This window comes from Pseudomonas entomophila (assembly GCF_013523125.1).
Lineage (GTDB): Bacteria > Pseudomonadota > Gammaproteobacteria > Pseudomonadales > Pseudomonadaceae > Aquipseudomonas > Aquipseudomonas entomophila_B.
In genome coordinates, this window is sequence record NZ_JAAMQJ010000021.1 from 1 (window position 1) to 57671 (window position 57671).

Genomic DNA, 57671 nt, shown 5'->3' on the forward strand with positions numbered 1-57671 from the left:
CGCCTCCTCGAATAGGCCTAATACATAGATGCAACCGGGTCCCTTTGTTCAAAACAGCAGGAAAAGCGGGTAGACAATGTAGGCGAGTCCATACATAGGAGCGGCCCCTGTGCCGCGATTGGGCCCGTCAGGGCCCACAAGACAGCCATCGCGCCGGCACATGAAACAAAGCAACGACAGCCACTTCCTCCATGAAGCCGCAACAACCTGCATGCTCAGACTGTACCCACGGACGCACAAGCCGCCCTGCTTGCTACAGAGCTAGGCCAGGCAATACCTGCCCCGCCCTCTCGGCTCAGCGCTTGGGCTCGGACCTGGTATCCACCCGGGCCAGATCCCCACCCGGCAACCCCTTGTCCGGCTCTGGACTGAGCCACACGTTCACGCTATCGACGCTCTCCTGATTCAACTGACCGCTCCAGCGGTTCAGCATGAACAGGTTGGTGATGAAGTCATACTGCGACTTGAGCAGATCCCGACGGGCCTTGAACTCGTTCTGCACGCTGGTCAGCACGTCCACCGCGTTGACCACGCCATAGGCGAACGCCTTCTGCGCCGCGATGCTCGACTGCTGCGCCGACGACAGCGCATTGCGGTTGGCGCGGATCTTTTCCACCGCCGCCTGGGCGGTCAGGTACGACGTCGTGGTCTCCTTGACCACCTGGCGACGTACACCCTCCAGGTCCTGCTCGGCCGCCAACTGGTCGTTGTACAGGCCGCGCACCCGCGCCGAGGTCGAGCCACCGCTGTACAACGGCAGTGAAATCCCGACACTCGCCACGTAGCTGTCGCTGCGCGGCGCCTGGGTGTTGTCGTAACCGACGTCACTGCGCTGGGCGCTCAGGTTCAGGGACACTTGAGGATAATGCCCACCCTTCCCTTCACGCACGGCCGCATTGGCGGCTTCGGCGCCGTACTCGTACGACTTGAGCAAGGGGTTGGAATCGATCGCCTGGGCCACGTAATTGGTCAGGGGACGCGGTGGTGCCTCCAGGGCTACATCGTTACGCACACGGCTCAGGCGCTCGGTGATCGGTCGCCCGACCAGCTCGGACAAGGCCTCACGGCTGACCTGCACCTGGTTGCGCGCCTCGACTTCCTGAGCGGCGAGGAAATCCACGCGCGCCTGGAGGTCGAGCTTGTCGGTGATCTTGGCCATCTGCTGCGCGAACATCATCGTCACGCGATCAAGGTTCTTCTGCGTCGCCCGTCGCTCGGCCTGCACCAGCTCGAGTTCATCGTCGGCCGCCAGGGCCACGAAGTAGCGCTTGGCCAGCTCGACGGTGGCTTCGGCATGGGCATCTTCGGCCTGCTCGCCCCGCTGGCGCGTCACGCTCTTGGACTTCTGCCAGGTTTCCCAGGCGGTCTTGTTGTACAGGTACTGGGTGAGGGTCAGCGAGTTGCTTTTGTTGTTGTAGATCTCACGCGACGCTTCGTCCTTGCGCAGGATACGGTTGGCGCTGGTGTTGGCAGACAGCTGCGGAAGCAGGCCACCCAACGAAGCACGCTGCTGCTCGGATGCCGATTGCGCACGCAGGTAGGCGGCCAGGACACGTGGGTCCTCAAGACGCGCCTCGCGGTACAACGCACCCAGATCCAACGCATAGGTCGAGGCCGACACCTGCTTGGGCGGCACGTCCTTGGGCACGACAGGTTCAGCGGCCATGGCCTGCGCCACGGCCAGGCTCAGCAGTACACCGGGTAAGAAACGCAGCACACTCATTCCTCGATCATCGATGTGGCGAACATGTTGCGCGCCGGCTTGAGCAGGTACTCGAGCATGGTGCGATCGCCCGCATTGATCAGCACTTCGGCTGGCATGCCGGGTTGCAGCTTGCGATTGGCAAGCTTCTTCATGCCGTCGTCGGTGACCTTGACCCGTACCAGGTAGTAAGGGTCGCCCGAGCGTTCATCGGTCAGGCGGTCAGCAGAGATGCGGGTCAGCTTGCCTTCGATGACCGGGGTGGTCGCGTTGTTGAAGGCGCTGAAGCGAATGTCGGCGGTCTTGCCCAGTTCCAGCCGATCGATATCGTTCGGCGCCACCTTGGCCTCGACGACCAGGTCGGACGTGATGGGCACGATGTCCATCAGGGGGGTGGCCGCCTGCACGACACCGCCGATGGTGTGCACCTTCATGTCCAGCACCATGCCGCTTTCCGGCGCACGGATCACGATGCGCGACAGGCGATCCTGCAGCGCAGCTTCCTTCTCTTGCAAGTCGAAGACCTGCGCCTGAACCTGCGCCAGCTCATCGGCCACATCGGCGCTGAATTTCTTGTCCAGCTGAACGATCTGCAGCTCGGTCTCGCTGATCTGCAACTTGGTCTTGGCGATGGTCGATTTATGGTCGGCCATTTCCGTGCGCAGCATGTCGAGCTTACGCTGCGATTCCAGCAGGCGCTGGTTGTCGACGAAGCCCTGGGCCAGCAGGTCCTTGAGCTGCTTGATTTCACCGCTGTAGGACTTCTCGAGCCCCTGCTTGGTGCGGATCATCTCTTCCAGACCACCAATCTGCGCCTTGAGCTGACTGATCTGCTCACGGTGCACCGAGATCTCGCCCAGTCGCGACGCCTTGCGGGAGACGAAGACCTGCTGCTCGCCGGCAAGGGCCTCCTTGGCACGGTCGGAGTCGGTCCCCTTGAGCTCGACCGGTGGGATGGCATCGAGCTGGTCACGCTCGGCACGCAAGCGGGCCTCTTTATAGCGCGCCACGATCAACTGGTTGCGGGTGGACTCGTACTCGGCGCTGAGCTGGGATTCGTCCAGAACGATGACAGGGTCACCCTTCTTCACCGAATCACCGTCCCGCACGAGCAGTTCCTTGACGATCCCGCCTTCCAGGTGCTGCACGGTCTTGCGGTAGCTCTGCACGGTCACGAAGCCGGAGCCGTGCACCGCGTTGCTCAACGGCGCGAAGGCGGCCCAGGTACCGAAAATGCCGAAGGTCACCAGAACGATGGTCAGGCCGATGCGGCGGATGCCGCGATCGGAAGTAGGCATGTCATCGAAGTTGTGGTCGAACTGCGTTATGGCTTTGCTGGTCATCGATGAGGTCCTTTCACACGCCGTTGGGGGTGGCTGGCGATGGCGCGGCGGGGTTGCCCCCCGCAGGTGCTACAGGTGGTGTGGGCGCCGTGGGGGCAGCAGGTGCCGCCGGTGCGGCAGGGCCGGCAGGCCCAGCGGGAGGAGCGCCCTTGGCGACCCGTGGCTGGTTACCCGCCTGCTGCTGCGCGAGCTGGGCGATGACCTTGTCCCGCTCGCCATACAGGGAGATGGTACCGCCGGCCATGACCAGCACACGGTCGAGGCGCGAAAGAATGTTCGGACGGTGCGACACGATGAAGACCGTCGCCCCGCTTTCCTTGACCTTCTGGAGCGCGACGCCCAGGGCCTTCTCGCCTACATCGTCGAGGTTGGAGTTGGGCTCGTCGAGCACGATCAACCGCGGCTTGCCATACAGGGCGCGGGCTAGGCCGATGCGCTGACGCTGACCACCCGACAGGTTGACGCCCTCGCTGCCGATGACCGTGTCGTAGCCATCGGGCTGCATGAGGATCATCTCGTGCACACCCGCCATCTGTGCGGCCTCGACCACTTTCTCTGGGTCGACCGTGTCGAAGCGTGCGATGTTTTCGCTGATGGTGCCTTCGAACAGCTCGATGTCCTGAGGCAGGTAGCCCACGTGAGGGCCAAGCGCCTGCTTGTCCCAACTGGCGATATCGGCGCCATCAAGGCGCACGACGCCGTGCTGAGGAGGCCAGATACCCATCAAGGCACGTACCAACGTGGACTTGCCAGCGGCACTGGGGCCTACGATGCCGACGATGGAGCCAGCTGGAGCGACGAAGCTGATGCTGCGCAGGACCGGCGCCTTGGCGCCAGGCGGGGCCACGATGAGGTTCTCGACCTGGATATGGCCTTCAGGCGCTGGTAGCGGCATGCGCTCAGGCTCTTTTTTCAGGTCGTCCATTACTTTGTTCAGGCGCTCGTACTGGACCTTGGCGGCGACGAAGCCTTTCCAGTTGCCGATCATCTGATCGATGGGCGCCAGTGCACGACCTAACAGCAGAGACCCCGCCATGAGCAGGCCGGGGTTGATTTCGTGGGTGATCACCAGGTAAGCGCCCGTAGCGAGCATGATTGACTGGGACCAGGTACGGAACGTCTTGGACGTCGAACTGACCACGCCGCCTTTATCGCTAGCGTTCGACTGCAGCAACATGACGTTGCGCTGGCGCTTGGCCCAGCGGTTCATCAGTGTTTCCAGCATGCCCATCGACTCGATGACTTCGGCGTTGCGCAAGGTCTTGGTGGTCACCACATTGGACGCGACGTTTTCCTTGTTGGCATTGGCTAGTGCCTGGCCCGTCACCCTGTGGTTGACGACTGCGAGTATCGCGAGGATTGCGCCACAGGCCAAGGTTATCCAGCCGAACCAGGGATGGAACAGGAACATCACGATCGTGTAGATGGGGAACCAGGGGGCGTCGAAGAATGCGAACAGTCCCGAGCCTGTGAAGAACTGCCGAAGAGAAGTCAGGTCGCTGAGTGACTGCGCTGTCGCATCGGCTCCGCCACTGGAAAGCGCACGCTTGAAGCTGGCTCGGTAGACGTCTCGACTGAGCAGGACGTCCAGACGATTGCTGATGCGCACCATGATGCGAGAACGCACCCACTCCAAGGCGCCCATCGTCACGACCAGCACAGTCATGATCAGCGTCAGCATGAGCAGAGTAGAGGTGCTGCTGGATGGCACGACCCGACCCGACACCTGGATCATGTAGAAGGTGGGCACCAGCATGAGTGCGTTGACGAAGAAACTGAAGAAGCCTACCGAAAGGAAGCTGCTCTTGCAGGCTCTGAGGGCGGCTTGCAGGTTGTTGTCGGCTTGGTAACTCATGGCATCCGTACTGAGGAATGGCGAAAGCGGCGGGCAGTGTAACACCGACCAAAGAGGGCGGCGTATCGGACTGCGTTAGGCGTGATTTTGTTCACACAGGGCGCCCAGTGTTTCATGAAATGTGTCGCCGAACATGAAACCAGAAGCTGCTCTATTTCAGGGCATTTTCGATGCGACAGGCGGCGTACCTGATTTTCGCGCTCAAGAACCCCTGTCAAAAAAACCACCTGCTCCGCATGCTCGCAACCTTAAACGCGCATTCCTATGATTTTTAAGGAATTTTCTTACGAAAATATATTCCTAGTAACGAACTCAGGAAATCTCAGGCCGTCACTGCGGATCGCAACGCTTGCAGCTAAGTTCCGGCGAAATGGGAAATTTTTTTGGATTTCTTGGTTGACATCCTTTCCCTCTGACGGCATCTTCGCCACTCGCAGGAAGCCTTCAATGGCCGCTTAGTGTATGCACGGGTCTGAGCAAGTTAGCTACCAGTGTTAGTGCTTAAAAGGAGCTTAACAACGCCATGTCTATGCCTTCACAGACCCTCGACGGCCTGAAAATCAGCTCTCGGGTCACGCTGCTCGAGCCGGGCATGTACATCTTCAGATACGCCTCCCAGCCCCCCGCTGAAAAGCCCGTCTGCATTGCCCTCCAGCAAGCTCCGCTGGGCAAAGGCTCCATCGACTTCTTCCCCGCTGAAGGTGTCAGCAAGAACATGCTGACCAAGCTAGGCGATACCATCATCGCCCGCGTCAAGGCCGGTGTCACCACGGTGCTGATCACCGAGTACCACATGTTCGACGAAGTGATCGAGCCAGTGGACCTGCGCATTGACCGCATCGACACCTCGCCCGCCATCATGCGCACCTTCGCCGTGGTCGCCAGCACCGACTCGAACGAAGCCCTCGCGGCCGACACCCCCCTGCCCCTCACGATCACCGCTCACCTGAACGCGAGCGGCGAAGTCGTGTCCCATGATGGCTACGTGGGTGAACCGGGCGCTGACGAATTCATCGAATCGTTCTCAATTGACTGGGCCGAGAAACCAATCGGCATCGACCTTGTCTACACCTGCACGGTGGCCGGATCCGGCCCCTGCCGCAACGTTTCCACAGGCACCGTCATCGGTGCACGCGCTCAGGGCTTGCCCTTGATCAGCGCAGGCTTCAGCCTCGTGGGCCCGATGCGTAAACATTACGATTTGACGGGCGTTGTGGTGTTCGGCACTGCTGAACCACAACGCCTGGTTGCCAATCAGATGATGCATGGCCCTACCGGCAACGAGCCGTTGGTGGCGCTGCATCTCGCCGTTACCCCCGTTACGAAGATGAACGCTGCCCGCCTTAAGTCTCCGTGGGAAAACTCTGCGTCACAGCAGAACATTATTGCAGCAGGCCACATGGCTTGAAGTAACAGGAATACACCATGCAATACGATAGCCCCGTATCGAGCAGCGCTCTGCAAAACGACCTGAGCGCCACCAGCGCTAACCTGTCCGACGCAACCCTGGCAGCCATCAACAGCCTGCTGAACCTGGACACCATCGAGAACGTCGGCATCGCCGGCCTCGAAGGCAATGCCGTTCAGCTGCCAACCTCCGGCACCGCTGACATCGTCTTCGGTGAAGTCGAAGGCGCTCAAGGCGACCAAGTCGTCGTTGACCTGGCTGCTGCCGAAGTTGCTGGCGTTAGCGCATACGTGCTGCAGAGCGACGCCAACTTGGTTGTTGACCTGCAAGGTCAAGCAGCTGCTCCGGCTGGCGACGTCCAGACCTTCGCTGCTGCCATCGCTCCAGCTGCAGTCGACACCTCGGCCATCGAACTGGTAGTTGCTACCGGTAACGGCGACGACGTGATCACCGTTGGCGGCGACCAGAACACCCTGATCGATGCTGGCGACGGCAACGACACCATCATCACCGGCAACGGCAACAACACCGTGATCGCTGGCCTGGGCAACAACAACGTCACCACCGGTTCGGGCAATGACACCATCATCCTGAGCGGCAGCGACCACGCTGACATCGTCAACGCTGGCGAAGGCTACGACGTCGTTCAGCTGGACGGCTCGCGCGACGACTACACCCTGACCACTGGCAACAGCTTCAACGTCAACCTGACCGGCAACCAGACTGCCGCCATCAGCAACGCTGAATTCCTGTCGTTCGTGAACGGTGATGAAGTCGAGACCGTCGCACTGGCTCACAGCGAAGCTGAAGCTTCCGCCCTGCGCCTGTTCGAAGGCATCCTGGGTCGCGACGCTGACCAGGACGGCGCCAAGTTCTTCGTTGACCAAGTCAACCAAGGCACCACCCTGGACGTGATCGCCAACCAGTTCCTGAACTCTGCCGAGTTCGCTGGCGTTGCCAACGGCGAGAACATCAACGACCTGTACAACGCACTGCTGGGTCGTGACGCTGACGAAGACGGCACTGCGCTGTTCCAGAACTACCTGGCCACCGGTGGTTCGCTGGCCGACGTTGCTGCGTTCATCTCGGTTTCCGAGGAAGCGCAGAACCGTGACCAGTCCAACGGCGACTTCGTCCGTGAGCTGTACACCAGCGCACTGGGCCGTGACGCTGACGAAAGCGGTCTGGAGACCTATGTCTCGGCACTGTTCAACGGCACCAGCCGTGCAGACGTTGCCAAGTACATCGTCGGTTCGGAAGAAGCTGCTCAGAAATCCACCAGCGAGTTCATCGACGCGCTGTACGGTTCCGCTCTGGGTCGCGAAGCTGACGCCGCTGGTAAGGAGTTCTGGACTGCCCAGCTGGACGGCGGTCTGAACAAAGCCGACGTAGCTATCAGCATCATCGGTTCGCCTGAAGCTGCTGAACACATCGACAACGTGGTAGTCCTGCACGGTAACGTGTAACTAGCACTGTCGTAGTGAAGGATACGCCCGGCCGCAAGGCCGGGACGTATGCGAAAAGGGGCGACTTTCGAGTTGCCCCTCTTTTTATTCCCTGCCGTTAAGCCAAGCTTATGTCCAGACAACTCGACCATGGGCGAGAAACGCTCATGGACATTTTCCACCGCCACCAGCAAGCCAATGAGCACGAAGCAGCAGCAGCCATATTGGAACGTGCGCTGCAGGTTCCCGCCTATCGGCCAGAAGCACTGGTGTGGAAAGGCATCGCGGCACTGCCGCAAAACCCCAAGCTGGCCTTTTTATTTTTTGCAGAAGCTGCCCAGGCTCTTCCGGAGCGGGCCGACGTCCATGCCTTGGTCGGCCGAAGCCTTCTGGCTCAAGGCAGTCCAGCGCTGGCAACGCGTTATCTTACGCATGCATGGAAAACTCAGCCCAATGATCTTGCGCTGCGCCTGACTCTTTGGGAGGCCAGGAGCAAGTCTGAGACGCCTGCTGAATTGCGCCACATGATTCTTGCGCATCTGCCCGATATCCATGTGGGTAAGGAGCTTGGATTGGTCCTGAAGCTATTAGCTGCACAGGCCGATGTTCCAAGTACCATCGGCGTGGTGCGCTACGTGCCAGAGCATAAGGAGATACAAGGTTGGGCGATCGATCTGCGTAACCTGCAAACGCCGGTCGCCTTGCAAATTGACGCCGGGGGCACCCGAGTCAACATGGTGGCCAGCGCCATCCATCCCCTGCTGAAGGCAGCAGGTCTGCCAGACACACATGGTGGGGTAAGGATACGCGTGCCCAATCCTACTCCAGCGGTGCACGTAGTCTCCGTCGATGGTACCCCTCTGCTTGGGAGCCCACTCTACGCAATGCCGGCATTCGTACCGCCCTCCCCCGCCGCCACAGGTGAAAACAAGAAAAACCCTGTCGATGTATTGATTCCTGTGTACGACGGTCTTAAGGAAACGCTTGAGTGCATAGACAGCGCATTGGAAGCCCGCAAGCTCAACCGTACCCCACATCGGTTGGTTGTGATCGAAGACAAAACGCCCGTACCTGCGCTGGCAAAAGCTCTAAAAGTGCTTGCGGCCAAGGGTAAGATCACTCTTATGCAGAACAAGGTGAACCTGGGCTTCATCCGCAGCATGAACCGCGCCATGGCCTTAAGTCCGAACAAAGACGTGGTCTGGCTCAATGCTGACACTCGGGTTCATGGTGCTTGGCTGGATCGTCTACACGCAGTGGCCTATAGCGCCGACGACATCGCCTCGGTCACGCCTTTCACTAACAACGGCGAGCTGATGAGCTTTCCACGCAGCCAAATCTGCCACGACATGCCCGACGCCGAAGCACAAGCTGAGCTGGACGAGCTGGCTCAACAGGTGGGCAGTGTGCCGATGGAAATCGAAACGGGCTGTGGCTTCTGCTTGTACATCAAGCGAGATGCACTGAACGAAGTCGGTTACTTGGACGAAGTGCACTTGGCGCGAGGCTATGGTGAAGAAACGGATTGGTGTTTACGCGCACGTAGACAGGGCTGGCGCCATATGGGCGCGCCTAACGTTTTCGTGGCGCATCAGGGCGGTATTTCTTTTGGCACCGAAAAAGCTCTAAGGGTAGCGCAAAATAATGCCATTTTGCGTCAGCGTTACCCTAAGGCGTCGGCTGACTACAAAGCATTTTGCCTTCGGGATCCTATCAAGCCCGCACGACAGGCTTTGCAACAGGCACGCTTTGAACACCTGACTAACAAACCAGCGAGCGAACAGAAAAAACTTTGGCCAAGCAATGTTGACAAGCAGCTTCACGTTCACGATGGCTCAGGCGCAGATTTAGATTTCAGTCTTAGTTATCATTATGATAATCACCGTACTTGGGCATTACTGAGAGCTCCCTTACATCCCTTATCGCTAAACCTTGAATTCGAATTGCCAAATGATGTTACACGTCTAGTAGAATCGTTGCGCAAGCTACCATTAGAAGGACTGGTATTCCGGCAACTGAGGCGGTGTCCGACTGTCTTGTGCAATCTGCCAGTCGTACTCGATCTACCTTACCAGATCCTATGTGCTGATGATTGTCTTCTCAGCCAACAGTGTGGCTATGACTGGCAGCGCTTCGCTCGCGAGGCCACTACCGTACAAGTGCCTTGGGAAACGTTGAGGCCGCATTATATCAGCGCACTACCAGGCGCCCGCATTTCGAAAAGCGAAAATCTGAAGCATAGTAGGAAGGCCATGGATGCCCCTGAAACACTATTGATTGGCGATAACCTGCGCCAAACCCACATCGCCCAGCGCTGGCTCGAGTTCGCTCAGCATATTAGACGTGAGCAAAAAACAATTCGCTTGCTAGCTCAAAACGATGGACCTTTACTAGAGCAGTTAACAAACACAGGCGCGGTTATTATTTTGCCAAGACTGCACGACCTCAGTCTTGTAGAGCGTGTTAAGGCCGCTGGTTGCACAGGCATACTGAGCCTGGCTGAAAATCCAGGTAGCGATTGGCACGCACCTACCTTGGCGGAGCGATTGAATCTGCCACTATTCGCCTATCCTAGCCTATTGGCGAGCGAAGCCGGCGCGATCATACTCACCTCTTTGTCTTTCATGCCGGGCCTGGATCAATGAACCACTTCCTTTCGGATCAATCATTAACGAATCAACAACCTGACAGTCCACCTACATTCAGCGGTGCCATTCTCGGTTTGCAAGGAGACGTACTGCATGGTTGGGCTATGGACAATGTGCATCAAGAAGAACGTCTGATAATCGAGGTTTATATCGATGGCGTAAGTGTTGCCGTGGCTCGTGCTGATCGATATGAACCAGGAGCACAAGGCGGCGACCAATATCATGGCTTCGTTGTACAGCTCAGTCAGAATTGGCTCAATGACGCAAGACTGATTACCGCACGCATTGCCAACCAACCGATCGCGCTAGAAGGCCAGATCTTACTACCTGCTTCACTAAGTCAAGATACGGCAGAAATTACTTCGCAAATCTGGCACACAGGGGGCTTACGAGTCGGAGGGTGGTGTTGGGATCCAAAAGCGCCTCATCGGCATGTGCAGATCATAATACGTAAAGGTGACCATGTCATTGCCAAGGCAGTCTGCAACGCGCATAACCAGGCATTGGCATATCGTGCGACCAGCGATCATGGCTTCAGCATCGATCTACCTTGGGAATTAGCTGACGGCGAAACACATGAATTGGAGATCTTAAATGATCTTGGTCAACCGCTTAATGGGAGCCCCATTCGTCTGAGGTGCTACCCAGAGGGCATTGAAGGGTTATTAAAGACGGCCGATGTTAAGCATGATGCAGCGGCAATGGGATTGCTCATAGGATTAGCTAAAGAATACACACTGCGATTGCCGAGAAGTGTTGGATGGCAGCACTACCCGAAATGGTTTGAAACCTTTCAGCGCTTGGAAAAGCTAAGCAGTCCAGTATTACAAGGCAAGCTAGGACTCTTGCTGATTAGTAACGGCAATCAAGATCAGGAAAATATTAGCTTAGCGAGCCTTGGAAAGGAGCGTGAACATGTACATGCCCTAGCTATTGCGCCGTTTGAAAATGTTTTGCCTGGTATTGAAAGTTTGTTGATGCAAGGCTGCGATCGTATTCTACCATTAATGGCTGGAGATCACCTTGCTTTAGGAGCTCTGCCGCACTTTAGTGAGCTGCTTAATAATGATGCTGCTTGGGCATACGCTGACTGTGACCGGGACGGACCTGAAGGTGATCGAGGCTCACCTTGGCTAAAGCCAGTTTGGGATTTGGACCTGTTCATTGGCGCAGACGTATTCATGCCCGGAGCAATTTTTGGTTCAGAAATCATAACTAAAGCTCTAGAGTTGATTAGCACTCACTACAAACGATCGACAATTAACTGGCACGACTTAACTGCTGGTATCGCTCTTGCAACTCATAAAAACAAAGCGATCGTTGTACATCTGCCTCGTGTACTCTACCATCAAAGCAACGAAGCACCAATTAGCCCCGAGCAGCAAACAACGTCAACACTAAGATTCCAGGCAATAGAGTGGCTGTGCAAAACATTAGAACCTAAAGCAACCGTCAATCCAGTTACTAACTATCCGTCTTTGCTTGAAGTCCATTGGCCCCTGCCAGAAAAACTTCCAACCGTAACACTACTTGTCCCTACGCGCGACCAGTACAAGCTATTGAAAACGTGTGTCGAAGGGCTACTGAATCGCACTGATTATCCTAATTTAGAAATTATTGTCATCGACAACCAATCAAGCGATCCCAATACGCTAGCTTATTTTGAGGATATAAAGCACCGGGGGGTGGTCATCTTAGAACACCCATACCCATTCAATTATTCATCCATCAATAATCGAGCCGCCAAGATTGCCAGCGGCGAAATAATTGGATTAGTAAACAACGACATCGAAATTATTGAAAGCGGGTGGCTCAAAGAGATGGTTGCCCAACTTATTCGTCCAGGTGTCGGTGCGGTAGGAGCAAAGCTATTATGGCCAAATCAGATGGTGCAACACAATGGCGTGGTTGTAGGAATTAATAGCCTTGCAGCTCACACAGGCAACAATCTACAAGATAATGACCCTGGGTATCTTGGGTTAAATCAACTAACTCGTCAGCAGTCAGCAGTGACCGCAGCCTGTCTAATTACTCACAAATCGCTCTATGAAAGCGTTGGTGGGCTAGATGAAAAAATGTTTCCAGTCGCATTCAATGATGTTGACTTGTGCATGAAGATAAGAGCGGCCGGCTTCTCAATTCTTGTATGTGCATCGGCCAAGCTTATCCATGCTGAATCAGCAAGCCGTGGAAAGGATCTTACTAGAGAAAAACAGGCAAGAGCAATGCGTGAGCAAATGGGTTTCATACAAAAGTGGACACTTTCTCTCTGTGATGATCCTTTCTACCATCCAGCTCTGAGTCTCGATTACGTAACAGGACCTTACGGAGGGCTTGCTCTGCCTACCCCAATACCTAAGGCTCGAACTAATCAGGGACACGGCTTAATTTAGCAACCGAATAACCTTAGTAGCCTATCACTGCAGATAAATCGCACTATCATTGGACATACTCATGCTCGAATCATCCTTAACGCCTGCATCAAGCACTGTTAATACAATAGCTGGACACTTTGACTATGTGGATGAAGACTTCGCTTACGGCTGGGCATTTGATCCAACTAAACCGCTTGAGCCTGTCAGAGTAGATATATTGTGTGATGGTAGGATTGTAGGTCAGGGTTTAGCTAATGGGCATAGACAGGATCTAAAAGACGCTGGAATAGGCGAAGGCAATCATGCGTTTTCAATAAAATTATCCTATGAACTTTCTGATGGGCGACCCCACAGCCTTCTGGCCCGCAACAGCAGCACCGGTGCAATTTTGTCAGGCGCTAAAATCCCCTATGGTCCAACACAGGGGAATCTAGATTTTTCATCTCTCCCCAGAGACACTGGGAAAATTTATCTAGACGAAATCATTGAAAGCTCTCAAACGCTTATCCAAGAAGGCAACGCCACTCGAATCGCACAGGCTTTTCAAATTGGATGTCTACTTCAGGAAACTGGACAAATTAATGATGCCAGGTACGTCTGGGAGTCTTTAATTAAAGTACTAGGCGAAAACGCCTTGCTCGACACTAAGATTGCAGAAGGTTACTTACTAAACAATAATCCAGCACAGGCAATCATATTCTACAAAAAAGCTGCCGAACAAAATCTTTTGTTTACCTGGGCACACTTGGGTATAAGCGCCTGCCATAGAAAGCTGAATGATTTTGAAAACGCAAAAGAAGCGTTCGACTTTGCAACCCATACGGTTACACATCATCAAGCAGCGCTTGAATATATTGCATTGGAAGAATCATTTATATTGCCAGTCTTGATCGAAGGCTTAATCTCTGAGGGCAACACCAAACAGGCTACAGATGTCTTATATAGAAAGTTAGCTGAGAATTTCGATCATAAATATGCTCAAGAGAAACTTGCTTTGATTCTGGCTGACAATCTCTCTTATCAGGGTAGCAGTGAAACGAAGGAATTACTCGTATCACACAGTATATCGCTTGAACTTCTGAAAATGGCGCTAACCCTTCAAAATCCAAGATCCCTTTAAGCATAAAATTTGTGAGCTATTGAAAATGTCAACTGAAAATCAAGCAAAATCTCTTGAAGAACGCAGGGCGCGTTTGGGTGCTATCGGTGCCTTAGATTTCCTTATCGATTATCAGCGTAAACAACGTAGCGGGATTTCATACCCCGTAAACTATATCCCTTTTTCGACTAAACCTATACCGGTCGATAGCGACTTGACCAGATTCAAAAAAATACCAAGCAATTTCCCAATTACTGAATCGCTGCCACCTCTCAAAGGCTTAGGCAACGATTACTCTGAGCTAATGAAAAACTTGGATCAAGCACCCCACTTGAATCAGATAAAAATCTCAGTTGTGATATTAACCTACAATCGCATTGAACCTCTTCGACGAACCTTGGCTGGCTTGGCACGCCAAAGCTACCCACTAGATCTTTTCGAAGTTATTGTGGCAGATGATGGAAGTAGCGAAGACACGATAAAGGTCATTAAAGAATTTTCAGAATTTCTCGACATTAAATATACGTGGCATAAGGACGTAGGGTTTACCGCTGCCGCTTCAAGAAACAACGGCGTACATGTTGCTCGTAATGACTTAATTATCTTGCTTGATGTAGACATGTTCCCATCGCAAGACCTGTTGATGAACTACGCAAAGTGGCATAAAGTTCTCGACAAGGCTGTACTGATCGGACCTCGCAAGTATATTGAAATGCAAAATTTCGATGTGCAGCACATCATGCAAAATAAAAATCTTGAAGATGAATTTAAAGAAATCATCACCAATAATGATGTAGCCGGCAAAATTCAGGGAAAACATTCTGTCGATTGGCGGCTAGAAATATTCGAAAGAACTAAAAACCTTAAAACTGAAAAAGTACCCTTCCGTACCTTTGCGAGCGGCAATGTGGCTTTTTCCAAGAAGCAATTTGAGTCCATTGGCGGTTTCAATGAGCGATTTAGATCATGGGGTTTCGAGGACACTGAATTAGGTTATCGTTTCTACAATAACGGCCTTTATATGGTTCCTGTAATGGATGCCTGGGCTTATCACCAAGAGCCTGAAGGCGGGGAAAATGAGACAGACCGTAGCGCTGGTAAGGAATTAAGCGGTGAAATCTTTGGGAATATATGCCCATACTATCGACACATCCTCAAAGCCAAGAAAGACTTTTACGAAGTTCCCAAAGTCTCTATATATATACCCGCCTACAACTGTGCTGACACTATATGTGACGCAATTGACAGCGCGCTGAACCAAACATTTACAGACCTTGAAGTTTGCATTTGTGATGATGGATCCACAGATGAAACACCCAACATCCTCAAGCGTTACTTCTCTAACAACCCGAGGGTAAGGTGGGTTAGACAGGAAAATGGTGGCATTGGCAAAGCATCTAATACTGCCCTCAGCCTATGCAGGGGTATCTATGTAGGCCAACTTGACAGTGACGACTACTTAGCCACAGATGTTGTAGAAAAATGCGTGGCGGCTTTGGATAAAAACCCAAATCTTGGGCTAGTTTACACTTCTTATGAAAATGAATACCCAGACGGTCGAATTGAACAGGGTTACAACTATCCTGTATTCACTCGTGAAAAGATGCTAACAGCCATGATTGCTCATCATTTCAGAATCTTCAAAAAGCTTTATTGGCATCGCACTGCTGGTTTTAACGAGCGCATCAAAAATGCTGTAGATTACGATATGTATTTAAAGCTGTGTGAAACAGCTGAAGCTGAGCACCTTAACATTGTTGGCTATCGCCGTAGACTGCATGGATTAAATACATCTCTTCTTAACTTTGGAGAGCAGATGAAAAACACAGCAGTTGTAGTAAACGCTTCTATGAAAAGACTCGGACTTGAACTAGAAGCGTGCTTAGAGAGTGAAAACGCTGCGCGCATGGTATATCAATCAACTGTCAAGAACTCGAAGGATTGAGGCTATGAAAAAACATATTTTGATAGCTATACGATACTCTATCGTACAGAAAAACAGCAGTGCGTGGCGTGCTACGAACTCAAATTTTGAAGACTATGTCGCGAAGGTTCTAAAAGATGAGCGCTTGAATATTCGCGAGAACACCTTCGAAAAGATCACACTGCGCTCGCTTTTTGATCAGGAGAGGGTCGATCCAGACGTCAGCTATTCTGTATTGATCATGGTAGCAGACATGCTACCTGCTCAACGAATTGCCAATTTGCAAAAATTAGTCAAGGCATCCGCTAGATCTCAAGCTTCTTTCGACATTGTCAAAATCGAATCGGGCACCGGGCTAGATTTTGACTATAGAAACATCAACGATGCCATCAAGGCAACTTTGCAAAAGAGAATGGAAGGTGCGATGAGCACTCTTGTTGCAACGGTGCGTTTGGATGATGACGATGGCGTTAGTAATAATTTCATAAGCAAGCTCAGCACACACATGCGCCCAGGGCTTGCCGGCTACGCTGTTTCATTTGCTCATGGCATTGAGGGGTATTGGGAGGATAGCGGAAATTATGTTAAAGACTTAAAGCATAGTTATTTCCCCAAATGCGCCCAAGCACTCGCTTATCTCAATGAGTACGACGCTCAGGGGGGCATGCGCGAGAATAAAACAATTCATGTTTACAATCTTGGCAACCACATGAAGATTGATGAACGCTTTCCTACGATAGTAGACGCAACAGCACCGATGTATTTCAGAACGCTAAGCACTACGAATGACTCTGTTGGATCGCCTTATCATAAGCACATGCCTTCTGTTCAAGGTATGAATACTCTGGAAAACTTTGGCTACTTAGCTGAGCTTTACCGCGGAGACTCAATTCCTGATAGTGAAGATTTAACTGCTCTAGAAGTTTGCAAGACAAGCAGCCCGTGGATGGCTCTGATTACTCATTTGAATAATAGAATCCAGCTTCGAGAAAAACAGATTCGCGAACTCACTGACCGTCTTGAGAAAAGCCAAAAATGAAAATAGCAGTTGCTGGAACAGGTTATGTGGGCATGTCAAATGCCGTACTACTGGCTCAGAATAATGAAGTAATCGCGCTAGATTTACTTTCCGAACGTGTTCACGCGATCAACGCGCGCACTTCTCATCTGGACGATGCATGTCTGAAAGATTACCTCCAAACCAAACAGCTTAATCTTCGTGCAACTCTTTGCAAAGAAGAGGCCTATGATGGTGCGCAATTCATTATAGTAGCAACTCCTACTGATTATGATCCCACCACTAATTTTTTTGATACCTCCTCGGTTGAAGCGGTCATCAAAGATGCTATTCAAATTAATCCAGACGCAACCATCGTCATCAAGTCTACCGTGCCGGTAGGGTATACACAAAAGCTTTCAAAATCCTTAAATCACGACAAAATTATTTTCTCACCTGAATTCTTGCGTGAAGGTAAAGCATTACACGATAACCTTTATCCTTCCAGAATCGTGATCGGATCACGTTCTCCAGATGCGATAACATTTGCAAGTCTCCTTAAAGAGGGGGCAATCAAACAAGACATTGAAGTTTTGCACACCGATCCTAGTGAAGCTGAAGCAATCAAGTTGTTTGCCAACACATTCTTGGCTATGCGTGTTGCTTATATTAATGAGCTAGACACGTATGCCGAAGTACATAATCTTAACTCTCGTCAAATTATCGAAGGCGTAGGTTTAGACCCTCGTATAGGCAGCCATTATCACAATCCCTCATTTGGCTATGGCGGCTATTGTTTACCGAAAGATTCCAAACAGTTACTCGCCAACTACAGTGAAGTGCCTAACAATCTTATAGGTGCTATTGTAGAGGCTAATAGAACCAGAAAAGATTTTATCGCTGAGAGCATACTTGGCCGCTCGCCAAACGTTGTCGGAATATACCGCCTTACTATGAAAAAGGGATCAGACAACTTCAGAACCGCCTCAATCCAAGGTGTAATGAAACGATTAAAAGCTAAGGGTGTTGAGATTATTGTATACGAACCAGTTCTTGGAGACGAAACGTATTTTGGTTCACGCGTTGTCAGAGATCTCTCCGAATTCAAGTCACTGTCCGATGTCATCGTAGCCAACAGATGGGAAGACGAAATTCGAGATGTCGCCTCTAAGGTATATACCCGTGACTTATTCGGAAAAGATTGAAGTTCAATGACAATCAGCTGCTTAATGAATAAGTAAGGAATCAATATGGAATCAGTTAGCAAACTACAGCAGATCATCGCTGATCTTCAAGCAGCTGAGCGTCGTCTTGCGGCATCAAGTACCGACCTAACAACTAACAGCGCTTCCTTGAATATTCCTCAGGATACAGGCCTAAACAATCGGAATACGTATACTCTTACGAAAACAGATTGCGACAATCTAATAACCAAAATTTCGGAATTGGAAGAAAAAAATCTTCAGATGCAATCTGAAATTATTAGCTTGACCGATGAAAACCGCCGATTTGCTCAGGAGCTTTACGATGCACAAAAAGAGAGCATTCTCAAAGCGAAGATTAACGACACTCTACGTGATGAGCAGGAATTATTAATCTCTAAACTTTATCAAGTTCAAGAGGAACTTGAATCCTACTACGTTGACAAGATCACTTTAGAAAAGACTCTAAAGGAATCGACTTCTTTTTTAAATGAAGTGAGAATGCATATCTCGAACAAGGTAGATCACACCAATTGAAAACATCCGACCTCGCATCATTAGTTGACCCTTCATGGTATTTAAAAGAGTACCCAGATATTCTTGATGCCGGGGTCGACCCTATTGAGCACTACGTAAATCACGGCCACAATGAGGGACGTCATCCTTATTTTTTACACTCAAGAAATCTAGAGGAGAAGCTTTGGTCAGGCTTTTCCAAACTGGCTCTTCAAGAGCTAGAAAATATTGCTTTGGCTAATACTGGCTCATGCATTGAAAAGTCCTATGCAGCATGGGCATGCCTTAGGTGGTATGTCAGCCATTTTGAATGGCAAAAAGCCAGCTCTTTTATCTTGATTTTAGACAAGCGCAATAAAATATTCCCCCACCTTAGTTATGATATTTTAAAGTCTAGAGTAGCTTGGGAGATTGGTGATGCTCAACAGCTTTCTGAGCTGAATTTACATTTTCGAGAAACCTATAAAGCTTGCAACGACATAGATTTAGCAGTTTCCAATATTCTCACTTGCCCGCATTGCACATTAAAAAAAGCCACCCCATGCATTCGCTTGAATAAGATCAATCAGCTGTTTTTAAGATCAAATCTTTCAAGCCTGACGCTGCAGGACCCAAGCAAACCTCTATCTATCGACAACATTCATACTTCTACCGCGGGCGTGACTATTGAATCCAAATTAAAAGTTTCGATAATCATGCCCGCATACAATGCAGCTTTATATATACGCACAGCTATTTGCGGCATTCTTTCTCAAACCTTTAAAAATTTCGAGCTGCTGGTAGTAGATGACGGAAGCACCGACAATACTTTTTCTATCTTAGAACAGTTGGCAAGATCAGACAAAAGAATAAAGTTACTGCGACATGAGCAAACTCTTGGCGCATATGCGGCCAGGAATACTGCCTTATATAATTCTACTGGATTTTATGTAACTAACCATGACGCTGATGATTGGTCACACCCTCAGCGTTTAGAGCTCATGGTAGATAGCTTGCAACGAAAACCAGACGCAATCGTAGGTTTGGCCGACTGGGTACGAGCCACTCCTTCTTTGATTTTTGGGATATCTAAAATTCAAAATGGGCTAATTGAACCCAGCGTTTCGACTTTTATAGTTAACCGTGATGTGCTTATTAAAATTGGCGGCTGGGATGAAGTTAAGGTAGCAGCAGATAGCGAGCTTCTAGATCGAATAAAAGCAGTATATGGATCAGATACGGTAATCAACGTATACCCAAATGTTCCGCTGGTTATAGCAAGATCAATTGAAACTTCTTTGACAAACTCTGCAGCCTCCCACTGGAAAAGCGATTTCTATGGAATGCGCAAGCAGTATAGGACGCTGTATTCAGCTTTTCATGAAAGGCTTATAACCTCTAAAGAACCATTTGTATCGACAGGTACGCATAGAATGTTTCCAGCGCCAGCAGCGAATCTTATAACACCATATAAACTTAACTTTGACTTTTTACTTATCGCCGATTTTTCTAACTCGCCCAATCTCAAAATTATGATTGAGCTTGTAGATACCATGATTTCTAAAAGTCAACTCGTAGGTCTTTGTCATTGGCCTGACTACGACAGTCATGGCAAATCAGATATCGCCGACTATTTTATAAATCTTGAAATTGACTATTTGCTTAAAACTTTAACATGCGATACAAAATGCACAGCTAAGCATCTTGTTGTTCTGAACCCTTCTCTACTATCCAAGCCTACAAATTTTATTCCAAAAGTTAAATTCCAGAATTATGCAATAAAAAGCCCAGATAAATTAATCAGCTTTCTAAATGAAAAATTTATCCACGATGAGTCTGAAATCGTTAGTAATTCCGGAGAGTTCTGGCCTGACTGGTATCTTTTTAACAATGAGGATGTGAGGGCGCTGAGAATCGACCCACTTCATCATTTTCTCACACATGGCTTGCAAGAGGGCCGTCTTCCAAACCCCGAATTCAATAGCGCCGACTATACGAAAAAAGTTCCTAGAATTCTGGATGTCTGCTGGCCTCCCTTTATTCATTATCTAAAAATTGGAAAGCCTCATAACATTCCTGGCAACACGAATGAATTTAAAGGCAAGGTTCCATATCACGCTGACCGTCCAACGGTTTTAGTCGCGGCCCATGCTGCCGGAAAGCTTTTGTTCGGCGCAGAAAGATGCTTACAAGATGTCGTAGTCTCGCTCAATCGTTTAAAGTTCAACATAATCATCACCGTACCTCAATCAGGCAATGATTTTTACCTTGAAGAACTGAGAGCATTTTCAGTCAAACTCCACATTGTCCCTTGTTCAACTTGGAAGGGCGAAAACGAGCCGGATAAGTGGGCAATAAATAAATTCTGCCAAATCATAGAAACCGAAAATGTCGATATAGTTTTAGCTAATACATTAACTCAAAGAGAGCCATTAATAGCTGCCAAATACAAATATAAAAAATCAGTGCTCTATGCGCACGAAGCGCCTCAGCATGATGCTGAGCTTTGTAGACAAATGGCTTTGGATGCACGCTCAATCACTCATACAATTGGAAGCTTGGCTGATAACATCTGGGTCACTTCAAAATATTCTTCTTCAACCTTCAAAGACCATAAAAACATCCATATAGTAGGTAATATTTTAAATCCTGAAGAATTTGACATCCCAAATATTATCGAACGAAATAAAATAAAGTTTGCCATTATTAGCAGCAACACCCCCAAGAAGGGAGTGCGTGATGTAGTAGAAATAGCTAAACTTTTAAATATAAGTACGCCAAACGCTGAGTTTTTGATCATAGGCCCAGACAATGATTTCATTCGAGAACTAAAAACGCTTAAAAACGCAGGAGAAATTGGAGAAAATGTCCGCTTTATTGATTATTTGGAAAGCAGCCTTGATGCCATAAAGCTTACGAATGTGATTCTTAGCCTGTCTCATTGTCAAGAGACATTTGCACGCACTGTACTGGAGGGGATGGCGGCTCGCCGGCCTGTAGTCGCATACGGATGGGGGGCGCTTCCAGAGCTGATTGAACATGAATGCAATGGGTATCTTGTACCGCCCTTAGATATAATGACCTCAGCAAAATACATTAAAGAACTGGCTTGCAATCCAGAGAAAATTCTTTCTTTCGGAGAGCATGGCCGCATGCATGTCGTGCGCCATCACAGCCCAGAGTCAATGCAGCTTCAAATCGCACGCGCACTAAAAACAAACATTAATACCGCTCAAAAATCTTCCTCCGAAAACAATAAGACTGTATTGTCGCAAAGAAAAAAATCCGCCCCCAAAACAACTGCCCGAAAGAAAAAACGCTAGTTAACATTGTAGCATAGGCATAACAAGAGGCTGGACATTCAAGCCAGCCTCATAAAATAATTAATTTACAGAATTCAAGAAATAGGATTTATAAATGTGGCCTCTGAAAGCTTTCAAAATTTCCAACCATTGGCCTATGTTAGCCTTTTTATTTTTAAACAACACTTGCTATGCTTTTGAAATATATACTTATCTTCCCTACAGCACATCGTCTTTCGTAGAGCATCATGGGAACGCCCTAGATAAAATCTACAGTGCACATAACATAAAAAAAATAAAGCTTGTTTATGATGAAAATCTTCTCGCATTACCCGCAGATCCAGCCAATAGAAAGTACGCTCTAGCAGCACCTCAAAAAATTCATTCTGTAGCTTCAAAAGACGCCTACCAAAATGACTCTCTAGTTTCTCTTGATATAGAAAGCTGGAACCGATTTGATACAGAGACACCCACTAAGATTTTAAATATATTAAAAACCTACCGAAATTCAAGCCCCAATACTACATTAGGGTTATACGCAACTGTTCCACAGAACACTTATAAATGGGATTCTAGCAAGATTGAATTTTACGAAAAAATGAACAGGCAATATATCGATGTCGCCCAAGAAGTTGACTACTTTAGCCCCTCCTTATACAACTACTCGGGAAGAGACTTTTCTAGTTGGCTAGAAGGCGCAAAGTACAACATAGCAGCCGCAAAAAAATACTCTCTCACAAAAAAAGTGCTTCCTTATATTACACCTGAGGTTTCCAACAACGGCATTACAAGCTGGCTTTCTTACGATGAAATGCTTATGCGCTTGAAGGCGTTAGAGTCTTTAGGGGCAGACGGCTGTATTATTTGGGGAAGTAGCCAGTCTCGTGACACATCAGGAGCAAGACCTTCCTTGAACCCTTATTCTGGGTGGTTCAAGGCAATACTAGATTTTTCTACTATGCAAAATCGCTAAAACTCTCGATGACATGATTTCAATCGTAACACTTACCCCGACCTCTTAACCCCCCATATCAATTGCATTCATGATACGCTCTCATACAGCATGTGCTAAACCAGGTTAAAAGTGATACATTCACAATAAATTCATCATTGTTCGTTGTATATCCCGCTAAGGGCTCCCATGACTCGTAAAGGCCTCATACTCGCGGGTGGCTCCGGCACCCGCCTCCACCCCGCTACCCTCTCCGTCTCCAAACAGCTGCTGCCTGTCTACGACAAGCCGATGATCTACTACCCGCTCAGCACCCTGCTGCTCGCTGGTATCCGCGACATCCTGATCATCTCCACGCCCCAAGACACCCCTCGCTTCCAGCAGCTTCTGGGAGACGGCAGCCATTGGGGTCTCAACCTCGCCTATGCCGTACAGCCTAGTCCAGACGGCCTTGCTCAGGCCTTCACGATCGGTGCTGATTTCATCGGTAACGACCCTTCGGCGCTGGTCCTCGGTGACAACATCTTCTACGGCCATGACTTCCAGTCCCTGCTCCGCAATGCCAACGCGCGTGAGCAAGGCGCTTCGGTATTTGCCTATCACGTTCACGATCCTGAGCGGTATGGCGTTGCCGACTTCGACCAGCACGGGCGCGTCTTGTCCCTGGAAGAAAAGCCCACCACGCCAAAGTCAAACTATGCCGTGACCGGTCTGTACTTCTACGACAACCAGGTCGTCGAACTGGCACGCAGCCTGCGGCCCTCGGCACGGGGTGAGCTGGAAATCACTGATCTGAACATGTTGTACCTGCAACAGCAGAAGCTCCACGTCGAGATCATGGGCCGTGGTTACGCCTGGCTGGACACGGGCACGCACGACAGCCTCCTGGAAGCTGGCCAATACATCGCGACCCTCGAGCGCCGCCAAGGCCTCAAGGTCGCCTGCCCTGAAGAGATCTGCTATCGCGCGGGCTGGATCGATGCCGAACAGCTGGAGCGCCTGGCTCAGCCGTTGATCAAGAACGGCTACGGGCAGTACCTGCAAAGCGTCTTGAAAGAAAAGGTGTTCTGATGCAGGCCGTCCGTCTAGCAATCCCCGATGTCGTGCTGCTCACCCCGAAAGTCTTCGGCGACGACCGCGGCTTCTTCTACGAAAGCTTCAACGCCCGTGCCTTCGAAGCCGCCACCGGCCTGAACCCGGACTTCGTGCAAGACAACCACTCCCGCTCGGTCAAGGGCGTGCTGCGTGGCCTGCACTACCAGCTGGCACCCCACGCCCAGGGCAAGCTCGTGCGTGTGGTCCAGGGCGAGGTCTTCGACGTGGCGGTGGACATCCGTCGCGCCTCGCCGACCTTCGGTCAGTGGGTCGGCGCCGTGCTGTCCGACGAGAACAAGAACCAGCTGTGGATCCCGCCAGGGTTCGCGCACGGTTTCGTCACCCTGAGCGACACTGCCGAGTTCCTCTACAAGACGACGGATGTCTATTCACCCGAGTGCGAGCGCTGCATCGCCTGGGATGACCCGACCCTCGCCATCGATTGGCCCATCGATTACGCACCCAGCTTGTCCGGCAAGGACCAGCTGGGCGTGGCGTTGAACGACGCCGACGTCTTCGAGTGACGGGAAGCGGGGCTGTGGCATCTGCCGCAGCCCTGCGTCATCGACGATGCTCCGTTTTCACGCCTTTCGACCGGGATAAGGCGCATTGACAGGGTCTTGCGCAGGGTCCAGCATTTCCCCCTTTGTCCCCGCCAGTGACCCCGCACATGCCCGCTGCATCCCCTTCGCTCGAACGGCTGTATACCTTGGACACCCTGCGCGGCCTCGCTGCGCTCAGTGTGGTGTTCTGGCACTGGCAACACTTCTTCTATGTCGGTGACAGCCCGGCCGCCTTCGAGGTCGCACGCCAGCCTTTTTTCAGCCTGCTCACACCGCTCTACCAATACGGTGGGTTGGCAGTGCAGCTGTTCTTCTCCATTTCAGGGTTCGTGTTCTTCTGGCTGTTCGGCCAGCGCGTGGCGGCTGGGAGCCTGGGCGTGCGCAGTTTTGTCGTGGACCGCTTGAGCCGCCTTTATCCGTTGCACCTGCTTACGCTAGGTGGGGTTGCCGTGCTCCAGGCCCTCTACGCCACAGGCCATGGCACTTATTTCGTCTACCCTTTCAACGACGCCTACCATGCCGTGCTCAACCTGCTGCTCGCGCCCGCCTGGGGCCTCGAGCGGGGATGGTCGTACAACGCGCCCATCTGGTCGGTCTCGGTCGAGGTTCTGCTGTATGCCTTGTTCTTCATCCTTTGCCTGACTGGTCGCTGGCGTTGGTTGCTGGCGGCCATCGCCTGTGGTGCGGGGTTCGTGCTGTATCCGGGCAGTTACAAGATCGGCAGTGGGTTGCTGTGCTTCTTCGCCGGTGGGCTGGCCTATGGCGTCCTCTGGCAACTGCGACGCGGGTGTGGGTCGGGCCTTGCGTTGCTGGTGTGTGGCTGCATCGCGTCAGGTGCATGGGCTGCGCAACTCTGGTTGTGCGAGACGCTCAATGTCTACCTGGTGATGGGTTTGTGTTTTCCGGCCACGCTGGCCACGTTGGCAGCGGCCGGGCTGCACTGGCCTGGGCTGTGGCGCCGTACTGGCTGGATCGGTGATATCAGCTACTCCTCCTACCTGCTGCACTTTCCGTTGCAGATCGTGTTTGCGCTGGCCTTCGACCGTCTGGGCTTCGATCGCGCGGTCTTCTATCAGCCCTGGGTGATGCTGTCGTTCTTCATGGTGCTGCTCCCCATGAGCCTGGCCTGTCATCGATGGGTCGAGCGTCCGGCGCAACGCTGGTTGCGCAACAGTCGCCTGGCGGGCGTTCGACAACCTGGCGGACGGGTCGCGGTGTAGCCCTGTGGCGCCTGGCGTTCTCTGGTATCCTCAGGCGATTTTTTCGGCAGGCTGCACCCCGATGGCAGGCGGGTCTGCACCGGGCTGGGCATGCATGCGCATGGCCCGGTGGCATGCGCGTGATGCCCGTTGTCGTACCCGAAGGCTTCGACAAGGCCTTCGCCTGGTGAGTCATCGATCTCATCCCCTGTCTGTCGGCACATCGCCCCCTCCCGACCCTGAATCGGTGAGGACGACGGCTACAGCCACCCGTGAAGAAAACTGTCAAGCTGCCGGATTGGACTCGGCAGCCGTTCAGCAGGTGCTGGGCCACCTCGGGCTGAGCGAAGAACCAACGCACTGAAACAGCGTCTCATGGCGCTCCAGTACCTTAAGAAAGGAGATCACATGTTTGGATTATTGAGAGGGCTATTCAGCTATCGCAGCTTTATCGCCACCTCGATCCGCAACGAGTTCGTTTCTCGATTCTCGCGGAGTAGCCTTGGCGGGCTGTGGATGATCATCAACCCCTTGGCGAACGTGCTGATCTACGCCCTGATCCTGTCGAACGTGCTGGCGGCGAAGCTGCCGGGCATCGACAACAAGTATGCGTATGCCCTGTACCTGATGGCCGGTACCCTGGCCTGGAGCCTGTTTTCCGAGATCGTCAACCGCTGCCTGACGCTGTTCATCGAGAACGGCAACCTGATGAAGAAGATGAAGTTTCCCAGGATCACCCTGCCCTTCATCGTCCTGGGTTCGGCGTTGCTCAACAATTTCCTGCTGCTGCTGTCCGTCCTGGGCGTGTTCATCTGCCTTGGTCATCTGCCGACGTGGCAGATGCTGTGGGCGGTGCCCTTGATCCTGACCGTCGCCGCGCTGGCGATGGGCGTGGGCCTGGTACTGGGTGTGCTGAACGTCTTCGTCAGGGACATTGGCCAGGTCGTTCCCATCGTGTTGCAGATCCTGTTCTGGTTCACCCCGATCGTGTACCCGATCAACATCATTCCTGAAGACCTGCAGTCGTTGATCGGCTACAACCCCATGCTGCCCCTGGTCACCGCCTACCATGACGTGTTCGTCTACGGCCTGTCCCCCGACTTCATGGCGTTGACCAGCACGATTGCGCTGACCCTCGTGCTGCTGGCATTGGGTCTTTACATTTTCCGCCGCGCGGCGCCTGAAATGGTGGATGCCCTATGACCCTGTTGAGCGCCAAAGACCTAGGCAAAGCCTACCGTACCTACCGAAGCGAATGGCAGCGTATCGCACGCTGGCTGGGGATCAAGATCGCCCCACGTGAAGAGCACTGGGTGCTCCGGCACATCAATTTCGTGATCAACGCTGGGGAAGCGATCGGCATCGTCGGTCAGAACGGTGCCGGCAAATCGACCTTGCTCAAGATGCTGACCGGCACGCTGCAACCCACCACGGGTGAGGTGAAGGTGAATGGCCGGATCGCGGCCATTCTGGAACTTGGCATGGGCTTCAACCCGGAGCTGACCGGGCGCCAGAACGTCCGCCATGCCGCCGGCCTGATGGGCTTCAATGCCCAGGAGATCGAGGCATTCATGCCGGAGGTCGAGGCGTTCGCCGAGGTTGGTGAGTATTTCGACCAGGCGGTGCGGACCTATTCCAGCGGCATGCAGATGCGCGTCGCGTTCGCCGTGGCCACGGCACGACGTCCGGAGATCCTGATCGTCGACGAAGCGCTCTCGGTGGGCGACAGCTACTTCCAGCACAAAAGCTTCGACCGCATTCGTGAATTCCAGGAGCAAGGCACCACGCTGCTGATCGTGTCCCACGACCGCAGCTCGATCCAGGCATTGTGCGATCGCGTGTTGCTGATCGAAGGCGGCACCGTGATCAAGGACGGTGCGCCTGAAGAGGTGATGGATTTCTACAACGCCATCATCGCCGAAAAGGAAAACGCCACCGTCCAGGTCCATACGCTGGCCGACGGGACCGTGCAGACCCGGTCCGGCTCGGGTGAAGCGACGATCGAAAGCCTGGCCCTCTACAACGAACTGGATGCGCCCATCGAGTTCGTCAGCGTGGGGCAATTGGTGAACCTGAAGATCAAGGTCAAGGTGAACCAGTCGATCCCTGAGCTGGTAGTGGGCTACATGATCAAGGATCGCCTGGGTCAGCCCATCTACGGGACCAACACCTACCATCTGGGCAAGAAGATGGAGCACCTGGCTGCCGGCGCCGAGATGGAATACACCTTCACGTTCGAGGCCAACATCGGTGTGGGCTCCTATTCCATCGCAGTAGCGCTTCATACCGCCGATACCCACCTCAGTGCCAATTACGAATGGCGGGATCTCGCGCTCGTGTTCAACGTCATCAATGCTGACAAGGTGCCCTTCGTGGGTTCGGCATGGATCCAGCCCACCGTGGAGTGCGCCCAATGAGCCAGTTCTATCGCGCTTTCGAAGATGAACACCGTGGTTCCCACGACACCATCAAGCAGCGCCTGCAGGTCTACCTGCCGTTCATTACACCGCTGCTGAAGCTCTACCCCGAATGCCGGGCGGTCGACGTCGGCTGTGGACGTGGTGAATGGCTGGAGACATTGATCGAGAACGGTTTCGACGCCACCGGCGTGGACCTGGACGAAGGCATGCTGGAAGCCTGCCAGACACGCTCGCTGCCCGCCCAGAAAGCAGAAGCCGTCGCCTACCTGCAATCCCTGCCCAGTGAAAGCCTGACCGTTCTGAGCGGCTTCCACATCGTCGAGCACATTCCGTTCGAGGCCCTGAAGGCATTGGTCAGCGAAGCGAACCGGGTACTGAAACCCGGCGGCTTGTTGATCCTGGAAACGCCGAATGCCGAAAACCTGATCGTCGGGACCCAGAATTTCTACCTGGACCCCACGCACGAGCGGCCGATTCCGCACATGTTGCTGGAATTCTTGGTGAAGTTCTGTGGCTTCCAACGCTCCAAGCTGATGCGTCTGCAAGAAAGCCCAAGGCTGGTCGACTCGCCCTCGCCGACCTTGATGGAGGTGCTCGGCGGCGCCAGCCCCGACTATGCGATCGTCGCCCAGAAAGCGCCTGATCACGTCGACCTCTCCGCGTTCGATGCCGTGTTCGAGGGCAGCTATGGTGTGAGCCTGGCGGACCTGGCGCAACGCTATGAAGCGAGTCTGGCAACCAAGACCGAAGAGCAGCGACAGCGTTGGGATACCGACAATGCAACACTCAGCCAGCGCCTGGACGCGCTGGAGTACGACAATGCAGCCCTCCATAAGCGGGCGGATTTCGTCGAACACGAGAACACGGTGCTTCATAACCGTGTGGATTTCGTCGAGCATGAACATGCGACGCTGCTCACCCAGATGCATGACCTGAAGGTCTCGGTGTCGGACCTGCGATTCGATGAACTCAAGCTGGCCAACGAAGCGCTCCAGCGCTCGCTGGACGAGTCCCTGAAGAATGCCCACCACTGGTACACCGAAGCGGTTGCTCATCAGCAGCATATCGCGGCACTCGGCGACGCCCACGCCCATCAGCATCAGACGGTCAGCGCGCTGACGGACCAGATCCAGCAGCTCAGGAAGAGCACCTCGTGGCGAGTGACAGCTCCGATGCGGCAGGGTGTCATCGTCACTAGGAAGTTGGTTTCCTCACCGAGACAGACGTCCAGGCACCTCGCTCGTACAGCGGTGAAAAAGATCCTGGATCAGCCAAGGCTTCGCACGCTCATCAAGAAGATCCTGGTGCGTCACCCGCCGACCTACGCCCGGCTGCAAAAGCTGGCGGCGCGTTTGCGCGCTGCACCGGCCGCGCCCTTCCAGGGCGTGCCTTCCACGGCGCCCCAGGCCTTCACAGCAACCGAGGCGGGTCACGCGCCAGCAGCGCCTGCCCACCTCTCCGAAAATGCCAAAGCGATCTACTTGCGGTTGAACAGAAACGAACCACGTAAGGATGTGAAGTGATGCGCGTAGTCATTGACCTGCAGGGCGCCCAGGCCGAGAACAGAAATCGGGGCATCGGGCGTTACGCGCTTTCCTTCACCAAGGCCTTCATCCAGAACGCCGGTGACATCGAAGTGTTCGTCGTGCTCAATGGCCTGTTCGGCGAGTCGATCGATGCGATCCGCGACGAGCTGCACGGTGTGCTGCCTGAATGTCGGATCAGGGTATGGACACCGTGCAGCAAAGTCAGCGCCTTGCCGCCCGAGCACCGCTGGAGCACACAGGCATCGGAGCGGGTGCGGGAGGCCTTCATCGGCGAGCTGCACCCGGATCTGGTACTGGTCACCAGCCTGTTCGAAGGCCTGGTGGACGACGCCGTGACCAGCATCAAGGCGCTGGACTCGACCGTGCCCACGGCAGCCATCGTCTATGACCTGATTCCGCACATCAACCCTGAGACCTACCTGAGTTCAGCGCCGGTCCGGCAGTGGTACGAAGCGAAGCTCAAGCACCTGCGCCGTGCCGATCTGGTCTTGGCCATTTCGAATTCGTCTCGCTCCGAGGTGATCGATCACTTGGGCTTCCTGCCCGAGCGCGTGGTCAACATTTCGACGGCGATCGACACCGACCACTTCAAGCCCACGCCCGACGACCTGCACGGTGCAGCGCTCAAGGCCCGTCTGGGTATCGACCGCCCCTTCGTGATGTACACGGGCGGTATCGACCCCCGGAAGAACATCGAAGGGTTGATCAGCGCCTATGCAGCACTCGAGGCACCGCTGCGCCGCGCACATCAGTTGGTCATCGTCTGCAACATTCGCCCTGAGGATCGCTCACGGCTCGAAGGCCTGGCCCTGGCCAACGGTTTGAAGAAAGGCGATGTCTGCTTCACCGGTTTCGTCAGTGAAGAAGACCTGCTCGCGCTCTACAACCTGTGCACGCTGTTCGTCTTCCCGTCCTTGCACGAAGGCTTCGGCCTGCCTGCACTGGAGGCGATGGCCTGTGGCAAGCCTGTGATCGGCTCGAACACCTCCAGCCTGCCCGAAGTCATCGGCAATGCCGAGGCACTCTTCGACCCTTACCAGGTCACGTCCATCACGGCGAAGCTGGAAGCGGTGCTCGGCGACGAAGCCTTGAGAACCCAGATGGCATCGCTCGCGCTCGAGCAGGCACGTCTCTTCAGCTGGGACCAGACAGCGGTCACCGCCGTGGAGGCCGTTCACACGCTCCTGAACGAACTCACCCGCCGCTCCCATACCCTGCGGTCGACGAGACGCCCTCGTCTGGCGTACGTATCCCCTCTTCCGCCAGCCCGCAGCGGCATCAGCGACTACAGCGCAGAGCTGCTGCCCGAGCTTGCGCAGTACTACGAGATCGATGCCATCGTGGCCCAGGAGTCGGTTTCCAGCTCGGATGCCGGCATCAACTATGCCGTTCGTTCGGTGGCGTGGTTCGAGGAGAATGCGCACCGGTTCGACCGCGTCATCTACCACTTCGGCAACTCCTCCTTCCATGAGCACATGTTCCGGTTGCTGGAGAAGATTCCGGGCACGGTGGTGCTGCACGACTTCTTCCTGTCAGGTGTCGTGGCAGACATCGACGTCAACAAGGGGCAATCAGGCTTCTGGACAGACGCCCTGTACCATAGCCACGGCTACAAGGCCATCGAGGAACGTATCAACGGGCTGGATAGCGCCGATGCGGTCTGGAAGTACCCGTGCAACCTGCGCGTGCTCCAACAGGCCGAGGGCGTCATCGTTCACTCGAACTATTCGATCCGCCTGACCCATGCCTGGTATGGCGAGCAGATCGGCCGCGACTGGAAGGAGATCCCGCTGCTGCGCACGCCGCGGTTCCCCAACGCGCGCAAACGGGCTGCCGCCCGGGACATGCTCGGGTTTGGCGAGCATGACTTCATCGTCTGCAGCTTCGGCTTGCTCGGCCCGTCCAAACTGAACGACCGCCTGCTCGAGGCCTGGCTCGCGTCCGAGTTGTCGAAGGACGAGCGCTGCCACTTGATCTACGTCGGCCAGAACAATGAAGGCCTGTACGGCGAACGCCTGCTCAAGCGCATCAATGGCAGCCACTGCCGCGACCGCGTCACGATCACGGGCTGGACCGACACGGAGCTGTTCAAGGCCTATCTGGACATCGCGGACGCCGCCGTTCAACTGCGCACCTTGTCGCGAGGCGAGACGTCGGCCGCCGTGTTGGACTGCCTGAACTACGGCATTCCCACGATCGTCAACGCCAACGGCAGCATGGCGGACATTCCCGAAGCCAGCCTCATCATGCTGCCCGACACGTTCGAGGATGGCGCGCTGTCCGAGGCGCTGAACCTGTTACGCAATGACGTCTCCACGCGCGAACGGTTGAGTGCACAGGCCCAACGCCTGATTCATACCGACCACGCACCTCGCGCCTGTGCAGCCCTGTACCGCGATGCGATTGAAGCGTTCCACGAAGACGCCACCCATTCCATCGCCGGGACGATCGAGGCGATCGCAGAGCTGGACAAGGCCCACTTCACGTTCGAACATTCCGTGGCCCTTGCCCAGTCCATCGACGAGAGCCTCACGCCGCCGATGACGAAGCCACAACTGCTGATCGATATTTCCGAACTGGTCAACCGGGATGCCAAGAGCGGCATTCAGCGGGTCGTTCGGAACATCCTGAGCATCTGGCTCTCGACGCCCCCTGCCGGCTACCGTGTGGAGCCTGTCTACGCGACCGACGACAGCGCAGGTTACCGGTACGCGCGGCACTTCACGCTGGGCTTTTTGAACTGCCCTCAGCATCTGCTGCAGGACGAGCCCGTGGTGGTGCGCCAGGGTGACCGTTTCATCGGCCTGGATCTGCAGCCTTCCATCGTGCCGAAACAGCGACAGGCCCTCGCCGACATGAGGCGCCGGGGTGTGAATGTGCAGTTCGTGGTGTACGACCTGCTGCTGAAGAAGCTCTCGCATTGCTTCGTCGAAGGTGCAGCCGACGCACTCGACCGTTGGCTGGACGTCGTCTCGCAATCGGATGGCGTCGTCTGCATCTCCAAGGCCGTGGCCGATGAGATGGAGGAATGGGTGGCCGAGCACCGGCCACCCAGCAAGCGTCCATTTTCCATTTCCTGGTTCCACCTGGGCGCCGACATCGCTGCGCCTGCCCAGACCAAGCCTGTCAACGTCATTCCAAAGCAGGTGCTCTCGCAGCTGCAGGCGCGCCCTTCTCTGTTGATGGTAGGCACCCTCGAGCCCAGGAAAGGCCACACCCAGGTACTGGATGCGTTCGAACTGCTCTGGGCCGACCAGAAGGACGCGAACCTGCTCATCGTCGGCAAGCAAGGGTGGATGGTCGAATCCCTCGTGCAGCGCTTGAAGGGTCACCCTGAGCAGGGCAAACGGCTCTTCTGGTTCGAGGGGATCGAAGACGACTACCTGTGCAACCTGTACGCACAGGCCGATGCCCTGATTGCCGCTTCGTTGGGAGAAGGGTTCGGTTTGCCACTCATCGAAGCCGCGCAAGCCAACCTGCCGTTGATCGTGAGAGACATCCCTGTGTTCCGCGAGGTGGCGGGCGATCATGCCTTCTACTTTGAAGGCGAACAGCCAGAGGCGCTGTACGCGTCCCTCGTCACCTGGCTGGACCTGCACAAGGCTGGCGGTCACCCCTTGTCCACGGCGATGCCATGGATCACTTGGGAGCAGAGTGCACAGCAGCTGTTTGCCGCAATCGAGGCAACGGCCAAGTAGCGCCGTAACCGGTGTCTCCTCCTGCTCCAGGAAGGAGACACCGGGTTCCTTACGCCGTTACCTTGGCGCTAGCGACAGAAAAGTAGCGCTTTTTCATGTCCAGCGCAGGCTTCTCGACGAAGTGCCACGACGCGGCACCGACCAGCGCGGAGAGCGCCAGCGACAGGAATGTGAAGGCGTACACGTCGGTCAGGTCGGGGAACAGGCTGACCAGCATCTGCTGGATAACGAAGCCGTACACGTAGATCCCGTACGAATAGTCGAACCGGTTCAGGAAGCTCATCTTCTTCGCCAGCACGCAGATCGAGATCAGGCAGTAAGGCCACAGCACCAGATAGAAGCCTGCGGAGAAGTGCCAATCACCGCCGTTGTTGAAGAAGGCCCAGATGATGAGGGCCACGGCCGGTACCGTGATGAACCACGACATGTAGACCTTGTCCTTCAGGTGCGCCAGCAGCGCGCCGTACAGGAACAGGTAGCCCAGCTCGTTCAGGAACAGTTTGGAAACGGTGAAGACGTAGCTGTCGCGCATGAAGGTGTCATGCAGGTGCAAGGTCAGCATCACCAGCATGGCCAACAGCACGAACCGCCAGTTGAACGCCTTCGACCAGGCGAGCATCAAGATACCGAGATAGCACAGCACTTCCAGGGGCAGCGTCCACAGGCACCCATTGATCACCTGCACGGGGTTTTCAGTGAACACGCCAGGTATGAAGGGATGCAGGTCGAACAGGGTCGCGTTGCGCAGGTATTGCCAGGTTTCCCCTTGCGCCAGGTACTGCGAGTAACTGGGCGCAAACAGACCGAGTACCAACATCGTCACCAGCACCGAAACGATCAGGCCGGGGAAGATGCGCGTCACGCGATTGGTGAAGAAGGTGACGAGGCTCTGCCCTCTGAGCATCGACAGCGTCACCAGGTACCCGGAAATCACGAAGAAGGCATCGACGCCAATCTTGCTGAAACCGATCAATCCATTTCGTTCAAAGACGTCGCCGTGGTCCAGGCCGAGCACGACGTACGTATGAGTAATGATTACCAACGATGCGGCAATGAGCCTCACCATAGTAAAGCCATTTCTCTTGTCAGCAATCACATTTCTTCTCCATCGGAAACCCTTAAAGATACCTGCCCATGGCCATTTTTTGACACATGACCGTCAACACTCAGGCGGTGATCTTTATACGCACTTTGGAAGCGTCGGCCAACTGACGGCCGACGCAGGGTGACCTGGAGCGCACCTGAGGCCGTGGTGAACCTCGACCTCGTGCGTCTTCGAAGAAGGGCTTAACCTTGGATCAGACGTTCGATTTCAGCGACACGCTGGGCCACCAGGGCCTCGTCACCACGGCTTTCGACGTTCAGGCGCAGCAACGGCTCGGTGTTCGAACCGCGCAGGCTGAAGCGCCAGTCGGCGAAGGCCACGCTGATGCCATCGGTGCGGTCGACCTCGGGGGCCTGAGGCAGGTAGAACGCCAAGACCTTTTCCACCGACGCCTTGACGTCGTCGACCTGGTAGTTGATCTCGCCACTGCACGGGAACGCCGCAATGCGCTCGTCCACCAGTTGCGCCAGAGTCTTGCCGCTGACGCTCATCAGCTCGGCCACCAGCAGCCACGGGATGTTGCCGCTGTCGCAGTAGGCGAAGTCGCGGAAGTAGTGATGGGCGCTCATCTCGCCGCCGTAGACCGCATCTTCGGCGCGCATGCGCTCCTTGATGAAGGCATGGCCGGTCTTGCTCTGGATGGCTTCACCGCCGGCGGCCTGCACCTGTTCGATGGTGTTCCAGGTCAGGCGCGGGTCGTGGATGATCTTGCTGCCGGGGTGCTTGCGCAGCAGCATCTCGGCGAGCAGGCCGACCAGGTAGTAGCCCTCGATGAAGCGGCCTTGGCCGTCGAAGAAGAAGCAGCGGTCGAAGTCGCCGTCCCAGGCCAGGCCCAGGTCGGCCTGGCGTTCGAGCACGGCGTTGCGGGTCAGCTCGCGGTTTTCCGGCAGTAGCGGGTTGGGTACGCCATTGGGGAATTCGCCATCCGGCTCGCCGTTGATGACGTCGATGTGCAGCGGCAGACGGGCCTTGAGCAGCTCGATCACCGGGCCCACGGCGCCATTGCCAGGGTCGGCCAGCACCTTGAGCGGCTTGAGCGCCGAGACGTCGACGTAGGTCAGCAGGTGGTCGATGTAGGCGGTCTTGTCGAAGGCTTCCTGCACCTGGCCTGGAGTGGCAGCCAGTTCACCCAGCTGGCCGGCCTCGACGCGGTCGCGAATGGCGAACAGCCCCGAATCACCGCTGATCGGCTTGGAGTGCTCGCGCACCAGCTTCATGCCGTTGTAGCCCTTGGGGTTGTGGCTGGCGGTGATCATGATGCCGCCATCGGCCTGCAGGTGGCTGGTGGCGAAGTAGACTTCCTCGGTGCCGCACAGGCCGATGTCCAGCACGTCGGCGCCCGCCTCGGTCAGGCCACGGGTCAGGGCCTGGGCCAGCATGGGGCTTTCCAGACGCATGTCACGGCCGACCACATAGCGCTTGCCGCCCAGTTCGGCGACCAGCGCACGGCCGATTCGGTAGGCGACGTCTTCGTTGAGGTCGGCAGGTACTTGCCCACGGATGTCGTAGGCCTTGAAGCAACGGGTCTGGATAGATGGGTACATGGTTCTCACTTTGACGAGCCGCCCGCAGGCAGAGATCGATGTGTACGCAGGCCACTCATGGGCAGCCGATGGCAAACGGCCCATGGTACTCGGAAGGAGCACCACGGGCCGCGCAGGGAATGCCGGGGATCAACCGGTGCAGCGACCGTACTTGTCCTCGAAGCGGACGATGTCGTCTTCGCCGAGGTAATCGCCGCTCTGCACTTCGATCAGGACCAGGTCGATGACGCCTGGGTTTTCCAGTCGGTGCGTGTGGCCTGCACGAATGAAGGTGGATTCATTGGTGTGCAGCATCATTTCCTTGTCGTCGTTGACCACCACGGCGGTGCCGCTGACCACGATCCAGTGCTCGCTGCGGTGATGGTGCATCTGCAACGACAGCGACGCCTTGGGCTTGACCACGATGCGCTTGATCTTGAAGCGCTCGCCGTTTTCCAGGGTGGTGTAGGTGCCCCATGGGCGGTGCACGGTACGGTGCAGCTGGTGCACGGTGTGGCCCTTGCTCTTGAGCTGGCCGACGATGTGCTTGACGTCCTGGGCGTGGTCCTTGTGGGCGATCATCACCGCATCGGGGGTGTCGATCACCAGCAGGTCCTCGACGCCGACCAGGGCGGTGAGACGGTCTTCACTGTTGACGTAGTTGTTGCGCGAGGCATGCGCCAGCACTTCGCCTTCGAAGCGGTTGCCATCGGCGTCCGCCGGGGTGAGTTCGCTGACGGCGTTCCACGAGCCGATGTCACTCCAGCCGATGTCGCACGGGACGGTGGCGACGCGCTCGGAGCGTTCCATCAGGGCGTAGTCGATGGAAATGTCCGGGACCTGGGCAAAGCTGTCGGGGTCGATGCTCAGGCAGCTGTAGCCTTTGCCTTCGGCCAGGCGCGACTGACGCTTGGCATGGGCTGCGGCCTGCAGCACGTCCGGCGAATGTTTTTCGAATTCTTCCAGCACCGTACCGACACGGAAGCAGAACATGCCGGAGTTCCAGAAGTAGTTGCCAGCAGCCACGTAGGACTCGGCCACTTGCAGGGTCGGCTTCTCGACGAACCGTGCGACCTTCAGGCCATGCTGCAGCTCGCCGGCCTGACCGGCCTCGATGTAGCCGAAACCGGTCTCCGGGTACTGGGGCTTGATGCCGAAGGTCACCAGCCAGCCTTGGCCAGACAGCTCGACGGCCTTGCTCACGGCCTCGGCGAAGGCCTGCTCGTCCTGGATCAGGTGGTCGGCTGCCAGGACCAGCATGTGCGCGTCGTCACCATGGCTGTCGCGCAGCTGCAGGGCTGCCAAGGCCACGGCTGCGGCCGTGTTGCGGCCGAAGGGCTCGAGGATGAAGGCCTGGGCAGGGCCGGCCTGCTGGACGGCGCGGTATTCGTCTTCGGTCTTGAACAGCAGCTCCCGGTTGGTCACGGTGAGCACTTCCGAGACACCGGCCAGGTTCGAGGCGCGCAGGAAGGTCTTTTGAATCAGATTCTGGCCGTCAGGCAAGGTCATGAACGGCTTGGGGTGGGCCTCGCGGGACACGGGCCACAGCCGGCTGCCGACGCCGCCTGACAAAATTACGGGTATCAAGTCCATATCTTATAATCCTGCTAGCCACTCGCATGGCACGTAGACGAAACGCAAAGTACTTCAGCAACGATGTGCCACTTCGCACCTTTAACGGTCAAATTCCTTGCTGATCCAGCTGCTTGGCTTCAACGACACGTGAAGGCAGGCTTACCCCTAAATCCGAGCGCCCAAGAATATCAGAGAACATTCTACGAGGCTCGCCTACAGGCGCAGTACTGGGCCATCCGTTGCCGCCCCCTTGGACAACAATGAGATTCATTCGATCTCCACGGGCAGGCCTTTTTTTGAGTAGGCCTCCCGCAGACGCTTTGCCAAGGCTCGGCGGGCTGGCGCCTCTCCATGCACCAGCCGAATGCGCGAAGGCCACCGCCCCATGCCCGTCACGAACTCGACCAACCCTGCCTGATCGGTATGGGCCGAATACCCCGGCACGCTGAACACCTTGGCACGCACGTCGTACAGCTGCCCATCCAGGTCGATCTTGACGAAGCCTGCCGCGCCAGCACTCGCCTGGATCACGGCACCTGGCGTGCCGGGCACCTGATGCCCGACGAACACGACCTCATGGCGCGGATCGCCCAGCATCGCCTTCAGGTACGCAACGATGCGCCCGCCAGAACACATGCCGTTACCCGCGATGACGATGGCCGGCTTGCCCGTGCTCTTGAGGTAATTCACTACCCGCGCATGATCGGCATGCCGCTCGATGGAAATCAGCTGCCCGAACCCCAGCGGCGCGCGCCCTTCGCGCAGGCGCTGGCTGGCGTCGTCGTTCCAATGGGCATGCAGCTCGCGGTAGACCTGGGTGATGCGCTGGGCCAGCGGCGAGTCGAGGATGACCGGCAGTTGCGACCAGTCCAGCCGGGACAGGGGATCGTCGGGCGCACCGCTCTGGCTCGACGGGCACAGGGCCTTGCGATGCAGGATGGCCTCCAGGTCGAACAGCACTTCCTGGGTGCGCCCCAGGCTGAACGCCGGAATCAGCACCGTACCCTGGTCGGCGAGCGCGCGCTCCACCACCGCCTCGAGCGCCTGCTGTCGATCGCCGGCGGCGTGCAGGCGGTCGCCATAGGTGCTTTCGAGCACCAGCAGGTCGGCGTGCTCAGGCGGCTCCACCGCCCGCAACAGGCCACGGGCCGACGCGCCCAGGTCACCCGAGAACACGACCCGCGTGCACCGATCGGTCGTAGGGTGGTGGACATCGCATTCGACGTAGGCCGAGCCGAGCACATGCCCGGCGCGTTGCAGGCGCACGCGGCAGGTCAGGCCCTGGCGTTCGACCAGCGTGTGCCACTTAGCGAAGGGCAACGGGCGAACGCGGGCCTGGACGAAGGCCAGGTAGCGGGCCACCTCGGCAGGGTCGTTGCTGATGGTCAGCTTGTAGGCGTCTTCGAGGACCAGCGGCAACAGCTTGGCCGAGGGTTCGCTGCACAGGATCGGGCCACGGTAACCGGCCGCGAACAGGGCCGGTAGGCGACCGACGTGGTCCAGGTGCACATGGGTGACGATGAGCGCTTCAAGGCCTTCGAGGGCGATGTCGAGCGCGGGCTGCCCGAGCGCCTTATCGGCGCTCTGCTCCAGGCCACAGTCGATCAGCACGCTGGTGTCGGCATCGAGGTGCAGCTGGTGGCACGAGCCGGTGACGGTCTGGGCGCCACCGTGGTGAGTAAGGCTGGGATAGGGCATGGGTACGCGCTCTGTGGCGACAGGGCGCGGTATTACGGCAGAGCGTGAACGCCAGGGAAATCAGACCTCGGCGTTCATCGTGTAGGAATTGTCCTAGCGCTCGGCCAAAGCCGCTTCACGGGCCTTGAGGCGGATACGGCGGCGCGAGCGCAGCACGGCATAGCTGCCCAGCACGGGCCCGACGGCCAGGCCCACGATCAGCGCGGCGAGCACCGGCAGTGCCACCGGCATGGCCGGCGCGGCCCAGCCGAACAGCACCAGGGACACGTCCTGCTGGTTTTCCAGCACGAAGAACAGGACCACGGCAGCCAACAACAGCACCAGCAGCGCCACCAGGGCACGTTTGAGATTACGCATCAGACAATTCCTTGGGGCACATCAGGCCTGCGCCTCGTGCTCATCTTCGTTGACCCGGTCGCGCAGTTCCTTGCCGGGCTTGAAGTGCGGCACGAACTTGCCATCCAGGCTGACCGACTGGCCAGTCTTGGGGTTGCGCCCCACGCGGGGGGCACGATAATGGAGGGAAAAGCTGCCGAACCCCCGGATCTCGATGCGATCGCCCGTGGCCAAGCATTGTGACATCTGTTCAAGCATGGTCTTGATGGCCAGTTCCACGTCCTTGGGGGACAGCAGACCCTGGTGGTTGACAATCCGATCGATCAGCTCCGACTTCGTCATGTTTTTCCCTTCGTTATCAAGCAGCTAGATCATTGCTCAATTGGTTGTAGCACGTCGCGCAGGATTTGAACAGGGCGGCGCTTGACTTCGAAGGACAATTCGAGTCTGAACAGATTTCAACCGCTGGCCAGGTGGCCGCTGCATCAGGCCATGCCCTGCTCGCCCTCGCGCCTGGGGCGGGTCTTGTAGATGGCTCGGTGCTCGGTATAGACCACGGTGTCGTCCGGCACGTCCTTGTCTACGTAGGCCTGGGCGCCGATCATGACGTTGTTGCCGATGGTGATTTCACCGACGATGCAGGCGTTGGCACCAATGGTCACGTCATCGCCGATGCGGATGTGGCCGTTGATGTCCTTGGAGCCGATGGTGGTGTTCTGGCGCAGGCGCAGGTTGCGGCCGATGATTGCCCGATGGGTGATCACGATGCCGATACGGTGCGAGAAGCAGATGCCGGGACCGATCTGGGCAGGCAGCCCGATGTCGATGTTGTGCTCGCGGATCAGGCGTCGATTGATGCGCTTGGCCCACTTGCGGTAATTGATCAGCCCACGCGGCTTGTTGTACAGGTACTGCGCGATCCTGAACCAGAACACGTAGTGATAGCGCTCCTTGGCCATTACTCGGTTGACCAGGGTGCTGAGCTTGGCGCTGCCGTCTTCCTTGGTGGCGATTTCCTCGGTGAGGTAGGCGCGCAGTTCTTTGAAGTCTTTCACGTCTCGTCCCTTGTAGGCCCTCGGGGCATCGTGCAGCACAGGGCCACGACACCCAGCTACGGTCATGGTGATAATCGATGGACGAAAAAAAGGGCGACCGAAGTCGCCCTTTTCTTTCGCAAGCCGAACTTAGTTCTGCTTGGCCATCGCTTCGCGCAGCAGCGCAGCCATGGTGGTGTCGCCAGTGCTTTCCGGAGCGTTGGTTTTCAGGCTCTGGATCGCTTCGCGCTCGTCAGCATCGTCCTTCGACTTGATGGACAGGCTGATGACGCGGCTCTTGCGGTCGACGCTGATGATCTTGGCTTCGATCTCTTCGCCTTCTTTCAGCACGTTGCGGGCGTCTTCGACGCGGTCGCGGCTGATTTCGGAGGCTTTGAGGGTCGCTTCGATGTCGTCGGCCAAGGTCACGATGGCGCCTTTGGCGTCAACTTCCTTGACGATGCCCTTGACGATGGCACCCTTGTCGTTCAGGGACACGAAGTTGGAGAACGGATCGTCTTCCAGCTGCTTGATGCCCAGGGAGATGCGCTCGCGCTCCGGGTCAACCGACAGGATGACGGTTTCCAGCTCGTCGCCCTTCTTGAAGCGACGCACGGCTTCTTCGCCGGCTTCGTTCCAGGAGATGTCGGACAGGTGGACCAGGCCGTCGATGCCGCCTTCCAGACCAATGAAGATACCGAAATCGGTGATCGACTTGATGGTGCCGGAGATCTTGTCGCCCTTGTTGAACTGGCCAGAGAAGTCTTCCCATGGGTTCGACTTGCACTGCTTGATGCCCAGGGAGATACGACGACGCTCTTCGTCGATGTCCAGAACCATGACTTCCACTTCGTCGCCAACCTGAACGACTTTCGACGGGTGGATGTTCTTGTTGGTCCAGTCCATTTCGGACACGTGCACCAGGCCTTCGACGCCTTCTTCCAGCTCAGCGAAGCAGCCGTAGTCGGTCAGGTTGGTGACGCGTGCGGTGACGCGGGTGCCTTCTGGGTAACGTGCCTTGATAGCAACCCATGGGTCTTCGCCCAGTTGCTTCAGGCCCAGGGAAACACGGTTACGCTCGCGATCGTACTTCAGGACCTTGACGTCGATCTCGTCGCCAACGTTGACGATCTCGGACGGGTGCTTGATACGCTTCCAGGCCATGTCGGTGATGTGCAGCAGGCCGTCCACGCCGCCCAGGTCCACGAAGGCGCCGTAGTCGGTGAGGTTCTTGACGATACCCTTGACCTGCTGGCCTTCCTGCAGCGATTCCAGCAGCGCTTCGCGCTCTGCACTGTTCTCGGCTTCCAGGACGCTGCGACGGGAAACGACAACGTTGTTGCGCTTCTGGTCCAGCTTGATGACCTTGAATTCCAGCTCTTTGCCTTCGAGGTGGGTGGTGTCGCGCACTGGGCGGACATCAACCAGGGAGCCCGGCAGGAACGCACGGATGCCGTTAACGTCGACCGTGAAGCCGCCCTTAACCTTACCGTTGATAACGCCCTTGACGACTTCTTCGGCAGCGAAAGCAGCTTCCAGAACGATCCAGCACTCGGCGCGCTTGGCTTTTTCACGGGACAGCTTGGTTTCGCCAAAGCCGTCTTCGACCGCGTCCAGCGCAACGTGAACTTCGTCACCGACCTTGATGGTCAGCTCGCCAGCTTCGTTGTAGAACTGCTCGAGCGGGATGACGCCCTCGGACTTCAGGCCAGCGTGTACGGTAACCCAGTCGCCGTCGATGTCGACAACGATACCGGTGATGATCGCACCCGGCTGAAGATTGAGGGTTTTCAGGCTTTCTTCAAAGAGTTCTGCAAAGCTTTCGCTCATTTTAATTCCTGTAGATTAGGGCGAGACAGACGCCCATCAGCCACATTCCAGACAATGTGGGTTTCGTTCATGTAAAGGAAGGCCGACAGGACAGTGACTGGAGCCCCTGCCTGCCATTCCTGATGATCAGAGCAGGTCGCGCTGGGCGAGCTCGCTTCTGATCCGTTGCAACACCTGCTCGATGGACAACTCGGTCGAGTCCAGCTGGATGGCATCGGCCGCCGGCTTGAGCGGGGCCACTGCACGCTGGGTATCACGCTCATCGCGTGCCTGTATCTCTTCTAGCAGACTCGACAGACTAACAGCTTCGCCCTTCCCCTTCAACTGCAGGAAGCGGCGACGTGCGCGTTCCTCGGCGCTGGCGGTCAGGAAGACCTTCAGCGGCGCGTCGGGGAACACCACGGTGCCCATGTCGCGGCCATCGGCGATCAGCCCGGGGGCTTCACGGAATGCACGCTGACGCTGCAGCAAGGCGTCGCGTACCGCCGGCAGCGAGGCGACCATGGAGGCGCCGGCGCCGACCGTTTCGGTGCGGATGACGTTGCTGACGTCCTCGCCCTCGAGAATGATCTGCTGGAGTTTACCGGGTTCGGCAGCGATGAACTGCACGTCCAGATGAGCGGCCAGCGCCTTGAGCAGCTCTTCGTTGGTCAGGTCCACGCCATGGTTGCTGGCATTGAACGCCAGCAGACGGTACAGCGCGCCGGAATCCAGCAGGCGCCAGCCCAGCTCGCGTGCCAGCAGGCCCGCGACGGTGCCCTTGCCCGAGCCGCTTGGCCCGTCGATGGTGATGACCGGTGCCAGGGCGCTCACGACTTGCCCTCTTCTGCTACACGGATGCCGACCTGCGCGCACAGGGCGAGGAAGTTGGGGAACGAGGTCGCGACGTTGGCGCAGTCATGGATGCGGATCGGCGCGCTGGCGCGCAGCGAAGCGACGCTGAAGGCCATGGCGATGCGGTGGTCGCCGTAACCGTGCACTTCGCCACCGCCGATCTGGCCACCGTCGATGACGATGCCATCGGGCGTCGGCTCGCACTGCACGCCCAGCACCTTGAGGCCGTCGGCCATGACCTGGATGCGGTCGGATTCCTTGACCCGCAGCTCTTCGGCACCGCGCAGCACGGTGCGGCCCTCGGCGCAGGCGGCGGCCACGAACAGCACCGGGAATTCGTCGATGGCCAGGGGCACGAGGTCTTCCGGGATGTCGATGCCTTTGAGGCGAGAACCGCGCACGCGCAGGTCGGCCACCGGCTCGCCGCCGACTTCACGCTGGTTTTCCAGGGTGATGTCGCCGCCCATCAGGCGCAGGATGTCGATGACGCCGGTGCGGGTCGGGTTGATGCCGACGTGCTCCAGGACCAGCTCCGAGCCTTCGGCGATCGAGGCCGCGACCAGGAAGAACGCTGCCGACGAGATGTCGGCCGGCACTTCGATGCGGGTGGCGGTCAGCGCGCCGCCAGCGCGCAGCGAGGCCACCGGACCATTGGAGTCCACGGTGTAGCCGAAGCCGCGCAGCATGCGCTCGGTGTGGTCGCGGGTCGGTGCCGGCTCGGTCACGGTGGTGACGCCTTCGGCGTACAGCCCGGCCAGCAGCAGGCAGGATTTGACCTGGGCGCTGGCCATCGGCAGCGTGTAGTCGAGTGCCTTGAGCGGCTGCCCGCCACGGATGGTCAGCGGCGGACGCCCGTCCGGACCGGTCTCGATCACCGCGCCCATTTCACGCAGCGGGTTGGCGACGCGGTTCATCGGACGCTTGGACAGCGACGCATCGCCGGTCATGGTCACGTCGAACGGCTGCGCGGCCAGCAGGCCGGACAGCAGGCGCATCGAGGTGCCCGAGTTGCCCAGGTAGATCGGCCCGGGCGGCGGCTTCAGGCCGTGCAGGCCGACGCCGTGAATGGTCACGCGCCCCTGGCTGGGGCCTTCGATGACCACGCCCATGTCGCGGAAGGCCTGCAACGTGGCCAGGGCATCCTCGCCCTCGAGGAACCCTTCGACCTCGGTCGTGCCTTCGGCCAGCGAGCCCAGCATGATCGAGCGGTGAGAAATCGATTTGTCGCCCGGTACGCGGATCCGTCCGGACAGGCGGCCACCTGGTTGGGCCAGGAAAATCAAGTCGTTGGCGTTCATAGCGTCCACATAGGCCCGGCGGGCCAGGATTGTGCTGAAGTGCTCGCGGGCCACCTGTGCGCGGGTGAATACCCCCAGCAACTGGTGCCCGTCCCCTGAATCGACCGCGTCGCGCAAGGCGTCGAGGTCACTGCGATACGTGTCCAGCGTGCGCAGCACGGCCTCGCGGTTGGCGAGGAAGATGTCGTGCCACATGGTCGGATCGCTGCCCGCGATCCGGGTGAAGTCGCGGAAACCTCCCGCAGCGTAGCGGAAGATCTCCAGGTTTTCGTCGCGCTTGGCCAAGGAATCGACCAGGCCGAAGGCCAGCAGGTGCGGCAGGTGACTGGTCGCGGCCAGGACGTCGTCGTGGCGCTCCACGTCCATGTGCTCGACGTCGGCGTCGAGGGCGCGCCAGAGGCGGTCCACGACGGCCAGGGCATCGGGGTCGGTCTCCGGCAGCGGCGTGAGGATCACCTTGTGACGGCGGTACAGCTCGGCGTTGGAGGCCTCCACGCCACTCTGTTCGGACCCGGCGATCGGGTGTCCCGGCACGAAACGTGGCAGGTGATCACCCAGCACAGCGCGTGCGGCACGCACGACGTTGCCCTTGGCGCTGCCGGCGTCGGTGAGCACGGCCGTGCCCAGATCGAGGGCGGCGAGCCTGGCCAGGAGGGTTTCCATGGCCAGGATCGGCACGGCGAGCTGGATCACGTCGGCGCCGACGCAGGCCGCGGCCAGGTCGTCCTCGCAGCGATCGACCACGCCCAGTTCGACGGCCAGCTGCCGCGAGCGTGGATCGAGGTCGACACCGACCACTTCGCGGCACAGGCCGCTCTGGCGGATGCCCTTGGCGAAAGAGCCGCCGATCAGGCCGAGGCCGATGACCACCAGGCGGCCGATGGGCGGGGTAGGTTTGTTCGTGACTGCATCAACCACAAGTGTGGGCCCTGTGTAGTACGGCGGTTTTTGCGGAGTTTGTGGGGGCCGCGTTGCGGCCCATCGCGGCCGGTCCGGCGCTCCGGCAGGGGCCGCTCCTACAGGGGAAGCGTGTGTGCCTGACGGATGTAGGAGCGGCCCCTGTGCCGCGATGGCCCGCACAGCGGCCCCACAGCCTCTGAGTGTCAACGGCTCAAAGCACCGCCTTCGGATACGACCCCAGCACCTTCAGCCCTACGGCCTCCTGGCTGATCTGCTCGAGCACGGCCTTGATCAGCGGGTCGCGGTGGTGGCCGACGAAGTCGATGAAGAACACGTAGGTCCACTTGCCACTGCGCGAAGGCCGGGTCTCGATGCGGGTCAGGTCGATGTCGTTCTGGTGGAACGGCACCAGCAGCTCGTGCAAGGCCCCAGGCTTGTTGCTCATCGAGACGATGATCGAAGTCTTGTCGTCGCCGGTTGGTGGCACTTCCTGGTTGCCGATCATCAGGAACCGCGTGGAGTTGTCCGGACGGTCCTCGATCTTCTCGGCCAGGCGCTCCAGCCCGTACAGATTGGCCGCCATGTCGCCGGCGATCGCCGCCGAGTTCCACTCGCCCTTGACCCGCTTGGCCGCCTCGGCATTGCTCGACACGGCGATGCGCTCGACGTTCGGGTAATGCGCGTCCAGCCACTTGCGGCACTGGGCCAGGGACTGGGCGTGGGAGTAGATGCGGGTGATGCTGTTGGTCTTGGTGTTCTCGCCCACCAGCAGGTGGTGGTGGATGCGCAGCTCGACTTCGCCGCAGATGACCATGTCGTGCTCGAGGAAGCTGTCCAGGGTGTGGCTCACGGCGCCTTCGGTGGAGTTCTCCACCGGCACCACGCCGAAGTTGACGGCACCGGCCGCCACCTCGCGGAACACTTCGTCGATGGCCGCCATGGGCCGGCTGACCACGGCATGCCCGAAGTGCTTCATGGCCGCGGCCTGGGTGAAGGTCCCCTCCGGGCCCAGGTAGGCGACCTTGAGCGGCTCTTCCAGGGCCAGGCACGACGACATGATCTCGCGGAACAGTCGGGCCATCTCTTCGTTGCCCAGCGGACCACGGTTGCGCTCCATGACCCGCTTGAGCACCTGGGCCTCGCGCTCGGGCCGGTAGAACACCGGCTTCTCGCCTTCGGCCAGGGTCGCGGTCTTGACCCGCGCCACTTCCTGGGCGCAGCGGGCGCGCTCGCTGATCAACTCGAGGATCTTCTCGTCGAGGCTGTCGATGCGGACCCGCAGCGCCTTGAGTTCCTGCTCGGACATCAGGCGTGCTCCTTCTCGAATTCACTCATGTAGGCGATCAGCGCCTCGACGGCGTCCATCCCCAGGGCGTTGTAGATCGACGCGCGCATGCCGCCCACCGAACGGTGACCCTTGAGGTTGAGCAGGCCACGGGCGTCGGCGCCTGCCAGGAAGGCCTTGTCCAGGCGCTCGTCGGCCAGGCGGAACGGCACGTTCATCCACGAGCGAGCGCTGGTGCCGATCGGGTTGCTGTAGAAGGCGCTGGCGTCGATGAAACCGTAGAGACGGTCCTTCTTCGCCCGGTTGCGCGCTTCCATGGCCTCGACGCCGCCCTGCTCCTTGAGCCACTCGAACACCAGGCCGGAGAGGTACCAGGAGTAGCTCGCCGGGGTGTTGTACATCGAGCCGTTGTCGGCCGAGATCTTGTAGTCGAGCATGGTCGGGCAGCTGCTGCGGGCATGGCCGAGCAGGTCTTCGCGCACGATCACCACCACCAGGCCGCTGGGGCCGATGTTCTTCTGCGCACCGGCATAGATCAGGCCGAACTGCGAGACGTCGATGCTGCGCGAGAGGATGTCCGAAGACATGTCGACCGCCAACGGCACGTCGCCGGTCTGCGGCACCCAGTCGAACTGCAGGCCGCCGATGGTCTCGTTGGAGGCGTAGTGCACGTAGGCGGCGTTCTGGCTCAGCTGCCATTCGTTCTGGCCGGGGATGGCCAGGTAGTCGTAGGCCTTGGCGCTGGCCGCGACGTTGACGTGGCCGAAGCGGCTGGCCTCGTCGACGGCCTTCTTCGACCAGATGCCGGTGTCGATGTAGTCGGCCGTGCCACCCTCGGGCAGCAGGTTCAGCGGAATCTGGGCGAACTGCTGGCTGGCACCGCCCTGAAGGAACAGCACCTTGTAGTTGGACGGGATGCTGAGCAGGTCGCGCAGGTCCTGCTCGGCCTTCTCGGCGATGGCCACGTAGTCGTCGCTGCGATGGCTCATCTCCATCACCGACAACCCCTTGCCGCGCCAGTCGAGCAACTCGCTCTGGGCACGCCGCAGGACCGCTTCGGGAAGCGCGGCCGGGCCTGCGCAGAAGTTAAAGGCTCGTTTGCTCACATCCACTCTCGCTCTGCCTACCTAAAGAGAACACACCGTGACCGCTGAGCGCCCGCAAGGCAGCGCTCGAACGGTCATGCCACCTGTATCAATCGAACGGGGCAACCTTGGTTGCCCCGTCCGGGTTCGTCGCCTGTTACTCCTGCGGGGCCTGTTCGGCGTCCGCAGCCTCGTCGTCTCCAGCCACGCGGTCGGCTGCGTCGTCCAGCGCCTCGTCGTCGAGCAGCGCGTCGAGTTCTTCCTCGGCCGGCTCCTGGATACGCTCCAGGCCCACCAGGGTCTCGTCGCTGGCCAGCTTGATCAGCGTCACGCCCTGGGTGTTACGGCCCAGGCTGGACACCTCGCCGACCCGCGTGCGGACCAGGGTGCCCTGGTCGGAGATCAGCATGATCTCTTCGCCCAGGTGCACCTGGATGGCGCCGACCAGGTTGCCGTTGCGGCCCTTGGTGCCCATGGCGATCACGCCCTGGCCACCCCGGCCGCGACGCGGGAACTTCGACAGCGGCGTGCGCTTGCCGAAGCCGCGTTCGGAGGCGGTGAGGATCTGCGCGCCGGACTCGGGGATCAGCATGGAGATGACCTCCTGGCCCTTGCCCAGCTTCATGCCGCGCACACCGCGTGCGGTACGGCCCATCTCGCGGACCATGCCTTCGGCGAAGCGGATGACCTTGCCGGCGCTGGAGAACATCATGACTTCCTTGGCGCCGTCGGTGATGGCCGCGGCGATCAGGGTGTCGCCTTCCTTGAGCTTCAGGGCGATCAGGCCGTTGGAGCGCGGACGGGCGAACTGCACCAGCGGGGTCTTCTTGACCGTGCCGCCGGCGGTGGCCATGAAGATGTAGGCACCGGTCGGTTCGGCGACCAGCTCGGGAGTGTCTTCTTCGTCGACGTCCTCGGGCTCGATCACTTCGCCTTCGAGGACGGTGTCGTCGGTCTCCTCCAGCTCTTCGTCGAGGTCGGCGCTCTGCTGCAGGGCTTCCAGGTCGATCTGCAGCATGGCGGTGATGCGCTCACCCTCCTCCAGCGGCAGCAGGTTGACCAGCGGACGGCCACGGGCGGCACGGGAGGCTTCCGGGATCTCGTAGGTCTTCTTCCAGTACACCTTGCCCTTGCTGGAGAACAGCAGCAGCGTGGCGTGGCTGTTGGCGACCAGCAGGTGCTCGATGAAGTCCTCGTCCTTGACGCCGGTGGCCGACTTGCCCTTGCCGCCGCGACGCTGCGCCTGGTAGGACGACAGCGGCTGGGTCTTGGCGTAGCCGCCGTGGGAGATGGTCACCACGCGCTCTTCCTCGGGGATCATGTCGCCCAGGCTGAGGTCGTGACGGGCATCGAGGATTTCGGTGCGGCGCGCATCGCCGTACTCGGCGCGAATGGCTTCGAGCTCTTCGCGGATCACTTCCATCAGGCGCGCGGCGCTGTTGAGGATGCGGATCAGCTCGCCGATCTGCTCGAGGATCTCCTGGTACTCGGCCAGCAGCTTCTCGTGCTCCAGGCCGGTCAGGCGGTGCAGGCGCAGGTCGAGGATGGCCTGGGCCTGCTCGGGCGACAGGTAGTAGCGACCGTCACGCAGGCCGTATTGCGCGTCGAGGTTTTCCGGACGGCAGGATTCGGCGCCGGCGCGCTCGACCATGACCTGCACGGCATTGGATTCCCACGGCGTGCCGATCAGCGCTTCCTTGGCCTCGGACGGCGTCGGCGAGGCCTTGATCAGCGCGATGACCGGGTCGATGTTGGACAGCGCCACCGCCTGGCCTTCGAGGATGTGGCCGCGCTCGCGGGCCTTGCGCAGCTCGAAGACGGTACGCCGGGTCACCACTTCGCGGCGGTGACGGACGAAGGCCTCGAGCAGGTCCTTGAGGTTGAGCAGGCGTGGACGGCCGTCGATCAGGGCCACCACGTTGATGCCGAAGACGCTTTGCAGCTGGGTCTGAGCATACAGGTTGTTGAGCACCACTTCCGGCACTTCGCCACGGCGCAGCTCGATGACCACGCGCATGCCGTCCTTGTCGGACTCGTCGCGCAGCTCGGTGATGCCTTCGAGCTTCTTGTCCTTGACCAGTTCGGCGATCTTCTCGATCAGACGCGCCTTGTTCAGCTGGTACGGCAGCTCGGTGATGACGATCTGCTGACGGCCACCGACCTTGTCGATGTCCTCGACCTCGGAGCGTGCACGCATGTAGATGCGCCCGCGCCCGGTGCGGTAGGCCTCGATGATGCCCTGGCGGCCGTTGATCAGGCCGGCGGTGGGGAAGTCCGGGCCCGGGATGAACTGCATCAGCTCATCGACCGTGATCTCGGGGTTGTCGATCAGCGCCAGGCAGCCGTCGATCACTTCGCCCAGGTTGTGCGGCGGAATGTTGGTGGCCATGCCCACGGCGATGCCGCTGGAGCCGTTGACCAGCAGGTTGGGGATACGCGTCGGCATGACTGCCGGGATCTGCTCGGTGCCGTCGTAGTTGGGCACCCAGTCGACGGTTTCCTTGTGCAGGTCGGCCAGCAGTTCGTGGGCCAGCTTGGACATGCGCACTTCGGTGTATCGCATGGCCGCGGCGTTGTCGCCGTCGACCGAGCCGAAGTTGCCCTGGCCGTCGACCAGCAGGTAGCGCAGCGAGAACGGCTGCGCCATGCGTACGATGGTGTCGTAGACCGCGGTGTCACCGTGAGGGTGGTACTTACCGATCACGTCACCGACCACGCGGGCGGATTTCTTGTACGGCTTGTTCCAATCGTTGCCCAGCTCGCTCATCGCAAACAGAACGCGACGATGCACGGGCTTCAAGCCATCACGCGCATCGGGCAGTGCCCGCCCGACAATGACGCTCATCGCGTAGTCGAGGTAAGACTGTCTCAGTTCGTCTTCGATATTGACCGGGAGGATTTCTTTGGCCAGTTCGCCCATGAGAAGCCTGATTCCTTTTTCTGGTGAAACCCCGCCGCCCCCCTGGGGCGTACGAAGCTCGCCGTCGCAGCGCACGATGGGGTGCGACGACATACGACAAATCAATGAATTGAGCCACGGATCTGCGCAGTGAAGGCCGCATCAAGGGGCGGCCTTGGAAACTGTCGGATGGTACCACAAAAGGACGGGGCTTGGGAGGGTTGCGGGGCAGGTTTGGTAGGGGTGTCGAGGTGGCTGCCGGGGGGCGTGGCAGGGGTTCTGGACGTGTTCTGCGAGATGAAGCTTTCTGGGTAAGCGAGGGAGGGGCTGGGCTGCTGAAAGGGCACAGGGCAAAAGACACGGCGGGGCGGGTTTTATGGGCCCTGCAGGCCCAATCGCGGCACAGGGGCCGCTCTTACAGGGACCGCGCCTGCCTGCTTTACCCGAGTGCGGCTATGGAGCTCTTGCCAAAGTACCCGTACGCTGACAAATAGGCGGCGCGGTCTCCTGTAGGAGCGGCCCCTGTGCCGCGATCGGGCCCGCAGGGCCCGCAAAATCAGCGCCTGCGCCCTTTCAGGCAACCTGCAGAAGCGCAGCCCTGCAGCCACCCCTCAATGCAACCGCTTGCGACACATCAGCTGGGCGAGCTTGGCCGTGTCCGGCCGCTCGACGATGCCTTTCTCGGTCACGATCACGTCGATCAGGTCCGCCGGGGTGATGTCGAACACCGGATTGAAGGCCTCGACCTGCGCCGCCACCCGCGTACCGGCCACATCCAGCAGCTCGCTCTGGGCGCGCTCCTCGAGTTCGATGTCTTCGCCGCTTTCCAGGTTCAGGTCGATGGTGGAGCTGGACGCCACCACCATGAAGCGCACTCCGTGGTGCATGGCCAGGACCGCCAGCTGGTAGGTGCCGATCTTGCTGGCCACGTCGCCGTTGGCGGTGATGCAGTCCGCGCCGACGATCACCCAGGTCAGGCCCTTGGTCTTCATCAGGTGGGCGGCGGCGGAATCGGCGCTGACCACCACCGGCACCTGCTCGCCCGCCAGCTCCCAGGCGGTCAGCCGCGAGCCCTGCAACCAGGGCCGGGTCTCGCTGGCGAACACGCGCTCGACCATGCCTTCCAGGTAGGCCGCGCGGATCACCCCCAGCGCGGTGCCAAAGCCACCCGTGGCCAGGGCGCCGGCGTTGCCGTGGGTCAGCACCACCTGCTCGTTGCCCTGGTGCCGACGGATCAGGTCGACGCCATGCTGGGCCATGGTCAGGTTGGCTTCGCGGTCGCTCTGGTGGATGGCCACCGCCTCGGCCTCCATGATTGCCAGCACGTCGTCGCCGTCACGCAGGCGCAGCAGGCGCTCGCGCATGCGATTCAGGGCCCAGAACAGGTTGGCGGCGGTGGGCCGGGACTCGGCCAGCTGCTGGAAGTCTTCCTCCAGCGCGACTTCCCAGTCACCGCCCTCGGCCAGGCGCTGGCGCAACCCCAGCAGCAGCCCGTAGGCCGCGCTGATGCCGATGGCCGGCGCGCCACGTACGGCCATGCTGCGGATCGCCTCGGCCACGCTGTCGATGTCGGTGCAGGTCAGCCAGCGTTCGCGGGCTGGCAACAGGCGTTGGTCGAGCAGGTGCAAGGCGCCGTCCCGCCACTCGAGCGCCCGCACCTTTTCCGCCGCCAACAGTCGCTCGCGCATTGCCTCTCCCCGTCGTTCGAACATCAAAAGCCGGCGATTATAGCGACCCTGGGCGAGGGGCGCTCGGGTATACTGCGGCTCACGTCAAATCGCCCCCGGTGCCCCACGCATGCCCACGACCGCCCTGCCCCTCGACCTGCTGCTGTTGCCCGACTGGCTGGTGCCCGTCGAACCGGCCGGGGTGGTGTTGCGGGATCAGGGATTGGGGATTCGTGATGGCCTGATCGCCTGGATCGGCCCCCGCGAGCAGGCGCCGGCCGCCCAGGAGACGCACGAGCTGCCCGGCTGCGTGCTGACGCCAGGCCTGGTCAACGCCCATGGGCATGCGGCGATGAGCCTGTTCCGTGGCCTGGCCGACGACCTGCCGCTGATGACCTGGTTGCAGGACCACATCTGGCCGGCCGAGGCGCGCTGGGTCGACGAAGCCTTCGTGCGCGACGGCACCGACCTGGCCATCGCCGAGCAGCTCAAGGGCGGCATCACCTGCTTCGCCGACATGTACTTCTTCCCGCGCGAAGCCTGCGAACGCGTGCACCGCAGCGGCATGCGCGCGCAGATCGCCGCCCCGCTGCTGGACTTTCCGATCCCTGGCGCGGCGACGCCCGACGAGGGCCTGCACGCGGCGGTCGAGCTGTACAGCGAGCTGCGTCATCACCCACGCATCAGCATCGCCCTGGGCCCGCACGCCCCGTACACGGTCAGCGACCAGACGCTGGAAAAGGTCCGGGTCATTGCCGACGAGCTCGACGCCCCGATCCAGATGCACCTGCACGAGACCGCCGACGAGGTCGAGCGCGCCCTGGCCCAGCACGGCGAACGCCCGCTGGCGCGCCTGGCCCGCCTCGGCCTGCTGGGCCCGCGCCTGCAGGCCGTGCACGTGACCCAGGTCAGCGACGAGGACCTGGCCCTGCTGGTGGAGAGCAACACCAGCGTGGTGCACTGCCCGGAATCCAACCTCAAGCTGGCCAGCGGCTTCTGCCCAGTGGAACGGCTTTGGCAAGCCGGGGTCAACGTGGCCATCGGCACCGACGGCGCGGCCAGCAACAACGACCTGGACCTGCTTGGCGAAACCCGTACCGCCGCGCTGCTGGCCAAGGCCGTGGCCGGCTCGGCGACCGCCCTGGATGCCCACCGCGCCCTGCGCATGGCGACCCTCAACGGCGCCCGGGCCCTGGGCCTGGAGGCGGTCGTCGGCTCGCTGGAGGTCGGCAAGGCGGCGGACCTCGCGGCCTTCGACCTGTCCGGGCTGGCGCAGCAACCGGTGCACGACCCGGTCTCGCAACTGATCTACGCCACCGGCCGCGACTGCGTCCGGCACGTCTGGGTCGCCGGCCGCCCGCTGCTCGACGACCGGCGCCTGCTGCGCATGGACGAAGCCGCCCTGATCCAGACCGCGCGCGCCTGGGGCGAGCGCATCGGCGAACACCTTCATTGAGCAGACGGCAGCGCTGACTGCCGCCGCCCGACACCTTGACATCGAAGTTTCAGAGGACCGTTCCATGAGCAACGTCGACCACGCCGAAATCGCCAAGTTCGAGGCCCTGGCCCACCGCTGGTGGGACCGCGAGAGCGAGTTCAAGCCCCTGCACGACATCAACCCGCTGCGGGTCAACTGGGTCGACGAGCGCGTCGGCCTGGCCGGCAAGAAGGTGCTGGACGTCGGCTGCGGCGGCGGCATCCTCAGCGAAGCGATGGCCCTGCGCGGCGCCACGGTCACCGGCATCGACATGGGCGAGGCGCCCCTGGCGGTCGCCCGTCTGCACCAGCTGGAATCCGGTGTCGAGGTCGAGTACCGGCAGATCACCGCCGAAGCCATGGCCGAGGAGATGCCGGGTCAGTTCGACGTGGTCACCTGCCTGGAGATGCTCGAGCACGTGCCGGACCCGTCCTCGGTGATCCGCGCCTGCCACCGCCTGGTCAAGCCCGGCGGCCAGGTGTTCTTCTCGACCATCAACCGCAACCCGAAGGCTTACCTGTTCGCCATCATCGGCGCCGAGTACGTCATGAAGCTGCTGCCGCGCGGCACGCACGACTTCAAGAAATTCATCCGCCCGTCCGAGCTGGGCGTGTGGAGCCGCACGGCCGGTCTCACGGTCAAGGACATCGTCGGCCTGACCTACAACCCGTTGACCAAGCACTACAAGCTCAGCAGCGACGTCGACGTCAACTACATGATCCAGACCCTGCGCGAGGAATGAGCATGCGTTTGCGAGCGGTACTTTTCGACATGGACGGCACCCTGCTCGACACGGCGCCGGACTTCATCGCCATCTGCCAGGGCATGCTCGCCGACCGCGGCCTGCCAGCGGTCGAGGATGCGTGCATTCGCGACGAGATCTCCGGCGGTGCGCGGGCGATGGTCGCGGCCACGTTCGGCATGGACCCGGAGGCGCCAGCGTTCGAGGCTTTGCGCCTGGAGTTCCTCGAGCGTTACCTGCGTGAATGCGCGGTGCATACCCGCTTGTTCGACGGCATGGAGCAACTGCTGGCCGACCTCGAGCATGGCAAGGTGCTGTGGGGCGTGGTGACCAACAAGCCGGTGCGCTTCGCCGAGCCGATCATGCAGCGACTGGGGCTGGCCGAGCGCTCGGCGGTGCTGATCTGCCCGGACCATGTGGCCCACAGCAAGCCGGACCCGGAGCCTGTGACCCTGGCGTGCAAGACCTTGAACCTGGATCCGGGCAGCGTGCTGTTCGTCGGGGACGACCTGCGCGACATCCAGTCGGGGCGCGAGGCGGGGACGCGCACGGCAGCGGTGCGTTATGGGTACATTCATCCGCAGGACAATCCCGATCATTGGGGGGCGGATGTGGTGGTGGACAGGCCGCAGGATCTGCGTCGGATCATCGATGGGGCGTTGTGTGGGTGTTGAGCGGGTGGTGAAAGAGCGGTCTTGATCGTGGTGGCTGGTTTTGTGGGCCCTGCGGGCCCAATCGCGGCACAGGGGCCGCTCCCACATGGACCGCGATCCCCTGTACCACTGCGGCGGGTGTAGGAGCGGCCCCCGTGCCGCGATTGGGTCCGCAGGACCCACATCCCATCAAACGGCCAGGCTGTCTGGTAGAGTGGTCCTCTGACAAGCCGCAGGCATCGCTGATCCTGTGGGAGCCGGCTTGCCGGCGATGGCGGTGTCATAGACACCCACGGCGCCCGGCCCTTCTACCCTTCCCGACCCGGAGACCCCACCATGTTCGACTACACCGCCCGCCCCGACCTGCTCGCCGGCCGCATCATCCTGGTGACCGGTGCCGGCCGCGGCATCGGCGCCGCGGCGGCCAGGGCCTATGCCGCCCATGGCGCCACGGTCCTGCTGCTGGGCAAGACCGAAGCCAACCTCGCCGAGGTGTATGACCAGATCGAGGCCGCAGGCCACCCGACCCCGGTGGTGATCCCATTCAACCTGGAGACCGCCGAGCCGCACCACTACGATGAACTCGCGGCGCTGATCGAGACCCAGTTCGGCCGCCTGGACGGGCTGCTCAACAACGCCTCGATCATCGGCCCGCGTACGCCGCTGGACCAGCTGTCTGGCGAGCACTTCATGCGCGTCATGCACATCAACGTCAACGCCACGTTCCTGCTCACCAGCACCCTGCTGCCGCTGCTCAGGCTGTCGAACGACGCGTCGATCGCCTTCACCTCCAGCAGCGTCGGGCGCAAGGGTCGGGCGCACTGGGGCGCCTATGGCGTGTCGAAGTTCGCCACCGAAGGCCTGATGCAGACCCTGGCCGACGAGCTCGAGGGCGTCGCCCCGGTACGCGCCAACAGCATCAACCCGGGCGCCACGCGCACGGCGATGCGTGCGCTGGCCTACCCGGCCGAGAACCCCCAGGACAACCCGGCACCAGAAGACATCATGCCGGTCTACCTCTACCTGATGGGCCCGGACAGCGCCGGGGTCAACGGTCAGGCGTTCAACGCCCAATAGCCTCGGCGACCGCCAGGGTGGGCCGCGCGTGCTCGTCCTGGCCCAGCTCCAGCTGCATGCAGCGCTCCAGGAACACGAACATGCAGTCATAGCTCTTGCAGATCGCCTTGCGCAGCGCGGTGCACAGCGCCGGGTCCGGGTGCTCGCCCGCCAGCGTGCAGATGATCTCCAGCGCCTCCCACGGGTGGGTGTCGTCGTAGTGGGCATGCATCTTCAGCCACTTCATCGCCCGCTTGCGGCCTTCCTCGGGGAAGCCCTTGGCGTAGGTGTCGGTCGAGCACACCAGGGCCGACCACTCGCCCGTCGCCCCTTCGATGGCGTAGTTGGTCGCCGCGATCGCGACCACCAGCGACTCGGTGGTGCACACCCGCCAGCACCAGTCGTTCAAGGCGTTGAGCTCCAGCGGCACGTCCTGCGCCTGCAGGTCCGCCAGGCTGACGCCATGGGCCTGGGCCCAGTGCAGCCAGTAGTCGGCGTGGTTGAGTTCGACACGGATGTTGCGCATCAGCCAGCGGCGCGCCATGTCTTCCCCCGGATGCCGGGCGAAGCGCGTACGGGTCAGGTTGTGCGCCATGTACAGCGAAAACTGCTCGACCACCGGCCAGCCACCGATCAGGTACTGCTGGATGGTCGCCTGGGTGATCCGGTCGTCGCGCAGGCGCTGGTAGAACTCATGTTCGACCACGCGGCGCTTGCTCTCGTGGCAGTCGCGCAGCAGCTGCTGGGCCCAGGCGGGGTAACTGGCGGGGTCCATGAGAGGTCCGACTCGAACGAATGCATCTTTCACGATCAGCTCCTTGATTCCTTGTGATGTACAACGTTTTTTCAGCGAAACGCCCCCGGTACCGACTGGCGGGTCACCGTCGCGGCCGGGCGTCGAGGATACAGGCTCGCACACGTGAACGCCTGCGGACGTTCTACCAGATAGCCTTGGGCGTAATCCACGCCAATGTCACGCAGGACGCTTTCGATCACGGGCGTTTCGACGAACTCGGCGATCGTGCGTTTGCCCATGACGTGACCGATGTGGTTGATGACCTCGACCATGGCCCGGTTGATCGGGTCGTCGAGCATGTCCTTGACGAAACTGCCGTCGATCTTCAGGTAATCCACCGGCAAATGCTTCAGGTAGGCGAACGACGACATGCCGGCGCAGAAATCGTCCAGCGAGAACCTGCAGCCCAGGCTCTTGAGCTGGTTGATGAAGCGGATGGCGCTGCCCAGATTGGCAATGGCGCTGGTCTCGGTGATCTCGAAACAGATCATCTGCGCCGGGATGCGGAACTCGCTGAACTGGCGCTCGAGGTACTCGAGGAACTTGTCGTCGCCGATGCTGGTGCCCGACAGGTTGATCGCGCACATGGCCAGCGGGCCCTCGTGCCCG

At 58.4% G+C, this 57671-nt stretch carries 41 protein-coding genes (1 of these 41 running past the window's edge); 22 read left to right on the forward strand and 19 right to left on the reverse strand.

The annotated features are described in order from the left end of the window. Nucleotides 1-295: 295 nt before the first annotated feature. Genes G7007_RS12605 through G7007_RS12615 form a run of 3 tightly spaced genes read right to left on the reverse strand, consistent with a single transcriptional unit; the run spans nt 296 to nt 4900 of the window. Nucleotides 296-1723, reverse strand: coding sequence for a TolC family protein (locus G7007_RS12605; protein WP_181102192.1), 1428 nt, complete (start codon nt 1721-1723; stop codon nt 296-298). Then, a complete protein-coding gene (locus tag G7007_RS12610; protein WP_181102194.1) occupies nt 1720-3045 on the reverse strand; it encodes an HlyD family type I secretion periplasmic adaptor subunit in 1326 nt (441 codons plus the stop codon). Before G7007_RS12610 ends, G7007_RS12605 begins: the two co-directional genes overlap by 4 nt. Nucleotides 3046-3058: 13 nt before the next feature. Continuing rightward, nucleotides 3059-4900 (reverse strand): type I secretion system permease/ATPase, encoded by a 1842-nt coding sequence (locus tag G7007_RS12615; protein ID WP_181102196.1) that lies wholly within the window; start codon nt 4898-4900, stop codon nt 3059-3061. Nucleotides 4901-5429: 529 nt separating this feature from the next. Here G7007_RS12615 and G7007_RS12620 point away from each other — a divergent pair. The 18 genes from G7007_RS12620 (at nt 5430) to G7007_RS12705 (ending at nt 33269) form a co-directional block, all read left to right on the forward strand. Next, entirely contained in the window at nt 5430-6308 is an 879-nt protein-coding gene (locus G7007_RS12620; RefSeq protein ID WP_181102287.1) for a hypothetical protein, read from the forward strand. A gap of 17 nt (nt 6309-6325) precedes the next feature. Next, complete coding sequence (locus G7007_RS12625) at nt 6326-7774, forward strand: DUF4214 domain-containing protein (RefSeq protein ID WP_181102198.1); 1449 nt, start codon at nt 6326-6328, stop codon at nt 7772-7774. A gap of 146 nt (nt 7775-7920) precedes the next feature. Continuing rightward, a complete protein-coding gene (locus G7007_RS12630) occupies nt 7921-10398 on the forward strand; it encodes a glycosyltransferase (RefSeq protein WP_181102200.1) in 2478 nt (825 codons plus the stop codon). Beyond that, nucleotides 10395-12794, forward strand: coding sequence for a glycosyltransferase family 2 protein (locus tag G7007_RS12635; protein ID WP_181102202.1), 2400 nt, complete (start codon nt 10395-10397; stop codon nt 12792-12794). Before G7007_RS12630 ends, G7007_RS12635 begins: the two co-directional genes overlap by 4 nt. 61 nt (nt 12795-12855) lie before the next feature. Then, entirely contained in the window at nt 12856-13896 is a 1041-nt protein-coding gene (locus G7007_RS12640) for a tetratricopeptide repeat protein (RefSeq protein ID WP_181102204.1), read from the forward strand. A gap of 25 nt (nt 13897-13921) precedes the next feature. Further along, nucleotides 13922-15820: a glycosyltransferase family 2 protein gene (locus G7007_RS12645; RefSeq protein WP_181102206.1), complete on the forward strand. Its 1899-nt coding sequence runs from the start codon at nt 13922-13924 to the stop codon at nt 15818-15820. Nucleotides 15821-15824: 4 nt separating this feature from the next. Beyond that, a complete protein-coding gene (locus G7007_RS12650; RefSeq protein ID WP_181102208.1) occupies nt 15825-16838 on the forward strand; it encodes a glycosyltransferase in 1014 nt (337 codons plus the stop codon). Further along, on the forward strand, nt 16835-18001 hold the full coding sequence (locus G7007_RS12655) for a nucleotide sugar dehydrogenase (RefSeq protein ID WP_181102210.1): 1167 nt from the start codon (nt 16835-16837) through the stop codon (nt 17999-18001). The genes G7007_RS12650 and G7007_RS12655 overlap by 4 nt, the downstream gene beginning before the upstream one ends. Nucleotides 18002-18046: 45 nt before the next feature. Next, the gene (locus tag G7007_RS12660) at nt 18047-18535 is read left to right on the forward strand and encodes a hypothetical protein (protein WP_181102212.1); all 489 of its coding nucleotides are present in this window, start codon (nt 18047-18049) and stop codon (nt 18533-18535) included. Next, nucleotides 18532-21816 (forward strand): glycosyltransferase, encoded by a 3285-nt coding sequence (locus tag G7007_RS12665; RefSeq protein WP_181102213.1) that lies wholly within the window; start codon nt 18532-18534, stop codon nt 21814-21816. The genes G7007_RS12660 and G7007_RS12665 overlap by 4 nt, the downstream gene beginning before the upstream one ends. A gap of 94 nt (nt 21817-21910) precedes the next feature. After that, entirely contained in the window at nt 21911-22768 is an 858-nt protein-coding gene (locus G7007_RS12670) for a hypothetical protein (protein WP_181102215.1), read from the forward strand. Nucleotides 22769-22936: 168 nt separating this feature from the next. After that, entirely contained in the window at nt 22937-23818 is an 882-nt protein-coding gene (rfbA, locus tag G7007_RS12675; RefSeq protein ID WP_181102217.1) for a glucose-1-phosphate thymidylyltransferase RfbA, read from the forward strand. Further along, complete coding sequence (gene rfbC, locus G7007_RS12680) at nt 23818-24366, forward strand: dTDP-4-dehydrorhamnose 3,5-epimerase (protein WP_181102219.1); 549 nt, start codon at nt 23818-23820, stop codon at nt 24364-24366. The genes rfbA and rfbC overlap by 1 nt, the downstream gene beginning before the upstream one ends. 146 nt (nt 24367-24512) lie before the next feature. Further along, on the forward strand, nt 24513-25625 hold the full coding sequence (locus tag G7007_RS12685; protein ID WP_181102221.1) for an acyltransferase family protein: 1113 nt from the start codon (nt 24513-24515) through the stop codon (nt 25623-25625). 387 nt (nt 25626-26012) lie between these two features. Further along, nucleotides 26013-26807 carry an ABC transporter permease gene (locus G7007_RS12690; protein WP_181102223.1) on the forward strand — a complete coding sequence of 265 codons (795 nt, stop codon included), beginning with the start codon at nt 26013-26015 and terminating at the stop codon, nt 26805-26807. After that, nucleotides 26804-28021 (forward strand): ABC transporter ATP-binding protein, encoded by a 1218-nt coding sequence (locus G7007_RS12695; protein ID WP_181102225.1) that lies wholly within the window; start codon nt 26804-26806, stop codon nt 28019-28021. Before G7007_RS12690 ends, G7007_RS12695 begins: the two co-directional genes overlap by 4 nt. Next, nucleotides 28018-29547, forward strand: a complete 1530-nt coding sequence (locus tag G7007_RS22000) for a class I SAM-dependent methyltransferase (RefSeq protein WP_219859064.1) — start codon at nt 28018-28020, stop codon at nt 29545-29547. The genes G7007_RS12695 and G7007_RS22000 overlap by 4 nt, the downstream gene beginning before the upstream one ends. Next, nucleotides 29547-33269, forward strand: coding sequence for a glycosyltransferase (locus G7007_RS12705; RefSeq protein WP_181102226.1), 3723 nt, complete (start codon nt 29547-29549; stop codon nt 33267-33269). The genes G7007_RS22000 and G7007_RS12705 overlap by 1 nt, the downstream gene beginning before the upstream one ends. A gap of 49 nt (nt 33270-33318) precedes the next feature. Here the strand turns inward: G7007_RS12705 and G7007_RS12710 are convergent, their stop codons facing one another. The 14 genes from G7007_RS12710 to mtnA form a co-directional block, all read right to left on the reverse strand. Next, the gene (locus G7007_RS12710; protein WP_181102228.1) at nt 33319-34365 is read right to left on the reverse strand and encodes an acyltransferase family protein; all 1047 of its coding nucleotides are present in this window, start codon (nt 34363-34365) and stop codon (nt 33319-33321) included. 191 nt (nt 34366-34556) lie between these two features. Continuing rightward, nucleotides 34557-35918: a phosphomannomutase gene (locus G7007_RS12715; RefSeq protein WP_181102230.1), complete on the reverse strand. Its 1362-nt coding sequence runs from the start codon at nt 35916-35918 to the stop codon at nt 34557-34559. A gap of 129 nt (nt 35919-36047) precedes the next feature. Next, nucleotides 36048-37490, reverse strand: a complete 1443-nt coding sequence (locus G7007_RS12720) for a mannose-1-phosphate guanylyltransferase/mannose-6-phosphate isomerase (protein WP_181102232.1) — start codon at nt 37488-37490, stop codon at nt 36048-36050. Nucleotides 37491-37739: 249 nt separating this feature from the next. Then, a complete protein-coding gene (locus tag G7007_RS12725; protein WP_181102234.1) occupies nt 37740-39170 on the reverse strand; it encodes an MBL fold metallo-hydrolase in 1431 nt (476 codons plus the stop codon). A 93-nt stretch (nt 39171-39263) separates the two neighbouring features. Further along, complete coding sequence (locus tag G7007_RS12730; protein WP_144939172.1) at nt 39264-39527, reverse strand: LapA family protein; 264 nt, start codon at nt 39525-39527, stop codon at nt 39264-39266. 21 nt (nt 39528-39548) lie between these two features. Next, on the reverse strand, nt 39549-39848 hold the full coding sequence (gene ihfB, locus G7007_RS12735; RefSeq protein WP_060394632.1) for an integration host factor subunit beta: 300 nt from the start codon (nt 39846-39848) through the stop codon (nt 39549-39551). Nucleotides 39849-39991: 143 nt separating this feature from the next. After that, entirely contained in the window at nt 39992-40561 is a 570-nt protein-coding gene (locus G7007_RS12740; RefSeq protein WP_181102236.1) for a serine acetyltransferase, read from the reverse strand. Nucleotides 40562-40690: 129 nt separating this feature from the next. Beyond that, nucleotides 40691-42370 (reverse strand): 30S ribosomal protein S1, encoded by a 1680-nt coding sequence (gene rpsA / locus G7007_RS12745; RefSeq protein WP_060394634.1) that lies wholly within the window; start codon nt 42368-42370, stop codon nt 40691-40693. Between the two features lie 126 nt (nt 42371-42496). Then, nucleotides 42497-43183 (reverse strand): (d)CMP kinase, encoded by a 687-nt coding sequence (cmk, locus tag G7007_RS12750; protein ID WP_181102238.1) that lies wholly within the window; start codon nt 43181-43183, stop codon nt 42497-42499. Continuing rightward, on the reverse strand, nt 43180-45420 hold the full coding sequence (locus tag G7007_RS12755) for a bifunctional prephenate dehydrogenase/3-phosphoshikimate 1-carboxyvinyltransferase (RefSeq protein ID WP_181102239.1): 2241 nt from the start codon (nt 45418-45420) through the stop codon (nt 43180-43182). Before G7007_RS12755 ends, cmk begins: the two co-directional genes overlap by 4 nt. Before the next feature lie 193 nt (nt 45421-45613). After that, a complete protein-coding gene (pheA, locus tag G7007_RS12760; RefSeq protein ID WP_060394637.1) occupies nt 45614-46708 on the reverse strand; it encodes a prephenate dehydratase in 1095 nt (364 codons plus the stop codon). Then, the gene (gene serC, locus G7007_RS12765) at nt 46708-47793 is read right to left on the reverse strand and encodes a 3-phosphoserine/phosphohydroxythreonine transaminase (RefSeq protein ID WP_181102241.1); all 1086 of its coding nucleotides are present in this window, start codon (nt 47791-47793) and stop codon (nt 46708-46710) included. The genes pheA and serC overlap by 1 nt, the downstream gene beginning before the upstream one ends. A gap of 136 nt (nt 47794-47929) precedes the next feature. After that, complete coding sequence (gyrA, locus tag G7007_RS12770; RefSeq protein WP_181102243.1) at nt 47930-50692, reverse strand: DNA gyrase subunit A; 2763 nt, start codon at nt 50690-50692, stop codon at nt 47930-47932. Between the two features lie 590 nt (nt 50693-51282). Beyond that, nucleotides 51283-52359 carry an S-methyl-5-thioribose-1-phosphate isomerase gene (gene mtnA / locus G7007_RS12775; RefSeq protein ID WP_181102245.1) on the reverse strand — a complete coding sequence of 359 codons (1077 nt, stop codon included), beginning with the start codon at nt 52357-52359 and terminating at the stop codon, nt 51283-51285. 109 nt (nt 52360-52468) lie between these two features. On the opposite strand from mtnA, the gene G7007_RS12780 reads away from it, so the two are divergent. The 4 genes from G7007_RS12780 to G7007_RS12795 all read left to right on the forward strand — a co-directional run bounded on the left by G7007_RS12780 (nt 52469) and on the right by G7007_RS12795 (nt 56287). Beyond that, a complete protein-coding gene (locus tag G7007_RS12780; protein WP_181102247.1) occupies nt 52469-53794 on the forward strand; it encodes a TRZ/ATZ family hydrolase in 1326 nt (441 codons plus the stop codon). A 64-nt stretch (nt 53795-53858) separates the two neighbouring features. Further along, nucleotides 53859-54557 (forward strand): bifunctional 2-polyprenyl-6-hydroxyphenol methylase/3-demethylubiquinol 3-O-methyltransferase UbiG, encoded by a 699-nt coding sequence (gene ubiG / locus G7007_RS12785; protein ID WP_181102249.1) that lies wholly within the window; start codon nt 53859-53861, stop codon nt 54555-54557. Between the two features lie 2 nt (nt 54558-54559). Next, on the forward strand, nt 54560-55231 hold the full coding sequence (mupP, locus tag G7007_RS12790) for an N-acetylmuramic acid 6-phosphate phosphatase MupP (protein WP_181102251.1): 672 nt from the start codon (nt 54560-54562) through the stop codon (nt 55229-55231). Nucleotides 55232-55546: 315 nt separating this feature from the next. Further along, entirely contained in the window at nt 55547-56287 is a 741-nt protein-coding gene (locus tag G7007_RS12795; protein ID WP_181102253.1) for a YciK family oxidoreductase, read from the forward strand. Here the strand turns inward: G7007_RS12795 and G7007_RS12800 are convergent. Both G7007_RS12800 and G7007_RS12805 read right to left on the reverse strand, forming a co-directional pair. Further along, a complete protein-coding gene (locus tag G7007_RS12800) occupies nt 56274-57074 on the reverse strand; it encodes a TenA family transcriptional regulator (RefSeq protein WP_181102255.1) in 801 nt (266 codons plus the stop codon). The genes G7007_RS12795 and G7007_RS12800 overlap by 14 nt on opposite strands. A 38-nt stretch (nt 57075-57112) precedes the next feature. After that, nucleotides 57113-57671 carry the 3' portion of an EAL domain-containing protein gene (locus G7007_RS12805; RefSeq protein ID WP_181102257.1) on the reverse strand. Its footprint extends 1895 nt past the window's final position, so the window shows 559 of its 2454 coding nt (coding positions 1896-2454); its start codon lies off the right edge, out of view; the stop codon is at nt 57113-57115.

Coding starts and splice junctions, on each gene's coding strand:
- rfbA (WP_181102217.1), top strand. CDS start 22,937: ATGACTCGTAAAGGCCTCATACTCGCGGGTGGCTCCGGCACCCGCCTC.
- G7007_RS12720 (WP_181102232.1), bottom strand. CDS start 37,490: ATGGACTTGATACCCGTAATTTTGTCAGGCGGCGTCGGCAGCCGGCTG.
- G7007_RS12605 (WP_181102192.1), bottom strand. CDS start 1,723: ATGAGTGTGCTGCGTTTCTTACCCGGTGTACTGCTGAGCCTGGCCGTG.
- G7007_RS12630 (WP_181102200.1), top strand. CDS start 7,921: ATGGACATTTTCCACCGCCACCAGCAAGCCAATGAGCACGAAGCAGCA.
- G7007_RS12650 (WP_181102208.1), top strand. CDS start 15,825: ATGAAAAAACATATTTTGATAGCTATACGATACTCTATCGTACAGAAA.
- G7007_RS12730 (WP_144939172.1), bottom strand. CDS start 39,527: ATGCGTAATCTCAAACGTGCCCTGGTGGCGCTGCTGGTGCTGTTGTTG.
- G7007_RS22000 (WP_219859064.1), top strand. CDS start 28,018: ATGAGCCAGTTCTATCGCGCTTTCGAAGATGAACACCGTGGTTCCCAC.
- ubiG (WP_181102249.1), top strand. CDS start 53,859: ATGAGCAACGTCGACCACGCCGAAATCGCCAAGTTCGAGGCCCTGGCC.
- G7007_RS12685 (WP_181102221.1), top strand. CDS start 24,513: ATGCCCGCTGCATCCCCTTCGCTCGAACGGCTGTATACCTTGGACACC.
- G7007_RS12660 (WP_181102212.1), top strand. CDS start 18,047: ATGGAATCAGTTAGCAAACTACAGCAGATCATCGCTGATCTTCAAGCA.
- ihfB (WP_060394632.1), bottom strand. CDS start 39,848: ATGACGAAGTCGGAGCTGATCGATCGGATTGTCAACCACCAGGGTCTG.
- G7007_RS12705 (WP_181102226.1), top strand. CDS start 29,547: ATGCGCGTAGTCATTGACCTGCAGGGCGCCCAGGCCGAGAACAGAAAT.
- G7007_RS12615 (WP_181102196.1), bottom strand. CDS start 4,900: ATGAGTTACCAAGCCGACAACAACCTGCAAGCCGCCCTCAGAGCCTGC.
- G7007_RS12690 (WP_181102223.1), top strand. CDS start 26,013: ATGTTTGGATTATTGAGAGGGCTATTCAGCTATCGCAGCTTTATCGCC.
- mtnA (WP_181102245.1), bottom strand. CDS start 52,359: ATGCGCGAGCGACTGTTGGCGGCGGAAAAGGTGCGGGCGCTCGAGTGG.
- rfbC (WP_181102219.1), top strand. CDS start 23,818: ATGCAGGCCGTCCGTCTAGCAATCCCCGATGTCGTGCTGCTCACCCCG.
- pheA (WP_060394637.1), bottom strand. CDS start 46,708: ATGTCCGAGCAGGAACTCAAGGCGCTGCGGGTCCGCATCGACAGCCTC.
- G7007_RS12655 (WP_181102210.1), top strand. CDS start 16,835: ATGAAAATAGCAGTTGCTGGAACAGGTTATGTGGGCATGTCAAATGCC.
- G7007_RS12640 (WP_181102204.1), top strand. CDS start 12,856: ATGCTCGAATCATCCTTAACGCCTGCATCAAGCACTGTTAATACAATA.
- G7007_RS12795 (WP_181102253.1), top strand. CDS start 55,547: ATGTTCGACTACACCGCCCGCCCCGACCTGCTCGCCGGCCGCATCATC.
- G7007_RS12645 (WP_181102206.1), top strand. CDS start 13,922: ATGTCAACTGAAAATCAAGCAAAATCTCTTGAAGAACGCAGGGCGCGT.
- G7007_RS12625 (WP_181102198.1), top strand. CDS start 6,326: ATGCAATACGATAGCCCCGTATCGAGCAGCGCTCTGCAAAACGACCTG.
- gyrA (WP_181102243.1), bottom strand. CDS start 50,692: ATGGGCGAACTGGCCAAAGAAATCCTCCCGGTCAATATCGAAGACGAA.
- G7007_RS12725 (WP_181102234.1), bottom strand. CDS start 39,170: ATGCCCTATCCCAGCCTTACTCACCACGGTGGCGCCCAGACCGTCACC.
- G7007_RS12670 (WP_181102215.1), top strand. CDS start 21,911: ATGTGGCCTCTGAAAGCTTTCAAAATTTCCAACCATTGGCCTATGTTA.
- mupP (WP_181102251.1), top strand. CDS start 54,560: ATGCGTTTGCGAGCGGTACTTTTCGACATGGACGGCACCCTGCTCGAC.
- G7007_RS12635 (WP_181102202.1), top strand. CDS start 10,395: ATGAACCACTTCCTTTCGGATCAATCATTAACGAATCAACAACCTGAC.
- rpsA (WP_060394634.1), bottom strand. CDS start 42,370: ATGAGCGAAAGCTTTGCAGAACTCTTTGAAGAAAGCCTGAAAACCCTC.
- G7007_RS12715 (WP_181102230.1), bottom strand. CDS start 35,918: ATGTACCCATCTATCCAGACCCGTTGCTTCAAGGCCTACGACATCCGT.
- G7007_RS12620 (WP_181102287.1), top strand. CDS start 5,430: ATGCCTTCACAGACCCTCGACGGCCTGAAAATCAGCTCTCGGGTCACG.
- G7007_RS12610 (WP_181102194.1), bottom strand. CDS start 3,045: ATGACCAGCAAAGCCATAACGCAGTTCGACCACAACTTCGATGACATG.
- G7007_RS12695 (WP_181102225.1), top strand. CDS start 26,804: ATGACCCTGTTGAGCGCCAAAGACCTAGGCAAAGCCTACCGTACCTAC.
- G7007_RS12780 (WP_181102247.1), top strand. CDS start 52,469: ATGCCCACGACCGCCCTGCCCCTCGACCTGCTGCTGTTGCCCGACTGG.